Source organism: Streptomyces scopuliridis RB72 (assembly GCF_000718095.1).
GTDB classification, from domain to species: domain Bacteria; phylum Actinomycetota; class Actinomycetes; order Streptomycetales; family Streptomycetaceae; genus Streptomyces; species Streptomyces scopuliridis.
On record NZ_JOEI01000034.1, the window covers coordinates 1 to 57,671 of the forward strand.

At 68.9% G+C, this 57,671-nt stretch carries 51 protein-coding genes and 2 pseudogenes (1 of these 53 running past the window's edge); 23 read left to right on the forward strand and 30 right to left on the reverse strand.

The window, feature by feature from the left end; all coding sequences use genetic code 11:
* From IF11_RS0132255 to IF11_RS0132265, 3 genes are all read right to left on the reverse strand, one after another.
* Positions 1-2,607: amino acid adenylation domain-containing protein (locus IF11_RS0132255; RefSeq protein WP_037729146.1), on the reverse strand; the 2,607-nt coding region annotated here is incomplete at its 3' end.
* A 330-nt stretch (positions 2,608-2,937) separates the two neighbouring features.
* Positions 2,938-3,729 (reverse strand): ABC transporter permease, encoded by a 792-nt coding sequence (locus IF11_RS0132260; RefSeq protein ID WP_030355343.1) that lies wholly within the window; start codon positions 3,727-3,729, stop codon positions 2,938-2,940.
* A 12-nt stretch (positions 3,730-3,741) separates the two neighbouring features.
* The gene (locus tag IF11_RS0132265) at positions 3,742-4,692 is read right to left on the reverse strand and encodes a daunorubicin resistance protein DrrA family ABC transporter ATP-binding protein (RefSeq protein ID WP_030355344.1); all 951 of its coding nucleotides are present in this window, start codon (positions 4,690-4,692) and stop codon (positions 3,742-3,744) included.
* Between the two features lie 413 nt (positions 4,693-5,105).
* On the opposite strand from IF11_RS0132265, the gene IF11_RS0132270 reads away from it, so the two are divergent.
* Positions 5,106-5,924, forward strand: coding sequence for a thioesterase II family protein (locus IF11_RS0132270; RefSeq protein ID WP_078491030.1), 819 nt, complete (start codon positions 5,106-5,108; stop codon positions 5,922-5,924).
* A gap of 174 nt (positions 5,925-6,098) precedes the next feature.
* Here the strand turns inward: IF11_RS0132270 and IF11_RS0132275 are convergent, their stop codons facing one another.
* Positions 6,099-6,581, reverse strand: coding sequence for a nuclear transport factor 2 family protein (locus IF11_RS0132275; protein ID WP_030355346.1), 483 nt, complete (start codon positions 6,579-6,581; stop codon positions 6,099-6,101).
* A gap of 401 nt (positions 6,582-6,982) precedes the next feature.
* Complete coding sequence (locus tag IF11_RS0132280; RefSeq protein WP_030355347.1) at positions 6,983-7,993, reverse strand: NADP-dependent oxidoreductase; 1,011 nt, start codon at positions 7,991-7,993, stop codon at positions 6,983-6,985.
* A gap of 111 nt (positions 7,994-8,104) precedes the next feature.
* Here IF11_RS0132280 and IF11_RS0132285 point away from each other — a divergent pair, with 111 nt between their 5' ends.
* Both IF11_RS0132285 and IF11_RS0132295 read left to right on the forward strand, forming a co-directional pair.
* On the forward strand, positions 8,105-8,698 hold the full coding sequence (locus IF11_RS0132285) for a TetR/AcrR family transcriptional regulator (RefSeq protein ID WP_030355348.1): 594 nt from the start codon (positions 8,105-8,107) through the stop codon (positions 8,696-8,698).
* 622 nt (positions 8,699-9,320) lie between these two features.
* On the forward strand, positions 9,321-9,704 hold the full coding sequence (locus IF11_RS0132295; protein WP_030355349.1) for a VOC family protein: 384 nt from the start codon (positions 9,321-9,323) through the stop codon (positions 9,702-9,704).
* Positions 9,705-10,241: 537 nt separating this feature from the next.
* Here the strand turns inward: IF11_RS0132295 and IF11_RS0132300 are convergent.
* A complete protein-coding gene (locus tag IF11_RS0132300) occupies positions 10,242-10,709 on the reverse strand; it encodes a MarR family winged helix-turn-helix transcriptional regulator (RefSeq protein ID WP_030355350.1) in 468 nt (155 codons plus the stop codon).
* 78 nt (positions 10,710-10,787) lie between these two features.
* On the opposite strand from IF11_RS0132300, the gene IF11_RS0132305 reads away from it, so the two are divergent.
* The 5 genes from IF11_RS0132305 to IF11_RS0132330 all read left to right on the forward strand — a co-directional run bounded on the left by IF11_RS0132305 (position 10,788) and on the right by IF11_RS0132330 (position 16,263).
* Positions 10,788-11,114 (forward strand): hypothetical protein, encoded by a 327-nt coding sequence (locus tag IF11_RS0132305; protein ID WP_030355351.1) that lies wholly within the window; start codon positions 10,788-10,790, stop codon positions 11,112-11,114.
* 417 nt (positions 11,115-11,531) lie between these two features.
* Positions 11,532-11,678, forward strand: a complete 147-nt coding sequence (locus IF11_RS41700) for a transposase (RefSeq protein ID WP_206300615.1) — start codon at positions 11,532-11,534, stop codon at positions 11,676-11,678.
* A 650-nt stretch (positions 11,679-12,328) separates the two neighbouring features.
* A complete protein-coding gene (locus IF11_RS0132320; RefSeq protein ID WP_051746406.1) occupies positions 12,329-13,387 on the forward strand; it encodes a hypothetical protein in 1,059 nt (352 codons plus the stop codon).
* A 6-nt stretch (positions 13,388-13,393) separates the two neighbouring features.
* Complete coding sequence (locus IF11_RS0132325; RefSeq protein WP_030355353.1) at positions 13,394-14,485, forward strand: hypothetical protein; 1,092 nt, start codon at positions 13,394-13,396, stop codon at positions 14,483-14,485.
* The gene (locus IF11_RS0132330; RefSeq protein WP_078491031.1) at positions 14,482-16,263 is read left to right on the forward strand and encodes an ABC transporter ATP-binding protein; all 1,782 of its coding nucleotides are present in this window, start codon (positions 14,482-14,484) and stop codon (positions 16,261-16,263) included. The genes IF11_RS0132325 and IF11_RS0132330 overlap by 4 nt, the downstream gene beginning before the upstream one ends.
* Positions 16,264-16,367: 104 nt before the next feature.
* Here IF11_RS0132330 and IF11_RS0132335 read toward each other — a convergent pair whose 3' ends face one another.
* Positions 16,368-17,165, reverse strand: a complete 798-nt coding sequence (locus IF11_RS0132335) for an SMI1/KNR4 family protein (protein ID WP_030355355.1) — start codon at positions 17,163-17,165, stop codon at positions 16,368-16,370.
* A gap of 498 nt (positions 17,166-17,663) precedes the next feature.
* Between IF11_RS0132335 and IF11_RS41095 the strand changes: the two genes are divergently transcribed.
* Positions 17,664-18,008 carry a hypothetical protein gene (locus tag IF11_RS41095; RefSeq protein ID WP_133243214.1) on the forward strand — a complete coding sequence of 115 codons (345 nt, stop codon included), beginning with the start codon at positions 17,664-17,666 and terminating at the stop codon, positions 18,006-18,008.
* Positions 18,009-18,233: 225 nt separating this feature from the next.
* On the opposite strand, the pseudogene IF11_RS42495 reads toward IF11_RS41095, so the two are convergent.
* Positions 18,234-18,562 (reverse strand): annotated as a pseudogene (locus IF11_RS42495) (transporter); the annotation flags it as partial.
* A 185-nt stretch (positions 18,563-18,747) separates the two neighbouring features.
* Positions 18,748-18,894, reverse strand: coding sequence for a hypothetical protein (locus tag IF11_RS41100; protein ID WP_157848469.1), 147 nt, complete (start codon positions 18,892-18,894; stop codon positions 18,748-18,750).
* Between the two features lie 173 nt (positions 18,895-19,067).
* Here IF11_RS41100 and IF11_RS0132365 point away from each other — a divergent pair, with 173 nt between their 5' ends.
* Together IF11_RS0132365 and IF11_RS0132370 are read left to right on the forward strand one after the other, a co-directional pair.
* A complete protein-coding gene (locus IF11_RS0132365; protein ID WP_030355358.1) occupies positions 19,068-20,174 on the forward strand; it encodes a glycoside hydrolase family 43 protein in 1,107 nt (368 codons plus the stop codon).
* 287 nt (positions 20,175-20,461) lie between these two features.
* Positions 20,462-21,694, forward strand: coding sequence for a hypothetical protein (locus tag IF11_RS0132370; RefSeq protein ID WP_240627591.1), 1,233 nt, complete (start codon positions 20,462-20,464; stop codon positions 21,692-21,694).
* Here the strand turns inward: IF11_RS0132370 and IF11_RS41105 are convergent.
* The gene (locus tag IF11_RS41105; RefSeq protein ID WP_133243215.1) at positions 21,595-22,290 is read right to left on the reverse strand and encodes a hypothetical protein; all 696 of its coding nucleotides are present in this window, start codon (positions 22,288-22,290) and stop codon (positions 21,595-21,597) included. The genes IF11_RS0132370 and IF11_RS41105 overlap by 100 nt on opposite strands.
* Positions 22,291-23,068: 778 nt before the next feature.
* Between IF11_RS41105 and IF11_RS0132385 the strand changes: the two genes are divergently transcribed.
* The 4 genes from IF11_RS0132385 to IF11_RS0132400 all read left to right on the forward strand — a co-directional run bounded on the left by IF11_RS0132385 (position 23,069) and on the right by IF11_RS0132400 (position 29,170).
* Entirely contained in the window at positions 23,069-25,519 is a 2,451-nt protein-coding gene (locus IF11_RS0132385; protein WP_030355361.1) for an MMPL family transporter, read from the forward strand.
* Positions 25,520-25,656: 137 nt separating this feature from the next.
* Positions 25,657-26,955: a sensor histidine kinase gene (locus IF11_RS0132390; RefSeq protein WP_030355362.1), complete on the forward strand. Its 1,299-nt coding sequence runs from the start codon at positions 25,657-25,659 to the stop codon at positions 26,953-26,955.
* Between the two features lie 329 nt (positions 26,956-27,284).
* Positions 27,285-28,517: a sensor histidine kinase gene (locus IF11_RS0132395; protein WP_240627592.1), complete on the forward strand. Its 1,233-nt coding sequence runs from the start codon at positions 27,285-27,287 to the stop codon at positions 28,515-28,517.
* Complete coding sequence (locus IF11_RS0132400; protein WP_030355364.1) at positions 28,514-29,170, forward strand: response regulator; 657 nt, start codon at positions 28,514-28,516, stop codon at positions 29,168-29,170. Before IF11_RS0132395 ends, IF11_RS0132400 begins: the two co-directional genes overlap by 4 nt.
* Here IF11_RS0132400 and IF11_RS0132405 read toward each other — a convergent pair.
* Both IF11_RS0132405 and IF11_RS0132410 read right to left on the reverse strand, forming a co-directional pair.
* Entirely contained in the window at positions 29,140-29,817 is a 678-nt protein-coding gene (locus IF11_RS0132405; protein WP_030355365.1) for a DedA family protein, read from the reverse strand. The two genes, IF11_RS0132400 and IF11_RS0132405, sit on opposite strands and share 31 nt — an antisense overlap.
* Positions 29,814-30,539 carry a class I SAM-dependent methyltransferase gene (locus IF11_RS0132410; protein WP_030355366.1) on the reverse strand — a complete coding sequence of 242 codons (726 nt, stop codon included), beginning with the start codon at positions 30,537-30,539 and terminating at the stop codon, positions 29,814-29,816. The genes IF11_RS0132405 and IF11_RS0132410 overlap by 4 nt, the downstream gene beginning before the upstream one ends.
* A gap of 132 nt (positions 30,540-30,671) precedes the next feature.
* On the opposite strand from IF11_RS0132410, the gene IF11_RS0132415 reads away from it, so the two are divergent.
* Both IF11_RS0132415 and IF11_RS0132420 read left to right on the forward strand, forming a co-directional pair.
* Positions 30,672-31,823 (forward strand): sensor histidine kinase, encoded by a 1,152-nt coding sequence (locus IF11_RS0132415; protein ID WP_030355367.1) that lies wholly within the window; start codon positions 30,672-30,674, stop codon positions 31,821-31,823.
* Positions 31,820-32,470: a response regulator gene (locus IF11_RS0132420; protein WP_030355368.1), complete on the forward strand. Its 651-nt coding sequence runs from the start codon at positions 31,820-31,822 to the stop codon at positions 32,468-32,470. The genes IF11_RS0132415 and IF11_RS0132420 overlap by 4 nt, the downstream gene beginning before the upstream one ends.
* Before the next feature lie 55 nt (positions 32,471-32,525).
* Here the strand turns inward: IF11_RS0132420 and IF11_RS0132425 are convergent, their stop codons facing one another.
* The 9 genes from IF11_RS0132425 to IF11_RS0132465 all read right to left on the reverse strand — a co-directional run bounded on the left by IF11_RS0132425 (position 32,526) and on the right by IF11_RS0132465 (position 40,361).
* On the reverse strand, positions 32,526-33,998 hold the full coding sequence (locus IF11_RS0132425) for an MFS transporter (protein WP_037729151.1): 1,473 nt from the start codon (positions 33,996-33,998) through the stop codon (positions 32,526-32,528).
* Positions 33,999-34,213: 215 nt separating this feature from the next.
* Entirely contained in the window at positions 34,214-34,894 is a 681-nt protein-coding gene (locus tag IF11_RS0132435) for a DedA family protein (protein ID WP_063759272.1), read from the reverse strand.
* A 245-nt stretch (positions 34,895-35,139) separates the two neighbouring features.
* A complete protein-coding gene (locus IF11_RS38005) occupies positions 35,140-35,328 on the reverse strand; it encodes a hypothetical protein (protein ID WP_051746408.1) in 189 nt (62 codons plus the stop codon).
* Positions 35,329-35,643: 315 nt separating this feature from the next.
* Positions 35,644-35,832 carry a hypothetical protein gene (locus IF11_RS38010; RefSeq protein WP_051746409.1) on the reverse strand — a complete coding sequence of 63 codons (189 nt, stop codon included), beginning with the start codon at positions 35,830-35,832 and terminating at the stop codon, positions 35,644-35,646.
* Positions 35,833-36,014: 182 nt separating this feature from the next.
* Positions 36,015-37,190, reverse strand: a complete 1,176-nt coding sequence (locus IF11_RS0132445) for an NAD(P)/FAD-dependent oxidoreductase (protein WP_206300616.1) — start codon at positions 37,188-37,190, stop codon at positions 36,015-36,017.
* On the reverse strand, positions 37,187-37,384 hold the full coding sequence (locus IF11_RS0132450) for a ferredoxin (protein WP_030355372.1): 198 nt from the start codon (positions 37,382-37,384) through the stop codon (positions 37,187-37,189). Before IF11_RS0132450 ends, IF11_RS0132445 begins: the two co-directional genes overlap by 4 nt.
* 66 nt (positions 37,385-37,450) lie before the next feature.
* Positions 37,451-38,677 carry a cytochrome P450 gene (locus IF11_RS0132455; RefSeq protein ID WP_030355373.1) on the reverse strand — a complete coding sequence of 409 codons (1,227 nt, stop codon included), beginning with the start codon at positions 38,675-38,677 and terminating at the stop codon, positions 37,451-37,453.
* 64 nt (positions 38,678-38,741) lie between these two features.
* The gene (locus IF11_RS37185; protein WP_030355374.1) at positions 38,742-39,029 is read right to left on the reverse strand and encodes a hypothetical protein; all 288 of its coding nucleotides are present in this window, start codon (positions 39,027-39,029) and stop codon (positions 38,742-38,744) included.
* 126 nt (positions 39,030-39,155) lie between these two features.
* The gene (locus tag IF11_RS0132465; RefSeq protein WP_030355375.1) at positions 39,156-40,361 is read right to left on the reverse strand and encodes a cytochrome P450; all 1,206 of its coding nucleotides are present in this window, start codon (positions 40,359-40,361) and stop codon (positions 39,156-39,158) included.
* A gap of 233 nt (positions 40,362-40,594) precedes the next feature.
* Here IF11_RS0132465 and IF11_RS0132470 point away from each other — a divergent pair, with 233 nt between their 5' ends.
* A complete protein-coding gene (locus IF11_RS0132470) occupies positions 40,595-41,224 on the forward strand; it encodes a TetR/AcrR family transcriptional regulator (protein ID WP_030355376.1) in 630 nt (209 codons plus the stop codon).
* Between the two features lie 744 nt (positions 41,225-41,968).
* On the opposite strand, the gene IF11_RS0132480 is transcribed toward IF11_RS0132470, so the two are convergent.
* Positions 41,969-42,658, reverse strand: a complete 690-nt coding sequence (locus IF11_RS0132480) for a glycosyltransferase family protein (RefSeq protein ID WP_106979308.1) — start codon at positions 42,656-42,658, stop codon at positions 41,969-41,971.
* Between the two features lie 293 nt (positions 42,659-42,951).
* Here IF11_RS0132480 and IF11_RS0132485 point away from each other — a divergent pair, with 293 nt between their 5' ends.
* Complete coding sequence (locus tag IF11_RS0132485; RefSeq protein WP_030355378.1) at positions 42,952-44,157, forward strand: glycosyltransferase; 1,206 nt, start codon at positions 42,952-42,954, stop codon at positions 44,155-44,157.
* 140 nt (positions 44,158-44,297) lie between these two features.
* On the opposite strand, the gene IF11_RS0132490 is transcribed toward IF11_RS0132485, so the two are convergent.
* Positions 44,298-44,624 carry a site-specific integrase gene (locus tag IF11_RS0132490; protein WP_240627593.1) on the reverse strand — a complete coding sequence of 109 codons (327 nt, stop codon included), beginning with the start codon at positions 44,622-44,624 and terminating at the stop codon, positions 44,298-44,300.
* Positions 44,625-44,837: 213 nt separating this feature from the next.
* Here IF11_RS0132490 and IF11_RS39620 point away from each other — a divergent pair.
* Positions 44,838-44,987 (forward strand): annotated as a pseudogene (locus tag IF11_RS39620) (ATP-binding protein); the annotation flags it as partial.
* Between the two features lie 144 nt (positions 44,988-45,131).
* On the opposite strand, the gene IF11_RS0132500 reads toward IF11_RS39620, so the two are convergent.
* A complete protein-coding gene (locus IF11_RS0132500) occupies positions 45,132-45,962 on the reverse strand; it encodes an enoyl-CoA hydratase/isomerase family protein (protein WP_030355380.1) in 831 nt (276 codons plus the stop codon).
* A 122-nt stretch (positions 45,963-46,084) separates the two neighbouring features.
* Here IF11_RS0132500 and IF11_RS0132505 point away from each other — a divergent pair, with 122 nt between their 5' ends.
* The gene (locus IF11_RS0132505) at positions 46,085-46,474 is read left to right on the forward strand and encodes a winged helix-turn-helix transcriptional regulator (RefSeq protein ID WP_030355381.1); all 390 of its coding nucleotides are present in this window, start codon (positions 46,085-46,087) and stop codon (positions 46,472-46,474) included.
* A gap of 479 nt (positions 46,475-46,953) precedes the next feature.
* Positions 46,954-48,045: an ArsR/SmtB family transcription factor gene (locus tag IF11_RS0132515; RefSeq protein ID WP_030355382.1), complete on the forward strand. Its 1,092-nt coding sequence runs from the start codon at positions 46,954-46,956 to the stop codon at positions 48,043-48,045.
* Positions 48,046-48,117: 72 nt separating this feature from the next.
* On the opposite strand, the gene IF11_RS0132520 is transcribed toward IF11_RS0132515, so the two are convergent.
* The 6 genes from IF11_RS0132520 to IF11_RS41110 form a co-directional block, all read right to left on the reverse strand.
* Positions 48,118-50,004: a CocE/NonD family hydrolase gene (locus tag IF11_RS0132520; RefSeq protein WP_030355383.1), complete on the reverse strand. Its 1,887-nt coding sequence runs from the start codon at positions 50,002-50,004 to the stop codon at positions 48,118-48,120.
* 11 nt (positions 50,005-50,015) lie between these two features.
* Positions 50,016-51,002 carry a transporter substrate-binding domain-containing protein gene (locus IF11_RS0132525; protein ID WP_051746410.1) on the reverse strand — a complete coding sequence of 329 codons (987 nt, stop codon included), beginning with the start codon at positions 51,000-51,002 and terminating at the stop codon, positions 50,016-50,018.
* 115 nt (positions 51,003-51,117) lie between these two features.
* Positions 51,118-52,365, reverse strand: a complete 1,248-nt coding sequence (locus IF11_RS0132530) for a dipeptidase (protein WP_030355385.1) — start codon at positions 52,363-52,365, stop codon at positions 51,118-51,120.
* Entirely contained in the window at positions 52,362-53,168 is an 807-nt protein-coding gene (locus IF11_RS0132535) for an amino acid ABC transporter ATP-binding protein (RefSeq protein WP_420894573.1), read from the reverse strand. Before IF11_RS0132535 ends, IF11_RS0132530 begins: the two co-directional genes overlap by 4 nt.
* Positions 53,165-54,055: an amino acid ABC transporter permease gene (locus IF11_RS0132540; RefSeq protein ID WP_078491035.1), complete on the reverse strand. Its 891-nt coding sequence runs from the start codon at positions 54,053-54,055 to the stop codon at positions 53,165-53,167. Before IF11_RS0132540 ends, IF11_RS0132535 begins: the two co-directional genes overlap by 4 nt.
* Before the next feature lie 271 nt (positions 54,056-54,326).
* The gene (locus IF11_RS41110) at positions 54,327-54,569 is read right to left on the reverse strand and encodes a hypothetical protein (protein WP_030355388.1); all 243 of its coding nucleotides are present in this window, start codon (positions 54,567-54,569) and stop codon (positions 54,327-54,329) included.
* 133 nt (positions 54,570-54,702) lie between these two features.
* Between IF11_RS41110 and IF11_RS0132550 the strand changes: the two genes are divergently transcribed.
* On the forward strand, positions 54,703-57,671 hold the 5' portion of the coding sequence (locus tag IF11_RS0132550) for a S8 family peptidase (RefSeq protein ID WP_030355389.1). It continues 820 nt past the right edge of the window; the window shows 2,969 of its 3,789 coding nt (coding positions 1-2,969); its start codon is at positions 54,703-54,705; its stop codon lies beyond the right edge, outside the window.

A 57,671-nucleotide genomic window follows, 5' to 3' on the forward strand; every position in this document is an offset into this window, starting at 1 on the left:
CGACCGCCACCGCACCACATCACCCGTGCGATACATCCGCCCACCCGCGACACCACCGTACGGATCAGCGACAAACCGCTCCCCCGTCAACCCCGGACGCCCCAAATACCCACGGGCCAGGCCCTCTCCCGCGATATACAGCTCACCGGTCACGCCCACCGGCACCGGACGCAACCCTGAATCCAGCACGTAGGCACGGGTGTTGGACACCGGACGGCCGATCGGCGGCGTCCTCCCGTCGTCGTCCAGGCCGACGTCCGGGTCGCCGTCGGCGTCGCCGTACCAGGCCGTCGCGTAGACGGTGGCCTCCGTCGGGCCATAGATGTTGGCGATACGGCAGCCCGGCAGGGCGGCGCGGATGTCGGCGACCGCGTGTGCCGACAGTGCCTCGCCCGCCAGGACCACGGTCTCCGCGGACGCCTTCACCCCGCCGTGCGCCAGGACTTGCGCGATCGCCGAAGGCACCGCGCTGATCAGGCTGCCCGACCAGCCGTCGCCGGCCCGCTCGGTGAGCGCGAGCAGATCGCGGACCACCTCGATGCTGCCGCCGCAGCACAACGGTCCGAACATCTCGAAGACGGAGACATCGAAGTTGAGCGAGGTGGACGCCAGGACGCGTCGCAACTGTCGCGGCCCGATGGCGTCGGCCGCCCACGAGGCGAGGTCGACCGCGCTCGCCTGGGACACCACAACTCCCTTGGGCCTGCCGGTGGAACCCGAGGTGTAGATCACGTACGCGGGGTGCGGGAGCCGTAGCGAGGTGGTGCGGTCGGCGTCGGAGGGGTTGGTGGCCGGCTGTCCGGCGAGCAGTCCGGCGGTCCGCGGATCGTCGAGGAGCAGACATGTCTTGCCGGACTCGGTCACCGTGGTCCCCGCCACCGTGAGCACGAGCGAGGGGCGGGCGTCGTCGAGCATGAACCCGGTCCGCTCGGCCGGGTAAGCGGGATCGATGGGAAGGTAGGCGGCCCCGGATTTGAGGACCGCGAGCAGCGCCACGATCATCGCGTCGGAGCGGGGTACCGAGAGCGCGACGACGGTCTCGGGCCCCGCGCCTCGTTCGATCAGCAGATGTGCGAGCCGGTTGGCGCGGGCGTTCAGCTCGGCGTAGGACAGCTCACGCCCCTCGAAGACCACCGCTGTGGATTTCGGGGTACGGGCGACCTGCACCTCGAACAGCTCGGGCAGGGTGACGGACGGTACGGGCCGTTCGGTGGCGTTCCACTCCACCAGCACCCGCTCGCGCTCCGCGGGCCGGAGGAGTTCCAGGCCGCCGACCGGCTCGTCGAGTCCGGCTCGGACCATGCCGCCGAGGAGATCGAGGAAACGCCGCTGGTGCGCCGCGATCTCTTCGGAGCCATAGAGTTCCGGGTTCGCGTCCAGGTCGATCTTCAGGCCGCTCCCCTGGCTCCCCTGGTTCAGGCCGCTCCCCTGGCCCTGCCCGGAGCCCGCGCGGCCGTCCACGACGAGCGACAGATCGTCGACCGGGCCGCCACCGAGGTTGTGCACGGTGGTGCGGTGGCCGGCGAACCGCAGGTCGTAGTCGACCATGACGATATTGATGTGCGGGCCGGCCAAACGGTGTTCGTCGCCGGAGAGTTCGAGGTCCCGCCGCAGGTCCTCGAAGCGGTAGCGCTGGTGCTTCAGCGCGAGGTGCAGTTCCTTCGACGCCTGCCGGACGAGTTCCCGGACGGTGGTGCCCGGGTGTACTTCCAGCCGGAACGGCAGCACGTTCGACATCATGCCGGGGATGGTGCGGGTCGCCATGGCTCCGCGGGCGACGACGGGGAGGCCGAGAACGACATCGCGGTTGCCCGTCATCCTGTGCATGTACGCGGCGAGCGCGGCCACGGCGACAGCGGGCCAGCTGACGTCCGCCTCGCGTGCCGTAGCGCGCAGCCCGTCCAGTACCCCTTCGTCCAGAAAGGCGGTCCGCCGCTCCAGATACCGGGGCAGGCTCGGCTGCCGGTCGGCGAGGCTGCTGGGAGCGGGCAGATCGGCGAAGCGCGCCGTCCAGTACGCGCGGTCGCGCACGAACCGCTCGGAGGACCGGTAGGCGGCCTCGTCCTCGATCAGCTCCCGCAGGGATCCGAACGTCGGCTCCGGGCAGGGGTGTCCCGCCGCCAGAGCCGTGTAGAGCCCGGCCACGCGCCCGCCGATGAGGGAGAGACCGAGGCCGTCCATGACGATGTGGTGGTAGCGCTGGTACCAGAACCAGTGGTCGTCCGCCACCTTGAACAGCGCGAACGCGAACAACGGGCCGCTCGTCGGATCGACCGGCCGGCGCGCCTCGGCCCGCATCCACTCCTCGGCGCTCGCCCGCGGATCGTCCTCGTCACTGACGTCGAAGAGGTCCATGTCCCAGTCGTCGTGCTCCTCGACGACCTGGGACGCGCTGCCGTCCTCCTCGACCACCCGGATCCGCAGCGTCTCGGCCTCGGCGACGATGCGTCGCAGCACGCTCTCGAACAGCGCCGGGTCGATCTCACCGTGGATCTCGATGTATTCGGCGATGTTAAAGATGGGATTCGTCGGATCGAGGCGCTGGGAAAGCCAGATACCGGACTGCGCGGCCGTAAGGGGCAGACGAGCAATCTGATAACCGGTCATGGTCCATCCGTTCTCGATCGGGCAATTGCACGGTCAATGAGGAATCGAATACGGCCGGGCAGGCCAGAAAGCCACCGGCACAACGAACTCGCGAGCCATTACATCTGTCACGGGTTAACAGCGGAGAAACCGACAGGCTCTCCCAGATATCAATCCGCGATATCAATCCGCGCACCGATAGAGGCGGGATGATGGGGCGGGATGATGGGCGCAGGGCTGTCCCGTAATCCCCGGTGGATTCACCAAAGCGGTATGCGGCCGCCGCCGACGGGAACGCGCCGGGAATTACCGGACGGCCCTACGGCCGGTCCCGCGGGAACTCAGCTCGCCTCAGCGAGCGGCGGCACGGCGGTACGCGCCGACTGCCGCGGGTACGACGGCGGCCAGCAGAAGGCCGCAGAGCACGAGGGACACCGGCACCGGATACTGGACGGGGAACGCCCCTTTGCCGGTGCCCGTCGTCGTGTTGCCGAACAACTCGCGACAGGCGGCCACCACGGCGCTGACGGGATTCCACTCGCACAGCCATCGCAGCCAGCCCGGCAGACCGTCCAGCGGGATGAAGGCGTTCGACAGGAACGTCAGCGGCATGACCAGCATGAACGCGATGGAGTTGACCGCCTCCGCGCTGCGTGCCAGCAGGCCGATGAGCGCGCCGAGCCAGGCCATGGTGTAGCCGAGCAGCAGGAGCAGCCCGAAACCGGCGAGGGCCTTGAGGAACCCCTCGTGCACCCGCCATCCCATGAGGTATCCGACGATGGCCATCGTGACGCAGGCGATGACCGCCAGCGTCAGATCGGAGAGGGTGCGCGCGATCAACACGGAGGACCGTGACATCGGCAGCGAACGGAACCGGTCGACCACACCGTTGCTGAGGTCGCCGGCGACGCCGAGAGCGGTGTTTCCCACGTTCGTGAGCATCATCTGGGTGAAGATGCCCGCCATCAGGTACGAGCGGTAGTCGCTGCCCGGCACGGAGATCGCGCTGCCGAACAGGACGCCGAAGACCACCACGTACGCGACGGGCATCAAGGTCACGCTGAGCAGCTTCTCCGGGATGCGCACCAGGTGCTTCATGTGCCGGCCGACCAGTGCGGACACGTCACTGACAAGTTCCACCATGAGGTACTCGCCCTACCTTTCCCTGCTGGTCGTGCCGCCGGTCAGGGCGAGGAACACACCGTCGAGCGAGGGCCGCCGGACGGCGAACCCGACGGTCCTGGCGCCCGCGGCGTCCAGCGCGGCGGCGGCCTCGGAGACCGTTTTCAGCCCGTCCCGCAGCGAGACGGAGACCGTGCGGCTGTCCTGCGCGACGACGGGTTCGGCGGCGGCGGTCTCCCGCAGCGCCGTCACGGTCGCGGGGATGTCGCTGTCGTCCGCCAAGGACACTTCGAGCCGCTCCCCGCCGACCTTGGCCTTCAGCTCGTCCGAGGTTCCGTCGGCGATGACCCGGCCTCCGTCGATGACCGCGATGCGGTCGGCGAGCTGGTCGGCCTCTTCCAGGTACTGGGTGGTCATGAGTACGGTCACCCCGCCCGCCAGCTGCTCGCGGATCATGTCCCACAGAGTGAGCCTGCTGGTCAGGTCGAGGCCGGTGGTCGGCTCGTCGAGGAACAGCACCTTGGGCTCCGCGATGAGGCTCGCGGCCAGGTCGAGCCTGCGTCGCATGCCTCCGGAGTACGTCTTGACCTGGCGTTCCGCGGCGTGCGCGAGATCGAGCCGGTCGAGCAGTTCATCGGCACGCGCCTTCGCCGCGCGGCGGCCGAGGCGGTACAGCGTGCCGATCAGCCGAAGATTCTCCCGCCCGGTGAGCCGCTCGTCGAGGGCCGCGTACTGGCCGGTGAGGCCGATACTGCGGCGCACCTCGCGCGGCTGATCACGTACGTCGTACCCGGCCACACTCGCCCGGCCCTCGTCCGGTTCGAGCAGCGTGGCGAGCACGCGCACGGTCGTCGTCTTGCCCGCCCCATTGGGGCCCAGGATCCCCAGTAGCGTTCCGGTGGGAACGGAAAGGTCCACACCGCACAGCGCTTCGTGGCCCCCGTAACGCTTACGAAGCCCTACTGCCTCGATAGCGATTTCCATGAATGCACCTCACGTAGAGCTTGCGCAAAATTCCGCGGCCTCCATTCGCTCAATCGCCCTGGGGGTGGCAAGTGACTTCCGGGAAGGCAGCGCCACTAAAGCACCCCGCCCACCTCGCTGACAAGCACCTGCCAAACCTCCGTGTGACATACACCGATAATTGAACCGTGAACAATGGGGCGCTTCCACCTGGACGAGAGAGACATTTACCCCGCGCCACTCGCCCCTCCGCCCGGTTGGTGCGGCGAGCGCCATTTGCCGTTCCGACAATGCTCCAAAAGTGCCCCCGAGGAGAACAGCAGGAGAATATTGCGGAACTGCTTTTTCGAGGCGTCGCCGACAACGCTGTCAACAAGCCATCCTCGGTGCGTCAGGCCCGGAGGGGCGGACGGACCATCACACTGGGGGCGCGGATGAGCGACACGAGCGAGCGGATCAGGCATGCCGGGGAGGACGGGCACGCGAGGCACCTGAGCGGCCCGGACCCCACCCCCTCCCTGGCGTGGTTCCGGCGCTTCACTCCTGTGTCCCGCCCACGTACGCGCCTGGTGTGCTTCCCGTACGCCGGCGGCGCCGCCAGCGCCTTCCGCACCTGGCCACGCCGGCTGCCGGAGACGGTCGAACTGCTGGCCGTGCAGTACCCGGGACGCCAGGACCGGCTCCAGGACCCGTGCGTCGACGACATGGACACCCTCGTGGAACCGATCGTCGAGGCACTGACGCCCTGGCTCGACCGGCCACTGGCCCTGTTCGGGCACAGCATGGGCGCCTCGGTGGCCTTCGAGGTGGCCATACGGCTCAAGGACCGGCATGGCGTGGATCCGGCCGCGCTGTTCGTCTCCGGCCGGGGAGCGCCCGGTCTCACGCGCGAATCCGCCCTCCACGAGCAGGGCGACGCGGCGCTGATCGCGGACGTGCTACGACTGGACGCGGCGGCGGCACCCGTACTGCGCGATCCGGATCTGCGGGAACTCGTCATGGGATCGATCCGCGCGGACTACCGGCTGAGCGAGACCTACCGCCCGCACCCCGACGCGTCGACCGGAGCCCCCATCACCGCTTATGTGGGGCGGGACGACCCCGACATCGCCCCGGACGACATCCGTGCCTGGGCCCGGCACACCCGCGCCGGATACAGCGAGAGGATCTTCCCGGGAAACCACTTCTACCTCGTTCCCCACGCGGCGGAGCTGATCCAGGACGTGGCGGCGAAGCTCCACACCACGGCGTAACCAGGCCGGCGGCGGGAGGCTCCCACCACCGACCGGTCTCCAACTGGTCCCCACCACAACGGAAGAGGCGGTCGCCTCGGAGGAATCGATCGCCACTTCAGGTGAAGGAGCGGCGAAGTTGCCGCGGGGGACAGCACATGGGGTCTCCATCGAGGGTTGGTTGGTCGCTGGGCTTCACTCGGCGTTGTCCATGCCGACGAACAACTTCGCGATACGCCACTCGCTTTCGGCGTTCCGCAGCGTGATCACGTAGAAGCCGGTCGTGATCACGTTCGAGGCCCCGCCCGCGTTCGACGTCAACATCAGGTAGGCCCACACCACTGCCGTGTCGGCGTCCGCACGGCGGAAGACCATGTTGACCAGGTTGTGCCTTCGCTGATCGGTTTGCGCTTCCGTTGCCTCTCGCACCAGGTCGAGAATCGCCGGGCGTCCGACGAACGGGCCCTGCTCGACCTCACCGGCGATGTTGACCGTCCAGGTGGCGTCTTCGGTCAGGACGCCCGCCAACGTCACCAGATCTCCGTGATCCAGGGCGAAGGCGTAGCGCGCCAGCGTCTGCTGGACGGCGAGCCGCTCTGCGGGGTCGAGATCCACCTTCCCCGCCGGCGTTGTGTTGAGGTGGCTGCTTCCCCAGCCGAAAGCCGCAGTTGTCGTCATATCAAGCCTCGCTGGTGCTCGGTTGCCGGGTGAAAGATCGGGCGGGCACAGCGACAGCGGCCACCCGGCGTGCGCCGGGAGGGAGGAGGGCGGAGGGCGTGACATGAGCGGCGCGCCGCCTTGCGACCGACCGCTCCACCGTCAGGTCGCCGGACCGCTGCCGTCGCCGACGGTGATGTGCCGGCCGGTGATGTCGCCGTTCCGCCGGCATCAGGAATGCGACCGTCTCGGCGATCTCCTGCGGCGAACCGAGCCGGACCGCACGGGTCGGCTCGGTTCGCCGCAGCGAGCATCGCGACTGCCTGGTCGCCAGACGCGCCCCAAGCTCTCCGCGTTGGCGTCTCGATGGCCGCCGGTGCCCTGCGGACGGGCGCCGGACGCGTCGGTGAAACGGCTCGTTCCTAAGCGACCGTGAGCACGATCTTGCCCTGGATGTGCCCTCGGGCGGCGCGTTCGTGCGCGGCCCGGGCGTCCGCGAGCGGAAACGTGCTGTCGATCGCGACGCGGACCGTGCCCGCGTCGAGCAGGCGCCCCAGTTCGGCGAGCTGCGCGCCGTTCGAGCGGACCTGGGCGCTCGATACCGTGACGCCCAGCTTCGCGGTCTCTGCTTCGTCGAAGTCCCCTGGAAGTACGGGGAACTGGGCGCCGCCGCGCTTGAGCGTGCGCAGGAGGCGTTTGCTGTCGGGGCCGCCGACGGTGTCGAGAACGAGGTCGACGTCGTGCACGAGTTCCTCGGGACGCCTCTTGGTGTAGTCGATGAACCGGTCGGCGCCGAGCTCGTTCAGGAACGATTCATGCGCGCCCGATGCCACCGCGATGACACGCGCACCCTTCCACTTCGCCAGCTGCAGGGCGAAGTGCCCCACGCCGCCCGCGGCGCCGTTGATGAGCACCGTCGTGTCGGCGTCGAGTGCCGTCGGGCGATGCCGTGCCTCCTGGAAGGGCGAGGGGTGATCGTGTCCGACCTCGATCAGGAACTGCCACGCGGTGAGCCCGGCCATGGGCGCCCCGGCGGCGTGCACGTGGTCGACGCCGGCCGGCTTGTGTGCGAGATCCGACGCGGGCGCGGCCACGTACTCGGCGTATGCGCTGCCGTCGAAGCTGGGAAAACGCAGAAGACCGAAGACTTCATCACCCACGGCGAGGCCGTCCACGTCTGCGGCGACGGCCTCGACGACACCCGACACGTCCGTCCCCGGAATTACCGGCAGGCCGACCGTCGATTCCGTCTCCCCGGGCATCGTGGTCAGCCCGCCGCGCAGGTACCAGTCCGGAGGATTGACACCGACCGCGTGAACGCGAACGAGCACCTCGCCCGGCCCCGGCTCGGGAATCGGCACCTCGTCGTAACGCAGAACTTCAGGGCCGCCGTGCTCATGGAGCCGGACCGCCCTCATCGTGTGTGTCGGCATCGTTTTCTCCTGCCCGCGCTGCGGGATACGCTTATTCGGATCAGCGATCCACATAAACGGACCACTGATCCGAATATATGGACCACTGATCCGGATAGTCAAGGGGGACAGATGCGGGCCGACGCCAGGAAGAACCGCGACCACCTGCTCGCGGTAGCGGGCACCGCCATCACCGAGCAAGGCGTCGACGTGTCACTGCGCGACATCGCACGCAGGGCCGATGTCGGGCTCGCGACGCTGCTGCGTCACTTCCCGACGCGCGAGGCGCTGCTCGACGCCCTGCTTCGCACGAGCTTCGACGAACTGACGGCAAGGGCAGCCGAGCTTGAGACGTCGAGTTCACCCGAAGACGCTCTCGTTTCGTGGCTACGCGACTGCGTCGCGTGGACAACCGAGTACCGGGGTGTGACCGTGCTGATGGCAGCCGCCATCGAGGACACCGAATCCGCACTCCACGCTTCGTGCGTCACCCTGCGCGCAGCCGGTGCGCGGCTCCTCACCCGTGCCCAGGCCGCGGGCATGGCGCGGAGCGATATCGATGGCACCGATTTGTTTGCGCTGGTAGCGGCGCTCGCGTGGCTCGGCGATCAACCCTCGCTCGCGCCACGCGCCGACCACCTCTTCGATGTCGTCGCGAGCGCGATTCTGACGAGCGCGGGGAGCAGCCATGCCAAGAGGGAACGCCGCCCTCGGGCCCGTAGTTGACACCGTCGCGCACAGGAACCAGCGAACTCGGCCGCGCGCTCGGCGGGGAGGGGCTCGACGCCGAGTTCGCCAAGCCGGCCGAGGCCCGCGGCAATGAGTCGCGCCGCTCCCCGGGAGCACCCGGCGACCGCCGCGAAGCGGCCGACGAAGGCCGCGGCGCGCAAGCTGATCAGCGCCCTGGCCGGCTCCTGACGCTCAGCACTCTTCACCGTCGTCGCCCTCACCCGACTCCGGCGCATCCAGGTGGCCACCTGCTCCACTCACTGAGCGACGACGAGCATGTCTACAACGAGCACAGGCCCCACCGCACCACCCACTTCCGACCCCGCATCCCCGCCCAGCCCACCGAGGACACGGCACCGACGGACCGGCCCGAGCCCGAGCCCGACGAAGGTTGAGAGGCGAACTTCAAACGGCTGCGGCAGGAGAACACCGACCTGCGCCCCACCCTCGTTCTGTACGAAGAAGCCATCCGGCAACCGACTTTCGAAAACGACTCCCTGACCTGGGACCAATCGTGGCGCCGAGCGTGCACGGCGGGGCGGCACCAGCACCCGGCTGGGGCCCCAATCATCCCTGGCGCGGGCGGCGATCAAGTGTCGGCTGAGGCTATCCTCGCTGCATGGCATGCCGAATCAGCGAACTCGTCATCGACGCGGAAGACCCTGGCCGACTGGCCGCATTTTGGTGCGATGTCCTCGGCTACGTCGAGCTGGATCGAGAAAGTGACGGCAGCATCGAAATCGGCCCGCCCGGCGTCGGATTCGGCGGCGCACAGCCAACCCTCGTCTTCAATGCGGGCCGCGACCCCCGGCTCGGGAAGCTCCCGCTGCACATCGATGTCAACGCCACCGACCGCGACCAGGACGCCGAGCTGGCCAGGTTGCTCGCACTGGGCGCCGTGCGTGTCGACATCGGCCAGACCGGGGAAGAGAGCTGGCATGTCCTGGCCGACCCCGAGGGCAATGAGTTCTGTCTCTTGCGCACGCAGCTGAAGCCCATCTGACGTCCCGTCACATCGAACAAGGCACAGCGGGCGGCGGGGTGAGGTTGCCAACTCGCTGATGGCGACGACGGCGCGCGGTGTCAGTGGGACCTTCCAGCGTCGGCACCGCGACGCGGGCGCGTGCACCATCAAGGGGAAGGGTCGCAACGGCCTGGCCCCCCAGAGGCTCAGCACCTCGCTCTGCAAGCGAGCTCTCCATCAGGCCGCGCAGGCGCACATCTGCGAAGGCGCAACCTGCGGCCACACCGGACTCACCTGGTTCGCCCACGCCGGCGCCCCCAACTGGTCCCCAGAGCAACGGAATAGGCGGTACCGGATTTCTCCGATACCGCCAACGACCTGCGAAAACGCTGGTAGGGACGACAGGATTCGAACCTGCGACCCCTTGACCCCCAGCAACGCGCTCGACACCGCATTGAAGACCTGAACAGCCACACCCCGCTGTACTGCGCGGTCAAAGCACGCACCGCACGCTACACGGCCGCCAGAGTCACCCTGGCGTGGAGGGCGCCCGCACCGGGGCCCCGAACCCACGCCCTAACACGACTCCTCCAGGTATGTGCGCGCCAGCGCCCCGGCGCGTGTGAGCCAGTCGGTGAGTACGGCGATCTCGTCCGGCGAGTAGTCCGTGCAGAGTTCGGCGAGCAACGTGTAGTACGGCCCGTAGACGGCCTGCACACGCTCGGCGGCGGCCGGAACCGCGGTGACGCGCACCCGGCGCCGGTCGGCGGGGTCCGGGCGGCGGACCACGAAGCCGCCGCGTTCCAGGCGGTTGAGGATGCCGGTCACCGCACCCGTCGTGACGTGTGCGCGCCCGGCCAAGTCGCCGGCGGTGACCGGGGCGCCCTCGGCCTCCAGGACATGCGCGAAGCAGACGAGGTCCTTGACGCTCAGCCCCAGATTCCGGGCGAACTCCTGACGGCCGACGAGGTTCGTCGCGACGAGATCGTCCAGCGCGCCGATCGCATCCGCGGCGGAGGCGGTGGGGCGTGGTTTGCCCTCCATTGATATTCCTTAGTACGTAAGATAAATTCCTCACTTGCTAAGACATCATAAGGTCGGCAGGTGCTGGGAGGCAGGCACGTGAGTGGACACCACGACGAGGGGCACACCATCGCGGGATGGGTCGGGTCCGCCGTCGCCATGGTCGGGGCCCTGGCCATCGGCGTGGGCATCATCGGCTGGCGCCCGGGAATCTGGTGGGGGCTGATAGCCCTGGTGGCGGCGGTGCTGATCACGTGGGGCCTGCATCTCGCGGGTTGGGGCAAGCCGCCCCACCCGCGAAGCATCGACCAGCAGGGACTCACGGTGCGTGACCATTCCGCGCGCGAGGGGCACACGAACTGCCGCGGGTGCCGACTGGCAGGACGCCGCGGCGGGTGGCCGTTGGACACGCCCGTTGATTCCTGAGCACGGACATAGAGTCAGTTCCTCGGCGAATCGGCGGGGCACATCATGGAGATCACCGTCCAGTGGGATTTCGGTTCGCTGTTGGGCAGGCGCTTGCGGAATGCCTTCTTCCCGGCCGGGGTGACGGCGGTGGCGTGATGTTCGACTTGTTGAATCGACCCCGGACGCACGATCTGCAGCCGTAGCGTCCAGGGTGCCGGTCGGAGTCAGGGTGCCCACCGCACACTTCTGCCGCTTCGAACACCAGGTCAGGACGCGCGTGATCACCATCGGAATCGAACGTCGATTCGCCGTCGAAGGCGTCGGCGGCCTCGGCCGCACACTCGCCCAGCAGCTGGCCGCGGCCCGCGAGGACGTCGTCGATGTGCCGTCCACGCTGTCGGCCAGGGCCCGGCTCCTGTCGAGAACGAAGCCCAGATGCGCGATGCCCTCGCCGCCTCACGGACATCGCTGCCAGGGCTCGGGGCGGTGCTCGCCGCCAAGGGCCTCGGACACATCGGCGACGTCACCCGATTCCCCACCGAGCACCACTTCGCCGGCTACACCGGCAGCGCAACCTGCTGAGGCCCGCAGGGCCCTCAAGCGGCGTCTCTCGAACGTTGTCTACCGGATCATGAAACGAGACCAGCGAAACCAACTCGCAGCAGCTGCTTGACACAGAGGCGCTAATCAGCGGTCTGCCAGTGCCTCGGGGACCGGTGACACCACCCCCAGGCCATACCTTCAACAGGGGGGAGCAGTCATGCCGGTCCCGGAGGCCGGGAACCTCATTGCGGGACCACGAAAAAGGTCATGGGGCAATCTCACCTTCGGCAGGGAATCCGGCCCTATGGATCTTCGGCCTCTGGACCGATCGATTTCCGGAGCTGACCGCAGTCAGCGTCTCCGAGACGCCCAAGACGTGAGCCGAGTACCGGCCGGCGTGATGGCGACCGGCGGTTGACGTCCTGGGGGCAGTCTGGCTGGCCCTCCGTGACAGATCCGCCACGAACAGCGTCCCGCAGATGCGAAATCCCACCCGGTCAACCATCGCACGCGGAGAGCCTGCCCGCCGCCCGCCGCACTCGGGAGGGAAGCCCCACCGGTCACCGCCAGGACCACCGCCACAATGCGATCGATCCCGGGAGCACCGAATATGGGATGAGCGAATCGAATGGACGACACCCGTTCGGGCGCCGGCACGGGCCCGATCCGCAACGGATGAGGGATCTGTGATGAAAGATTTCGCTGGGGCCAAGTGGGGCTATGTGACGCGCAGAATCAACGACCGGGACGCGACCGTGCCCGGTGGGTCGGTTCGCGAACCGCAGCTCGGGGATCTTGTGGTTGCCACCGTGGCCCACCTGGGCGAGCTTGACCATCTGGAGGATGTCCATGGTCGGCGCGTCCGTCTCTACTTGGGCGACATTGTGGTGGGTGCATACGGCAACCGGTATGCCACGGACTTCTACGAGGGTTACCTGCCGACCGGGCCCAATGTTCATCTGCTGACGGCGGGCGGCCTTGTGGGAACGGTGGCCTCGGCGCATACGCGACGGCTGCCACCGACCGAGTTGAAGGTGATCGGCACGCTGAACGACCGGTCCGGGATGCCACTGTCGCTGGAACACTATGCGCGGACGCCGTCGCCGCACACGGCGCCGGAGTGGGGCACTCTGGTCGTGCTCGGCTCGTCGATGAACGCGGGCAAGACCACGACGGCGTCGGCCATGGTGAGCGGCTGGACGCGAGCCGGACTGGCTGCCGGTGCGGGCAAGGTCACCGGTTCCGGCAGCGGCAAGGATCGCTGGACGTACATCGACGCGGGCGCCAGCACCGTGGCCGAATTCCTCGACTTCGGCATGTCTTCCACGTTCGGCTATCCGGTCGAGCGGCTGCGGACCACGATGATCGCCATCCGCGATGCCCTGGTCGACGACGGTGCGGACGCAGTCGTCCTGGAGATCGCCGACGGGCTGCTGCAGTCCGAGACACGGGCGCTTGCCGAGTGCCTGCCCGGATTCGCCCACGGTGTCGTACTGGCGGCGGCCAATGCGCTGGACGCGGTGGCCGGGGTGACGATCCTGCAGGGACTGGGGGTCCCGGTCCGCATGGTGAGTGGCCTGGTCACCGCCAGCCCCCTTGCCTCCCAGGAAGCACACGCGGCCACGGGACTGCCGGTCCTGTCCCCGCCACAGCTGGCGAACGGCGCGGCCGTGGACCTGGTGCGCGCACCGGTCCGGCAGACCGTCGCCACGGCGGGACCCTTCGCCGACACCGCTGTCCGGGGATGATGCCCCGTGATCCCGGCGATCGTCTACATACCTGACGGACGTCCCTGGCCCGGGCAGTTGCGTGAAGTCGCCCTGGACGTCCTTGAGCTGCGGCCGGCCGAAGTGGTGCTGCCCGAGGCCACGGTCCGCGACGAGCGCGGCGGGCAGCTGTTCAACGGCTCCACGTTGATGTTCGACCCCGCGGCCGGTGGCGGCCCCCTGGCTGACGCCGTCGCAGACCGGCAGGCCCGAGCATTCGGCGTGACCAACACGGCCTTCCACGTCCAGCGTGCTCTGCGGTTCGCTTCAGCCCTGCTCGGCCACCCTCTCCCTCGCCTGCTGGTCAGAATCGGGATGCACGACCAGCCCCGCCGCTGGCGCGGAGGGCATTACCGGCTTCCCAGGCCGTCACTCACGGACGAGCCCGCCACTCTCAGCTGTGCGGGCGAGGTCCATCTGGGGGGCGGCGCCGGATTCGTCCCGGCACCGGATGGCAGCCGGTATTTCCACGCCCCCGCCCACAACGCCGCGATCATCTGTCACGAGGTCGGCCATCATCTGTGCCGGCACACCGCGGACTTCCGGCTCAACCGGCTGCGTCCCCCGGAGCAGCAGACCAACCGGAAGATCGCCCTGGACGAGGGCACAGCAGATGTCCTCACGGCCATCCTGCTGGGCACCTCTGACATCTATGGCTGGCACCGCGGGACCATCGCCGAGTGGGACCCGCGGCGCCGCAAACTGCAGCCCCGGTGGACAATGGCGCACTTCGTGGGCGGGCGGGACCAGGACCCGCACGCCGACGGCACCGTGTGGGCATCGGCATGCTGGTCCGCTCGTGAGCGGGTCATCGCCACGGGTGCCGACGCGGCACGCTTCGATGCGGCGCTGCTGCGCGGCATGGAGTCGGCCGGAGCCGATGCCGCCCGGCTGACCAAGGACGCCCTGAGCCAACGCCGCCAGTTCTCCCGGCTGCTGTCCGCGATCACGCGTGCCGACCCCGGACTCGCGCCGGTGGTATTGACCGCCATGGCCGAGCACGGCATACGCCCCGGCGCGAGCAACGCAGCTCTCGAAGGCGCTGCCCGCGCGGACCTGACCGGGGAGGTGGGCCGATGAGGGCCAGCCGAGCCGATGTGGGAATGATGCGATACCTATGGCGATTCCGTTCCTACGGCCGCCCGCACCTGGGCACGCTCGTGCTCGGCGTGGGACTGCGCGTCGGAGAACTGATCGCCGACCTGGCGGCACCCTGGCCGCTGGCGCTGGTCATCGACAACGTACTCAAGGGCCGGACCAGCGGCCCACTGGCCTGGCTCACGGGCATCGTGGGCTCGTCCCCGCTGGCCATGCTCAGCGTAGCCGCCGCCGCACTGCTGCTGATCACTCTCGCCTCGGGGACGTTCGACTACCTCGGTGACCGTGTGATGAACAGCGCCGGAGAGCGGATCACCGCGGAGATCCGCACGGACGTCTTCGCCCACATGCAACGGCTCCCCATGAGCTACCACGACCGGCAAGCCGTCGGGGAACTGACCAGCCGCATCGCGATCGACACCAGCCGGATCCAGGACGCTCTGGTCGACCTGTTCTCCACACTTCTGCCCGGACTGCTGGCCCTCGCGGGCTACGCCACCGTCATCCTCTCCGTTGACTGGCGCCTGGGGTTGATCGCGATCGGGGGCGCCCCGCTGATATTCCTCACGGCCGCCCGCTACACCCGGTTGACCCGCCAGACGGAACGGCGGCAGCGCGCCGCCGAAGGACACCTCGCCACCTTCGTCACCGAATCCCTTCAAGGCATCCGCACCATCCACGCCTTCGGCCGCCAGGACCTGCACGACGCACATTTCGCCACCAGCAACAGCACCACCCTCAACGCCGGCCTGCGCAGCGTCGAACTGCGGGCCCGATTCACTCCACTGCTCGAAGCCGCCGCCGCGGTGGCCACCGCGGCACTGCTGTGGGCGGGCGGCCTCGGTGTCGTGAACCACTGGTGGAGCGTCGGGCTGCTGGTCGTGGTGACCAGCTACCTCAAGGACATGATCAAGCCCATGCGATCGATGTCCCGCCTTTCGATCACCTTCCCCCAGGGCGCGGCCTCCGCGGAACGCGTCGCCGCCATCCTCGACCAGCCACCCCCGCCCCCGACACCACACCGGCGCCTGCCCGACCGCGCCACCGGCCGAATCGACCTGCACGACATCACCCTCGACTACGGCCGCGGCCCCGTCCTGAACCACTTCGACCTCACCGTCCACCCCGGCGAACACCTCGCGCTGCTCGGACCCAACGGCTCCGGCAAATCCACCGTGCTCTCCCTCATCGCCGGGCTCTACGCGCCCACCCGCGGCCGCCTGCTCCTCGACGGACTCCCCCTCGCCGACATCCCCGCCATCTGGCTGCACCGCCAGATCGCAGTCGTGCTGCAGGACACGTTCCTGTTCTCCGGCACCATCGCCGACAACATCCGCTACGCCCGACCCGACGCCGGCCCGCACGAGGTCGCCCGGGCGGCGGAGGCAGCCCTGGTCACCGAGTTCACCGAACGCCTGCCCGATGGCCTGGGCACCCGGCTCGCCGACCGAGGCGCCGGACTGTCCGGCGGCCAGCGCCAACGCGTCGGCATCGCCCGCGCCCTGCTTGCCGACGCCCCCGTTGTGCTGCTCGACGAACCCACCACGGGACTGGACAACGCCGCCGAAGAACTCGTCGTCCGCGCGCTCGGCCACCTGGTCGAGAGCCGAACAGCGGTCATGACCACCCACCGGCCGGCCCTCACCCGCCTCGCCACCCGCACCATCCATCTCGACGACGGCACCCCGCGCACGGGCGGCAGTCCGGCCTCGAAGTCGACCCGGCGGGAGGCTGCGCGGGCGACCCGGCGGGCCGCCTGACGGGTCCAGTCCCAGCCATGACTCAACAGACGAGTCCTTTTTCTGCCCTGTTCCCCGAAGGCACCGCCAACCAGGCCGCGAATACCGTTGGCGGCGGGGCTTGGTCAGCCGCTTTCCCGGTAGTTCATGAACCAGTGCGTATCGAAATAGCCGGCCATCGTGTACGGGTGGCGCGGGTCGACGAGGATGCGGCAGACGAACTCCGCGGCTTGGCAGTCGAAGAGGAGGTCCTCGCCGTCGAAGGACCGGACCGCAACAGGCCAACGGTCGGGGTCGTCCCCGTCGGCCCTCCAGCAGTACAGGTCCTCGTGCTCAGTGCCCGCCCAGATGAGCAGACCGTCCTCCCTGAGATGCGTCCACGGCTCCTGGTTCAGGTCCAGGAATCCGTCGAAGGCGCCCTCGCCGAACGTCTCGACCATGCGCTTGTAGTCGCTCGGCAGCGCGGTGCCCAGGCGCGACTCCACCTCCGCCCAGACCATGTCCGGCCGCTGGGCGGGCTGTGTCCAGCCGGTGATCCCTCTGAGCCGCTCCATCCAGTCGACGTCCTCGCCCGGAGCGACCGCCAAGGGTTCCGGCACCTCCCTGCGAGCAACCACCAGCACCGGCCGCTCGACCTCTTCGGCGTCCCGCGCCGTACCTGCGCCGACCCACTGGTCCCCGTACGCCCACGCCCGAATCGTCACGGCCCGGTCTTCGAAGGGGACGAGGAGAGCCGCGCCCCTGGACCCGTCGACCGTCGGATCGGTGAAGCCGTCCAGGACGAGAGTGCGTGGGGCGCCGTACCTGCTGTCGAGCAGGTCGGTCAGGTCCTGCCGGTCCAGGTCGCTGGGCAGATACATGTAGCCGTCCGCCGGGCCGAGTTGGGCCAGCAGGTCGTTGATGGTCCCCTGCGTGAGCTTCATGGCGAACAGTGAAGCGCACCGCACTGACAATGGACGTGCCGCCAGACGTATCTGACGTCGATTCGCGATGCGGGTCCAAGACCACTGTCAACCGCCCCCCGCCGCCCTCGCACCGACCACGCAGCAGAGTGCCGAGCAACAGGTCTCACCACATCAACAACTGTCCCTTCTCATCCATACCCGGGTGGCGACGTCCACGTGTACGCCGACATCCAGACGCTCGTCCTCGCCATATCCGCTTCACCGGCCATGCCAAACGGTAGGTTGAGGAACCAGACACTGTCCGTGAGCCCACCGCGGCGCGATGGCGGCAACAGCCGGAAGTATCCCAACTGGCGCACGACGCAACTCCGCCCCCAGGCGGCGGAAGTAGTGCGGGAGGGTCCCGCCAGGAGCGCCCCGAGCCGACTATCGTTCCGTCTTAAACATGGCGTTGAGATCGGGGGGATCGTGTCTGATGCTTCCAGGGCCAAGCGGTGTGCCGTATGCGGTAATCCCGTGGCCAAGAAGAAGCTCGTCATCATCAAGGGCGGGCGGGCGGCACACCGCTCCTGCCGCCCGCTCACTGGCGGCGAGCCCCCCGCTTCCGCTGCTCCACCTGGCCGAGCCCGGAAGCGGAAGCAGATGAGCCGCACCGAACTACTCAGGCGGATTCAGGAACTGCGGGAGCGCGATGCGAAGAAGAAGCCCCAGGCCGCGAAGGGTCAGCCCATATCCCGCCCCAAGGCCAAGGCTTCGACCAAACGTGCCACCAGCCCCACCATCGCGCCCCAGCCGTACTACGGGGTAGAGATGAAGTCCGTTGACGGCCGATGGGTGCAGATGCATCCCGAGTCCGAGTAACACCCCAGTCGAGGACCCGGGTCCTGTCCGCGTTTCGCTCAGAGGCCGATGCCTTCGAGGGCATTCTCCTCCCAGCCATCGCCGTCCTCGAAGTGACCCTCCATCACCCTGGAGTTCTCCACCCAGCCTCCCCGCTTCACGATGGGTCTTGCGGATGGCCTCGGACGCCTTCACCGATGTGGCAACACCGCGTTGCGGGGAGTGCTCTGTGGACCGGGGTTATAGCGGCGCGCTCCACAGCACCTGGTCTCGCGATCGCGGCCCCGAGCCGGTCGCGGACCAGGCGCCGGAACGCGTCCTTGTGGTCCATCAGCCATGCCAGATAGAAGAGACCCTGGTGAATGACGCCCGCGGTCAATGGCCCGCTTGTACTCGACGATCACGGGTGCGCCGTTCTCGTCGATGCCCAGCGAGTCGATCCGTCCGCCGTGCACGGGACCGGCGCTGTACTCGCTCGCGAGGAACCGCACCCCGAGCATGGTCTCCATGTGCGTCTCGATGAGGTCCTGCACATCCGCCTCGGCCTCAGCAAGACGCGGCGCGACCTCCGTCACGCCGCCTATCGTGTGGAACAAGGTTAACGGCTGGAGCCTCCTCTTCCCCGACCAACATCCCCACGCCGGGGCCCCAGCAGTACGCCTCCTCTCTCGAATCCACCGACGGATTCGAAAACGAACTCGTCGCCAGCGACCACAACTGACCCGCGAAACCGCCGAGGAACCGTTCGCCGCAGTGTTGCTCACCGGCTGCTGACGTGCGTACGGGTCGCCGTACCGCCGTTCCTCAAGGCGTTCCGCCGGCCCGTCGGGGCTCCCCCGGTGCCGCCGGGAACGTCGGCCTGCACGGTGGTCCCGCCCGCGTCGAGCGCCGTCCTGTAGGCGGACACGAAGACCCTTCAGCTTCCGCCCGCATGGCGGCGGCCGGCTTCGCTGTCGCAAAACCGCTCACTTTACGGCTGTCGACGGAGGAGGTCGGACCGCTCGCCCTCTTGACGACCGCTCACCTCATGGTGATTAGCTGAAAGCGCTACCTGTCGTGGCCATGATCAGGAGGAGCCTGATGTGCCCCACCCGATGGCTCGTCGGCATCGCTCCCCTCGGACTCGTTGGCACACTGGTCCTCGGGCAAGCGGTGACCACCGCCGAACCCGCCGAAGGCGTCACCGCGGTGACGGATGATCAACGGTCCACACTCGGCCGCCCCCTCGTCGGCGGCGCCGACCCGAGCGTCATCAAGGTCGGCGACCTCTATGTCTCCGCCAAGTCCGTGGACGGCGGCATCGCGGTGCGGTCGGCATCCACCCTGGAGGGCGTCGCCACCGCGCCCAAGCACCAGGTGTGGCGGGACACCGGCAACCTCGGCGAGGTCTGGGCCCCGGAGATCGTGCACCACGACGGTCACTACCGTATCTACTTCGCTGCCGGCAGCGGTGCGGCCCATCGGATGTACCACATCAGCTCGGCCAGCCCGGACACCGGCTATTCCGCTGCCACCAAGGTCGCCCTGCCCGCTGACAAGTGGGCCATCGACGGGGTGCCATTCACCTTCGGCGGCCAGCGCTGGTTCGTGTGGTCCGGCTGGTCCGGCGACACCAACGTCGAGCAAAACCTGTACATCGCCCGGATGAGCGGTCCCACCACGACCACCGGCGGCCGTTACGTCATATCGCAGCCCCGCGAGCCGTGGGAACGGGTCGTGGGCAACCCCTACATCAACGAGGCACCCCAGCCGATTGTCGACCCCAACGGGCAGTTGCACATCACGTACTCCGCGAACGGCAGCTGGAGCAGCCAGTACTGCATCGCCGACCTGCGGCTGCGGGCCGGCGGCGATCCGACGTACGTCTGGGACTGGTACAAGAGCAACGGCTGCCTGTTCGGCTCGCACGCCCCGACCATGATGCCGGGCTGGGACCCCACGCTGAACGTCGACGGTCCCGGCCACCAGACATTCGTCCTGCCGCGCGGCGACGTCGCCGCCGGCCCGCCGTCCGGCAACCGGTTCCCGACCATGTTCCATGCGGTCGCCAAGGGCACACCGTATTCGTGGTCCAACCGCTACTGGTACACCGGCACGGCCGTCTGGTGGGGCAACACCACGTACCGCCGGGCCAACGTCCCTGGTCCCGCCACCAACGTCGGGTACAGCCTCAAGTTCTTCGAATGAGAACCGTCCCCGGGCTTGTTGCGACCGCCTCCGCGAACCGTCGGTGCGCTGCCACCAGCCACGCCTCTTGCGGTCCGATGCCCCTCGCGAGTAGGAGTCCACTCATGTTCGACCTGCCTGCACTTTCCCGACGTCGCTTCCTCGGAGCAACAAGCGCGATCGGACTCACCGGTGTATTCGGGGCCGGGACGACGGGCACCGCCCTGGCAGCGGACGGCAACAGCGTCGTCCCCATCAACTGGCCGAACCTGGGCTCCTACTCAGGGGCAGACGCCGCCGGAACCCGAGTGACAGCCGTCCTTGCCGGGAGTGCCCGTTACCTGATCGGACCCTGGTACGCCGCCAACTACACCCACTACCTTCCCGACGGCTACATCGACCTCAAGGGAACCGACGAGCGGGCTGTCCGGCTGCCCGCCATGGCGGCGGTCGCCGCCACCACGGCCTTGGTCACGGACACGTACGACCCCCGGACGCTTTCGGCCGCGAACGCCGCTGTCCGAACCCACAATCTGATCCGAACCCTCGCCGCCCGGCACCGGGCCAACAACACGAACACCGGAAACCGTTGGGGCGGCGGATGGCAGACCGCGCTGTGGGCGTACTACACGGCCCTGGCAGGCTGGCTTTTCTGGGACCAACTGGACGCCACCACGCGCGATCATCTCGTCGCCATGCTGGTATGGGAAGCGGACCGGCTCACCACCGGCAACAGCGTCCACCTCATCGGAACCAGCGGTGATCAGCTGTACATGACCCGCCGCAACGGCACCGTCGTCACCCCCGGGGACAGCAAGGCGGAAGAGGACAACTGGAGCGCCGCCGCACTCTCCCTGGCCGCCTCGATGATGCCGAGCCACCCCAACACCGCCCGCTGGACACGTCGCAACATCGAGCTCCTGCTGGCCGCGGCAGCCAGACCGGCTGACCTCACCAGCAGCGCGAGCATCAACGGTATCCGGTTGTCTTCCTGGCTACAGGGGACGAACATCGCCGACGACGGAACACTGGAGAACCACGCACGGCTGCACCCGCTGTACATGGTCGCCTTCGACCAGAGCCTCTACCAGGGTTTCGTCTTCGGCCTGGCGAACCGGGCCGCGCCGCGGGCCGCGCTGCACAACATCAATCGGACGTACGCCGCCCTGGTGGACAAACCTTTCCCGCTGCCTGGCGGAGGCACCAGCCCGATCTACCGCGTGAACTCGGCGGAGATCTACTACCCCGAGGGCAACGACTGGGGTACGCACTTCCCCTTCTACTTCGGCAACTTCGACCTTCTGGTCTCACTCACCCGGCAGGACCAAGGCATCTCCCCGTCCGCCGCCGAGTGGGAGCGGCTGCACAACAACGCACAGCTCTCCCTCATGTCCCGCTTCACCGATGGCCGAACCTACGGCGCCGCCGAGGAAAACACCTACTACGGGCGGGAGCACCGCATCGGCGCCATGGCGGGGCAGACGTATCTCACGCTGTTCCTGGCCCGCAATTCAACCGGCAACCGACTGCGATGGACGTGAGACCGAACCGGCCCCGCTGCCGCCGAGGGGGCGCGGACCGCCCCAGGACCGCATATGGCGCCCGCCCGGTCGCTCCAGTGCTCGTCGCCCCAGTGCTCGTCGCTCCAGAAGCACACGTGCACCGGCGATTCCTGCTCCCCGCGCGCGGGGATGGTCCTGCATGAGGTGTGACCGTATCGATCACGAAGCGCGGTCTCTTCCAGCACAGAGGCCGCTACTTCCAGAGCCGCGTACAGTTCCGCCGAGTTCATCAGCTCCACCTGCGGCTCGTCCTCGTCGGCGTGGACGTTGTGCGGCCACCGGCACGCGACGGTCTCGATGTGGACTCCGGGGTGCTCCTCACAGCGGACCCGGTTGTTCGGGGCGGCCTCGGGGAGCGGGACCGGGATGACCACGGTCCGTACGGAGCCGAGTTCGGCTTCGTCGTGCGCGTGCTGCTCCAGGACTACGGAGAGCGCTGTGTCGCGGATGTTGAGGGTCTGGGTCTCGCCGTCGTGGTGGGTGACGAGGGCGGTGCCCTCGTAGCTGATCCATCCGGAAGCGTCCCTGGTCGTCCCGACTGTGACAGAGGTGACGGCCTTGCCCGGTGGATTCACGGTGCTGGAGGGCTTCCACGGCCGCAGATGTGAGCTCGCTGATTTCCATGCTCAGTTCCCCTGGAACTTGCTTTGCGCTCCTGGTGGCGACGGCGGAGCGGCAGCCGCTGCTGTGTCGTGCGGTCGCAGGGGGAACCGATGTCGATGCCTCCAAGGGGTTGCCTGCCGTTCCGGACCAGACCGCGGCCACGGCCACGGCCCTCACCGCGTTTTCCGACGGCAGCCGGCCGATCCGGGTCCGTACCTACGGAGAAGACGCCTCCCGAGTGAGGACCGGAACCGCACCTCACCCCGAGCCATGGCCGCCCTCAGGAACCGGGCCATCGGCCCCCGGCTCACCGGCCGCACAAGCATCGCCGACGGCCTCCGCCACCACGCACGCAACCCACCAGACCCTTGACCACCTTGGACATAAGGTCATCAAACCGGACAGCCCGCCAGAACGGCACAGCCCTGGCGGCGTACCCCCACCGGTGGGGCCCAGGACCCAACCCCGACCAACCACCCTCATGCCAAAGGTCAGTTATGGGACAGCCTTCAGCCCCGGGCGAAGACGGCAGCCGAAGGCGGTCGCGGGGGGGATCGTCTCTCTTCGATCAGGGCATCGCCGGCCGGCGGGCTTTGAGGAGGACAGGGAGTAGTACTGCGGTACTAATGGGCTCCACCGGATTCGGTTCCGCAGTACGGGATGGTCGCCCGGTACCGCTCCTAGGTTTGAGATCGCGGGTCAGTCAGGCCCAGCTCACCCAATGATCTCTTCTCCTGGTGGGAGTAATCCGTGGCCACCTTCCTCTATCGGCTCGGCCGGCTGTCGTTCCGGCGACGACGCATCGTCGTGATGCTGTGGGTCGCCGTCCTGGCCGCCATCGGCATCGGCGCCATGAGTGCGCCCGGCACATCCTCCGGGGCCCTGAGCGTTCCGGGCACGCAATCGCAGCGGGCGATCGACCTGCTGCGGAAGGAGTTCCCACAGGCGTCCGCCGACGGCGCCACGGCGCGTGTGGTGTTCGAGGCGCCCGGCGGGCAGAAGCTCACCTCCGGCGTCAACAAGGTCGAGGTCGAGTCCCTGGTGGCGAAGCTGGCGAAGTCGCCACAGGTCTCGGGCGTCTCCGACCCCTTCACCAGTGGCCTGGTCAGCAAGTCCGGCACCATCGCTTACGCCCAGGTGTCCTACAAGGTCGCCCAGGCCGACGTCAGCGGCGCGGCCCACGCCGTCCAGACCGACGTCGTCGCGCAGGGCGAGAAGGCCGGCCTGAAGGTGAGCCTGGGCGGCAATGCCGTCGAGGGCAAGTCTGCGAGCAAGGCGGCGGAGCTGATCGGGGTCGGGGTCGCCGCCGTCGTCCTGGTGATCACCTTCGGTTCGCTGATCGCGGCCGGACTGCCCCTGCTCACCGCGATCCTCGGGGTGGCCGCGGCCGTCCTGTCGGTCACGCTCGCCACGCACTTCTTCGACCTGGCCTCGGCCTCCACGACCCTGGCGCTGATGCTGGGCCTGGCCGTCGCCATCGACTACGCCCTGTTCATCGTCTCCCGCTACCGCAACGAGATCCGCGACGGCCACGATCCCGAGGAAGCGTGCGGACGGGCCCTGGGCACCGCCGGGTCGGCGGTCGTTTTCGCCGGTCTGACCGTGATCGTCGCGCTGAGCGGCCTGAGCGTCATCGGCATCGGCATGCTCACCTCCATGGGTCTGGCCTCGGCCTTCGCCGTCGCCGTCGCCGTGATCATCGCACTGACCCTGCTGCCCGCCATGCTCGGCTTCGCCGGGATGCGGATCACGAAGAGCAAGATGCTGACCCGCCGCATGAAGGCGCTGGAGCGCGGCGAGGGCGAGTCGATGGGCGTGCGCTGGGCGAGGTTCGTCACCCGCAACCCGGTCAAGGTACTCGCGGTCTCGATGGCCAGCCTGGCCCTGCTGGCCATCCCCGCGATGTCCCTGCGGATGGCCCTGAACGACGACTCCGGAAAGCCCCCCGGCAGCACCCAGCGCATCGCCTACGACACCCTCAGCGAGGGGTTCGGGCCGGGCTTCAACGGCCCGCTCACCGTGGTCGTCGACGCCCGGGGCAGCGACAGTCCCAAGGCCGCTGCCCAGGACGCGTACGCCATGCTGGGCAAGCTGGATGACGCCGCCACCGTTCGCCCCCCTTCCTTCAACGAGGCGGGCGATGTGGCCCTGCTCGGTGTCGTCCCCAAGAGCGCCCCCACCAGTGAAGCCACCAAGGTCCTCGTGGGCGAGATCCGCGACCACAGCGCCGCCCTGCACCAGGACACCGGCGCCGACCTGATGGTCACCGGCCTGACCGCCGTCAACATCGACGTCAGCACCAAGCTCTCCCAGGCCCTTGTGCCCTACCTGGCCATCGTCGTGGGCCTGGCCCTGGTCCTGCTCCTGCTGGTCTTCCGGTCGATCGTGATCCCGCTCAAGGCCGCCCTCGGCTTCCTGCTCAGCGTGGCCTCCACCCTCGGAGTCGTGGTCGCTGTCTTCCAGTGGGGCTGGCTGAAGGACCTCTTCGGCGTCGACCAGACCGGCCCCATCGTGAGCCTGCTGCCCATCGTGCTGATCGGCGTCGTGTTCGGACTCGCCATGGACTACGAGGTCTTCCTCGTCTCCCGCATGAGGGAGGAGTACGTCCACGGCGCCGACCCCACGCAGGCCATCGTGGAGGGCTTCCGGCACAGCGGCCGGGTGGTCACCGCGGCCGCGGTCATCATGGTCTCCGTCTTCTCCGGATTCCTCCTCGACAACGAGGTGCTGATCAAGTCCATCGGCCTGGGGCTCGCCGCCGCCGTGTTCATCGACGCCTTCGTCGTCCGGATGACGATCGTCCCCGCGGTGATGGCCCTGCTCGGCCACCGCTCCTGGGCCTTGCCGAAGTGGCTGGACCGAATCCTGCCCGACGTGGATGTCGAGGGCGAGAAACTGCGCCACGCGCTCGAAGCCGAGCAGACGGTCTCCGCGCCTGAACCCGTACTCGCCGGTGTCGCCGCTGGGGTCCACGCGGGCTCGGACGGCCACGGCACCCCCCGCGCCTTCACCGACGTCCACGCTTCTGGCGACACGGACACGCCGGCACCTGCCCAGCGGGCCCCCGGGAAGGCACGAGGACTGTCCAGGTTCAAGCAGCGCCTCGCACGGGGCGGCGACGCCACCGCTCCTGCCGACTCGACGGAGCCGGAGGCACCGGCACGCAGGAAGCTGCTGAAGAACCCGATCCGCAGGCGTTGACGCACGGAGCCGCAGCACCGGCTTCCGCACGGCTCCTGACATGGCGGCCGACTCTCACCGGCCGTCTCTCCTGCCCCGCCCGCCGGCCCGGTCCCCCCGGGCCGGCGGGCGGTCTCGACACCGCGAAGGGCCTATCCGTGACCGCACCGAACGCGCCCGCTCCCGGCCCACGCCCCGACGAGCGCCAGTTCCTTCAGGCCCTGACGAACGATCCCGAGCAGCGCGTGATCGTCTCGGTCATGTCGCGGCTCGCCTCGTGGCGGCGGGCCGACCGGGCCCGTCCCTGGGTCAGGAGGTGGGGTGTCCCGGTCTTGTGCTTCGCGGGCGGCAGCGACGCCTACCTCAACCCTTACAACGTCAGCGACCCCCAGCTGCCGATCATCCTCGCCTTCTGCCTCCCGCTGCTGTGGCGGGAACGACGCCCCATGCTGGTCTTCGCCCTCACCACGGCCGTTTCCATCGTGTCTCTCCCCCTGGGTGTGCTGACCGGCGCCGAATTCGCCCGGATGGTCGCCCTGTTCAATGTCGGCCGTCACTGCCCCCCGCGCCTGCTGGCCGCCGCCACCGGCGTCACCCTCGTCCAACTCGTCGCATGGGCCTACTTCTTCTGGCGCGGACACCAGTTGGAGTACGTCACGCGTCCGGAGCCCGTGACGTTGCTGGCGATGACCGCCGTGGTGGCGTTCGCGGCACTCGGCCTGCTCCTGCGGCTGGCCTACGCCTACATCGACGCCCTGAAGAAGCAACGCGACCAGCAGGCCCGTCTCGCCACGGCGCAGGAACGCGCCCGTGTCTCCCGCGAGATGCATGACATCCTCGGCCACACCCTCGCCGTCATGGTCGGCCTCGCCGACGGCGCCGCCGGGCTCGCCGAGACCAAGCCCGAACGCGGCGCCCAGACACTCCGCATCATCAGCGCCAGCGGCCGCGACGCCCTGGCCGAACTGCGCCGCCTGCTCGCCGTCATCGGCAACGACAACGACCGGCCGCACGACGCCCCGCTCGCCCCGCAGCCCGGCCTCGCCGACCTCGACGCGCTGCTCGACCGGGTCCGCGCCGCCGGCCCCACCGTCGCCCTGCACGCGCACGGTGACCTCACCAGCCTGGCCCCTGGGCTCCAGTTGTCCGCCTACCGCATCATCCAGGAGGCCCTGACCAACACCGTCAAGTACGCCGCCGCCGACACCTCGGTCCACGTCTCCGTCGCCGCCGACCCCGACACCGTACGCATCACCGTGGAGGACACCGGCCCGCCCCGCACCCACGCACGCCGTGGCCGGACGGGCAGCGGGCGGGGACTGGTCGGTATGCGTGAGCGCGCCGCTCTGTACCGGGGCGAGGTCACCGCCGGCCGCAACCCTCACGGCGGGTGGACCGTCCACGCCGTCCTCATCCCCAACCCGCCCGCCAACTCCCGGAAGAAGCACCCCGCGTGACCACCGTCCTCATCGTCGACGCCCCCTGCGCCACGGCGGAAGCCGGTGCTCCCTCGATCTCAGGCGCTGACCAGGCCAGGACGACCATCGCCCCCGAGCCCTTGCCGACCGTACGATCAGGGAAGAGCGCTCGGCGCCGGTCGGCACTCTCCTTCAGTCGCCGCTCGTCTGTTTCCATTGCCCCGGGACCGGCGAGCGGCTCGCCTGCACCGCGAAGGGCCCAGACCTTGACCCCCACGCCCCCACAGGATTCCCGGCCCGGTCGACACGTTCCCGACCGGCCCGAGCTGCCCGAGGCACTGACGAGCGACGCTGAGCAGCGTGTGATTGTGTCGATCATCGCTCGGCTGTCTTCCTGGCGGTGGGCGGACCGGGCCCACCCTCGGGTACGGCAGTGGGGTGTACCGCTGTTCTGCGCCGCCCTGGGTCTGCCGTCCGTACTCAATCCCCCCGGCGATTCCGGGGTCGCCGAAGTGCTGGTCCTCACCGTCGCTCTGACCGTTCCCCTGCTGTGGCGGGAGCGCCGGCCCATGCTGGTCTTCGCACTCACCACTGCCACCGCCGCGCTGACGGCCTATGCGGGGTCCCTCCACGGGGCCGACGCCAGCGCCGACGTCGCCCGCATCGTGGCCCTGTTCAACGTGGGCCGTTTCGGCACTCCCCGCCAACTGCTCATCGCCGTCGCCGTCGCTCTGGCGCAGCTGGTCGCCTGGGCCGCCACGTTCTGGAGCGACGGGCAGTCGGGATACGCCGTACGCCCGGAACCGGTCTTGCTGCTGGGGTTGGTGACGGTGACGGCCATCGCCGGGCTCGGCCTGGCCACCCGCCTGGTCAACGTCGTCATCGCCGCCCTGCAGAAGGAGAAGGACCAGCAGGCCCGCCTCGCCGTCGCCCAGGAACGCGCCCGCGTCTCGAAGGAGATGCACGACATCCTGGGGCACACCCTCGCCGTGATCGTCGGCCTTGCCGACGGCGCCGCGGGCCTGACCGAGACAAAGCCGCAACGCGGTGCCGAGACCCTACGGATCATCGCCGACAGCGGCCGCGGCGCGCTTACCGAACTGCGCCGGCTCCTCGCCGTCGTCGGCGATGACAACGACCGGCCGCACGATGCCCCACTCGCCCCGCAGCCCGGCCTGGCCGACCTCGATCCGCTGATCGAACGCGTCCGCGCCGCTGGACCGAGTGTCACCTTGAGCACCGACGGCGACCTCACCGCGCCGACCCCCGGCCTCCAGCTCGCCGTCTACCGCATCGTCCAGGAAGCCCTCACCAACTCCCTCAAGTACGCCGCCGCCGACACCTCCATCAGCGTCCGGATAGCCGTCGGGCCCGGCACGGTCCACGTCGACGTCGAGGACACCGGCCCCCTCCGCGCACCCCGCTCCCGAAGGCGGAGCACCGGAAACGGCCGCGGCCTGATCGGCATGCGCGAACGCGCGGCCATCTACCAGGGCCAGGTCACCGCCGGACCCAACCGTGAGGGCGGCTGGAGCGTCCACGCCCGGCTCCTCACCACCCCGCCCGTCACCACGACCACAACGGAGAATCCCCGCGCATGACCACCGTGCTCATCGTCGACGACCAGGCCCTGCAACGCCTCGGCTTCAGCATGCTCCTGGAACAGCACGCCGACCTCACCCTCATCGGTGAAGCCACCCACGGCGCCGAAGCCGTCCGCATGGCCGCCGAGCTGAAGCCCGATGTCGTCCTGATGGACGTTCGCATGCCCGGCATGGACGGCATCGAGGCCACCAGACGCATCATCGAGTCCGGCGGACGCTCCCGCATCCTGGTCCTGACCACCTTCGACCTCGACGAGTACGCCTATGACGCCCTGCGCGCCGGAGCGTCCGGGTTCCTGTTGAAAGACGCCATGCCCGATGAACTCGTCGCCGGCATCCGCGCGGTGGCCGCCGGAGACGCCGTCATCTCGCCTGGTCTGACCCGCAAGCTCATCGACGCCTTCGGCAGCCGTCTGCCGGGCCACACGCCCGAACAGCAACGGCAGCTGGCCCGCCTCACCAACCGCGAACGCGAAGTACTCACCGCCATCGCGACCGGCTGGAGCAACACCGAGATCGCCGAACGCTTCTCCCTCGCCGAGTCCACCGTCAAGTCACACGTGAGCAGCATCCTCACCAAGATCGGGGTCCGGGACCGGGTCCAGGCCGTGATCTTCGCCTACGACACCGGCCTCGTCAGACCTGCCTGAACATGACCGGAAGACTCTGTACCGGGCTCGGGCGCCTGTCCCTCGGCTTCAGGCGGGCGGCGCCTTCTTCGCCACAGCAGCGCGCCCCCGATCGCCATCAGAGCGACCAGGGCGAGGGCAGGGCCGCCCAGCGTGAGGAAGCGCTGGAGAGAGGTCGCGGCGGCGTATCCGACACCCGCTTCCGCTGTGGCCCACACACAAGCGGCGACGACGCTGTACGGAGCGATGCGCCGGTAGGACAGACGGGTGGCGCCCGCGGTGTGCGGGACGAGGGTGCGCACCACCGGCAGGAAGCGGGCCGCGAAGACCGCTCGGCCGCCGTGGCGCGTCATCAGCGTCTCGGCCCTGGCCCACGCGGCATCCGGAACGCGACGGCCCAGGTGGCCGCCGCGCAGCCGGTCACCGAGATACCTGCCGGTGCGGTGGGCGAGGAAGTCACCCGCCACCACGGCGCCGGCTGCGACTGCGATGACGAGGAGAATGTCGACGTGGCCGGTACGGGCCAGCGCGCCCGCGGTCAGGAGCAGGGACAGCGTCGGGACGAAGGCGCCGACGAGAAGGACCGACTCGGCCAGGACCGCAGCGGCCACCACGGTGTACGCCGAGGCCGGCGGGAGGTGGCCGAGGATGTCGGAGAGCACGTTCACCGCCTCGTCCCGTCGAACTGCGGCGTGGGCTGGTCCGCGGGGACGAGGGGTCGTTGCAGATGCCAGACGTAGGCGGGGGGAAGATTGGCCCACACCGTCCAGCGGCCCGTGGCGTAGGTGCGCTGGTAGGCGGCCATGATCTCGTCCACGGCGGCGTGGCGGCGGGCTTCGGCCCGCGATGCCGTCAGGGCGCGGGCCTTGCGGGTGCCGAGGTAGGCGAAGTAGGTCAGCGTGCCGCCGGGGTGGAGGAGTCCCATGTAGCGGGCCATGATGCGCTCGACCTGCACGGGCGCGAAGTTGGTCAGGGGCAGCCCGGAGACGATCACGTCGTACCGCTGGTCGGTGTCGAGCTGCTCGACGTAGGTCTGATGCACGTTCACCTGCGCGGACGTGGCTGTCAGGTGCGGGTGCGTGGTGACGAGGTGGCGCAGTCGCGAGGCGAAGCGCGGGTTGGCCTCGACGATGTCCAGGCGGCTGCCCCGGGACAGCCGCGGTATCAGGGCCCGGGTGACCGGGCCGGTGCCGGCGCCGGCTTCCAGGACTGCCAGCGGGTGGGGCGCCTGAGCCCGTACGGGGTCGGTGAGCGCGCGGGCCAGAGCCTTGCCGCTGGGGGCTATGGCACCCGTGGTGCGCAGATCACGGGCCGCTTCGATCAGGAACATCCAGCCTTCGGCGTTGCGCTGCGGCAGGACACGGTCGTGGGAGGTGGTCCAGTCGTTCATGGAAATAACGCTAGAAAGCCGCGTCGGGCAGCGGATCTGTCGTTCGGTGACGGCGTCCCCCTACGAAAGTAGGGGATGGACATCGCCGATCGTCAGACGGAAGGGAGCGGGAGTTTGCCTAGGATCGCCCAGGTGAGCAGAAGCAGGGCCCCGAAGTGGGCAGCGGCCTTCGGGCGCGTAGGACTCGTGGCGTTTCTCGCACTGGCCGCTGCGGTGAACGGAGCATCGATCAGCGGCGGTCAGCTCCTGGCCCCGGTCATCGCCTCCGTGGTGGTGTGCGCGGTGGCCCTGCTCGTGCCGCGGCTGCCATGGCCTTTCGCCCCGTTTCTGGTCACCGCGGTCACAGTGTGGTGGGGATGGCTCACGGTGCCACTGCTGGGAATCGTCATGTTCGACCTGTCCGTGGCCCGCCGGATGCGGGTGGCAGTGGGCTGCGCCGTCGTGGCGCTGGGCGCCAATCTGCTCGGCTACCCGGCAACCCGGCTGTGGGCCGAACAGCGGTATGTGTCCGCGCTGGTCGTGCTGCTCTTCGCCGTCGTCGTCGGACTGTGGCTCGGTAACCGCCGGCGTCTGCTCCAGGCACTGGCCGCTGAAATGGAGCATCTGCGCATCGAGGCGCAGCTGCGCGAAGAGGCCGCACGGGTCGCGGAACGGTCCCGTATCGCCGCCGAGATGCACGACGTCCTGGCCCACCGCCTCAGCCTGATCGCCCTGCACACCGGTGTCCTGGCCACCAAGAGCGACACACTGCCCGCACCCGTCGCCGAACGACTCGGTCTGCTGCGCACGACGTCCGTCGAAGCCCTCGCCGACCTGCGCGACGTTCTCGGCGTGCTGCGCGACCCCGACGCCACGCCGACCAGCGCCGCCCTCACGCCGATGGTGAGGGAAGTAGAGGAACTGGCCGACGAGGCCCGCGCCGCCGGCCAGCACATCGAGCTGACCACCGATGGCCTTCCCGAGCAGGCTCCCACCACCCACCGTCTGGCCCTGTACCGCATCGTCCAGGAAGCACTGACCAATGCCCGCAAGCACGCCGACGGTGCTCCAGTGACCGTACGCATCGACTACGGGCCGCCGGCCACACTCGTCGAGGTCACCAACCCCTCTGGTACACCCCGCACGGACACCGTCGGCTCCGGCTACGGGCTCGTCGGCCTGCGCGAACGCGTCACCACGCTCGGCGGCCACCTGAACGCCGGGCCGGCCGGCGCGGGCGCCTGGCGGCTCGCCGCCCGCATCCCCCACCCCGCCGCCATCGAACAGAACGGCCCCCGCACATGATCCGCACCATGATCGTCGACGACGACGCACTGGTCCGCCTCGGCCTGACCGACCTCCTGGACGGCGACCCCGGCATCGAGGTCGTCGCCCAGGCCCCCGACGGCCTGAAGGCCATCGAGCAGGCCACCGCCCACCGCATCGACGTCGCCCTCGTCGACGTACGCATGCCCCGCATGGACGGCATCACCGCCACCACCCGCCTGCGGAGCCTTCCCCACCCCCCGAAGGTGATCACCCTGACCACCTTCGACCTCGACGAATACGTCTACAACGCCCTCGCCGCCGGAGCCGACGGATTCCTCCTCAAGGACACCGACCCAGCCGAAATCCTGCGCGCCGTCCACCTGGTGGCCGCCGGCTCGGCCATGCTCCACCCCACCGCGGCCCGCCGTCTCATCGACCGCTACCACGCCACCAACCAGCCCGAAGCAACCGCGGCCAAGGCCCGGCTGGACCGGCTCACCCCCCGCGAACGCGACGTGCTCACCCTGCTCGCCCAAGGCGACACCAACGCCGACATCGCCACCCGCCTCGCCATGCGCGAGAGCACCGTCAAGGCCCACGTCAGCCGCGTCCTGACCGCGCTGGAAGTCACCAACCGCGTCCAGGCCGCCCTCCTGGCCCGCGACGCGGGACTCGCCGCCTGACGAGCGGTAGACGGGAAACAGGGAAGGCGAGGTTCGACAGCCTCGATGCGGTGCCCTACTCTGCCCCCGCGGCCTTCGCGGCGGCCGACTCCGCCGGGGCAGGGACCTCCGTCGGAGCTCTGCGAGGGATGAGGCTCGCGAAGGTGAAGGTGAGGACACCGGCGCCGGCGCCCAGGGCCAGGACGGCCCGCAGGCCGTTCTCCGTCGGGATGTGCACGCCGTGGAAGTCGGTGGTCATGTGGGCCAGGATCAGACCGGCGACGGCGCTGGAGACGGTCGTGCCGATGGAGCGCATGAGCGCGTTGAGGCCGTTGGCGGCGGCGGTCTCGGACACCGGCACGGCTTCCATGATCAGCGCGGGCAGCGCGCCGTAGGCGAAGCCCACTCCGGTCGCCACGATGCAGGAGGCCACGATGACCTGCCAGACCCCGGACATCATCACCATGGTGATGAGGTAGCCCACTGCCACGATCGCGGACCCGATCATGAGGGTCACCTTCGGCCCCTTGCTCTTGGTGATGCGCGCTCCGTACGGAGAGACCGCCATCATCACCAGGCCCTGCGGAGCCATGACCAGGCCGGTGACGATCAGGGACTTGCCCAGACCGTAGCCGGTGGCCTCAGGCATCTGGAGCAGTTGCGGCAGCGCCATGTTCATCGAGAACAGGACGAGGCCCAGCGCCAGCGCGGCGAGGTTGGTGAGCAGTATCTGCGGTCGTGCGGTGGTGCGCAGGTCCACCAGGGGCTGCGGCGTGCGCAGTTGGAACCAGCCCCACAGCGGCAGCACGATCACGGCCACGGCGAACAGGGAGAGGACCGTGCCGCTTCCCCATCCCCAGTCCTGGCCCTTGGAGACCGCGAGCAGCAGGCAGACCAGGCCCAGCGCCATGCCGGCCGCCCCCGTCAGATCGAAGCGCCCACCCGTACGCGTCCTCGACTCGGGCACCAGCAGGACGACGAGTCCGGCGGAGACGGCGCTGAGGACCGCGGAGACCCAAAACAGTACGTGCCAGTCGAAGTTGTCGACTATGACCGCGGAGACGGGCAAGCCCAGGGCGGCGCCGACGCCGAGGGAGCCGACCATCGCCGACATCGCCGCGGGCAGTCTCTCGGCGGGCAGTACCTCACGCATGATGCTCACGCCCAGCGGCACCACGCCTGCCGCCAGGCCCTGCAACGCCCGGCCGACGATCATCGGAGCGAGGGAGTCGCTCAGCGCGCAGATCACCGAGCCCACCAGCATTAGGCAGATGCCGAGCAGGAGCATGCGCCGCTTGCCGTACATGTCGCCGAGCCGGCCCGCCACGGGGGTGGCGACAGCGCCGCACAGCAGCGTGGCCGTGACGGCCCAGGCGGTGTCCGAAGCCTTGGCGTCCAGCAGTTGGGGCAGGAGGGGAACGATCGGGATCACCAGGGTCTGCGTCAACGCGCCAATGATTCCGGTGAGGGTGAGGGCCGCCACCATGGCGTCCAGCCGCGGTGGCGGGGAATCCTGTGTCCGGGCGGCCTGCGGGTGTGTTCTGGACATGGGTGGGCCTCCGTGTGTCTGGTGCGGGGCGGAGAGCGGCCGCGACGGGCTACACGACCACGTACTGGCGCTCGGTCAAGTCGCCCTCCACGAAGGCCACTTGCTCGTGTTCGCGCAGGTATTCGTACGCCTGGATTCTCAAGTCGTACTGGTCGGACCAGAAGTGAGGTTCGGCGCGGCACGGCAGTACGTGTGCCTCCTTCCCCGCGGCCGCCTCACCCGGATGTGTTCGTTTCGATGTTCGCGGTCGCTGCGTTCTTCCGGCGTCGGTTGCGGCGCCTGAGGAAGAGGGGGACACCCACGGCGAGGGCACCGAAGAAGACATACGGAACGTAACCCATGATGTCGACCACTCGGCGCCAGTTCTCGCCGAGCAGGTATCCGGAGCCCAGCAGCATGGCGTTCCATATCAGGCTGCCGATCGAGGAGAGAACCACGAACTTCGGCAGCGCCATCCGCTCGACCCCGGCCGGTATGGAGATGAGGGGACGGACGACGGGCAGCATCCGGCCGAACAACACCGCCTTGGCGCCGTGCCGGGCGAACCATGCCTCGGCGCGGTCGACGCTTTCCGGCTTGATGCCCGGGACCTTCACCAGCAGCGCTCGCGCGCGGTCGCGGCCGAGCCGCGCGCCGAGCGTGTACTGGACGAGACTGCCCGCGACCACTCCCGCGGCGGCGCAGACGATGGCGACGCCGATGTTGATGGCGCCCTGGCTGGCGGTGTACCCGATCAGCGGCAGCAGCACGTCGACGGGGAGGGCCCCGAAAACCAAGCTGTCCAGGGCGGTGAGCACCCCGACCCCCAGCCCGCCGAGTGCGTCGATCACATCGAAGGCCCAGCCGGCCACGCCCCCTGTCGGTTCGCCGGTGGTCTGGGCGAGGTACAGCATCATGTGTTTCCTCCGGGAGATTTCGACAGCAATATGCGCAGAGGGGGATGGTGAGTGTGCTGGAAGCAGGGGTGTGTGAGGGGGGCTGGACCGAGAGCCGTTGCTCCATGGCCCCTACTCGGCGTCAGTGGCGGGCGTTCCCGCGGCCGGGCCCGCCGGCGCGGGTACTTCCGCGGAGTTGGCGTCCGACCGCCGGCGGGGGTGAAGGGCGCGCAGGCCAGGGAGACGACGGCGGCATCCACCGATCGTCAGGACGTGCGCGGGCCGTTCCGGGGCGGCAGCGTAACGCCGTCGAAGTCGATGGTGCGGTGGGCGAGGATCACGCGCAGCAGGAACCAGCCCCACAGGAGCGGGATGATCGCGGCCGTGGCGAACAGGGTGGTGGCGCCGGCCCAGCCCCAGTCCTCGGCCTTGGACGCAGGGAGCAGCAGGCACACCAGGCCGGTGTGTCAGGCCGGCGGCACCGGTGAGGTCGGAGCGTCCGCCCGTGCGTACCTTCGACTCGGGCACGAGCAGTACGACGAGGACGGCGACGACGGTGCCGGGGGCAGCGGCGGCCCAGCACGTGCCCGTGGTGGTTCTCGGCGACGAGCGCGGCGATGGGAAGGCCCAGGGAACCATCGGCGCCGAAGGAGCCGTACATCACGGCGGTGGACGTGGCGAGCCTGTCCGCGGGCAGAACGTCCCGCATGATGCTGACGCCCACCATGAAGGCGCCCCGGGCCGGCGGCATGCGGCGTTTGCCGTGCATGTCACCGAGCCGTCCCGTCACCGGTGGTGGCGAGGGCGGCGCACAGCAGGGCGCCGGTGACCGCCCAGGCGGTCTCCGTCAACGGGGCGTCCAGCAACCGGGGCGGGAGGGGAACGATCGGGAACAGCAAGCTTTGTACGAACGCGACCGCCGTCCCGGCGAGCGTGAGGACCGCTACGACCGTGGTCACTCGTGGGGGTACGGAATTCCCCGCCTCGACAGTGGGGGGACAGGGCGGGGACATGGAAGAGGACCTCCGTGTGGGGGAGCCGGTGGGGACGGCGATACGGAAAAAGGGGACCTTGTGGCGGTCACAGGGCTGGGCGCGCCTTACGGGGCTGCACAGCCCTGCGTCGCGTACACGCGTGTCGCCTACGGCCGATTCGGAACGGCGTCGTGCCAGGCGGCGCGGACGGCGATGACCTGCCGCCATTGCCGGACGACCTTGGCCGGCATGCCGACCGCGAGGGCTGCGGTAATCCGGTCGCCGGAGCGGTACGCGGCCAGGAAGCGGTCCTCGGCCAAGTCCCCTTCGACGACGGCGACTTCATCATGGCCGCGCAAGTAGCCGTGCGCCTGGATCTTCATGTCGTACTGGTCGGACCAGAAGTACGGCACCGGCGTGAACGGTTTGCGTGCCCCGGGAGCGGCGAGCAGGTTGCGGGCGGCGGCCATGCCCTGCTCGGCCGCGTTGGTGCGGTGCTCGATCCGCATCGAGGTGCCGAACAGAGGGTTGTACCAGCGGGCGACGTCCCCGGCCGCGTACACGTCCGGCGCGGCCTGGCAGTACTCGTCGCAGACCACTCCGTCGTCGACGGTAAGACCGCTGCCGGCCAGCCAGTCGGTGTTCGGCAGTGAGCCGATCGCGACCAGGATCTCGTCGCCCTCCACGACTTCGCCGTCCGCCAGCCGCACCCCGTCCTCGGTCACCTCCGTGACGGTGACCCCGCACCGCAGCTCCACGCCCCGCTCCCGGTGAGCCTGTGCCAGCGCCTGCCCCACCTCACGGCCCACCGCATGCGCCAGCGGTACCGGCGCCGGCTCCAGCAGGGTCACTTGAGCGCCCAGCTTCGACGCCACCGCCGCTGCCTCCGCCCCCAGGAATCCGGCCCCGACCACTACCAGCCGCTGTCCCGGTCCTATCCGGTCGCGCAGGGCGAGCGCGTCATCGAGGGTGCGCAGGACGTGGGCGACACGGTCCCCGGGAAGGCGCCGTGGCCGTACGCCGGTCGCGATGAGCAGCCGGTCGTACGGCACCGTCGAGCCGTCCGCCAGCCGCACCAGACCCGTGGCGGGGTCGAGGCCGGCCGCGGCGACGCCGAGCCGCAGGTCGAGGCCGAGGGCGGCGAGGTCCTCCGGAGTCCGCAGAGCCGTCCTGTCGGCGTCCCACTGACCGGACAGGACCTGTTTGGACAGCGGCGGCCGGTCGTAGGGCGGGGAGGGTTCGTCGCCGACCAGGGTCAGCGTGCCGTCGTAGCCATCCCGGCGCAGTGTCTCGGCCGCCGCCAGCCCGGCGGCCGAGGCACCGACGATCACGATCCGTTTCACAGCTCGGCCAGGCGGATCGCCGCGGCCGGGCAGACGGCCACGGCCTCCCGCACGCTGTCCAGGAGTTCGGCCGCGGGATGCTCTTCCAGCACCACGGCGACGCCGTCCTCGTCCCGTTGGTCGAACACCTCAGGGGCGACCACTACACACTGTCCGGCCGCGACGCATTTCGGTTCGTCCAGCTCCACACGCATGGTTCTTGTCCTCGGTTCTTCAGGGGGGCTTCAGGAAGTGGTGCTTCAGGAGTGGCGGCCTTGCGGCTACCAGGCGACGGGCAGCTCGTGCACGCCGTAGACGACCATGTCGTGCCGGAAACGCACCTCTTCCAGGGGTACGGCCAGACGCAGGTCCGGCAGCCTGCGCAGCAGCGCGGGCAGGGCCTCCTGCAGTTCCACGCGGGCGAGGGACTGGCCGAGACACTGGTGGACGCCGTGTCCGAAGGCCACGTGTCCGCGGGCGTCGCGGTCGAAGTCCAGAGCGTCGGCGGTCTCGAAGACGACGTCCCGGTTGGCGGAGGGCAGACCGGAGACCAGCATCTCGCCCTCTCGCACGAGGTGATCCCCGACGATGATGTCCTCGGTCGCCACGCGGACGAGCATGTCCTGGGCGATCGTCAGGTACCGCAGCAGCTCCTCGACGGCGCCGGCGACGACCTTCGGATCATCGGTGTCCCGGATGCGGGCGGCCTGCCGGGGGTTCTCCAGCAGGGCCAGCGTCCCCAGCGCGATCATGTTGGCCGTGGTCTCATGCCCTGCGTGCAGGATGACCATGCTGTTCATGGCCACGTCGTGATGAGTGAGCTCTCCGGTGACCACCCGCTCAGTGATCAGCCGGCTGATGAGGTCGTCCCCCGGCTCGCGCTCCTTGCGCTTCACCAGGTCCAGGAGGTAGCCGAACAGTTCACCGCTCGCCGCTTGCCTCTCCTCCTGCGGGGTTCCCTTGCGCATCAGCGTGGCGCTGCGTGTCTGGAAGAAGGTGTGGTCGTCGTAGGGCACCCCGAGCAGCAACGAGATCACCAGGGACGGAATCGGCAGCGCGTACGCGCGCACCAGGTCCGCCGGCGATCCTGCGGCGATCATCTCCTCCAGGAACCGGTTGACCAGCGACCGGACGTGCGGCCGCATAGCCTCGACCCGCTTGACCGTGAACTCGCCGGTGAGGGTGCGCCGGATGCGGGAGTGCTCGGGGTCGTCCATCCGCGGGAACGCCTGCGGCTGGCCGTGCCGCTGGGTCTCCATCAGCTGCGGGTAGCGATGTCCGTCGGCACTGAGCCGCGGATCGCCCAGTAGCTGCTTGACATCGTCGTACCGGGTGACCGCCCAGGCGATGTGGCCGTTGCCCAGCCGCACCTGGGTCAGCCCGTCGGCGCGCCGCCAACCGGCCTGTACGGGGGGCGGGTCGAAGGGGCAGCGAGGGGAACGCGTGCCAGGGAAGTCGGGAAGTTCGGTGCCGTCGTTCGGCTGGGTCTGGTCGGTCGCCGTACTCATGGTTACTCCTGTGGGGGTATGGACGAGCAGTGATCCGCCGGAGCAGGGCGTGCAAAGCGCCTGCTCATGGGTGGTGTGTGATGCTCCGCAGCAGGTGGGCCATCTCCACGCCGGGGTCCGCGGGGACGAAGGAGTCGGTCTCGTCCGGGATCCGGTCGAGGTGGTCGCGTACGTCCTCGGCCGTCAGTGCCGGGTTGTGGTAGCTCCGCGTCCGGCCGACGAAGAACCGCGCGACCTGTCCAGCACCCGCGGTGTAGACCTCACCGGACACCGGGCAGTCCTCGTGGGCCGGGAAGGCGACCACGGGCGAGACCAGCGCCGGGTCGAGGCTGCGGGTGAGGGTGTTCATCATCTCCAGGGCCGCCGGATCGGCGGGGCGGCCGTCCGTGCCGCCGATCCGCCCCCTGGGATCCCGCGAGAATGCGGGTGGCGGCGACCGGGGCGACGGCGGTGCGGCGGGGCGCCCGGGGCGTGTCCGTCACCAGGCGATCGGCAGCGCGTGGACGCCGTAGACGCTCATGTCGTTGCGGAACCTGATCTCCTCCGGCGGCACCGCGAGCCGCAGCCCGGGTAGCCGGCGCAGGAGCACGGGCAGGGCGATCTCAAGTTCGGCACGGGCCAGGACCTGTCCGAGGCACTGGTGCACGCCGTGTCCGAAGGCCACGTGTCCGCGGGCGTCGCGCTCGATGTCGAGGCGGTCGGGGTCGCTGACGAAGCCGGGATCCCAGTTGGCTGCCGAGAGGTTCATGACCAGGAGGTCACCGGCGCGGACGAGTTGGCCACCGATCTCGATGTCCTCCTTGGCCACTCGGGTGACCAGGCTGTGCACGATCGTGAGGTGGCGCAGGAGCTCCTCCACCGCGGCCGAGACCACCTTCGGGTCGTCCGTGTCGCGGATCCGCGCGAGTGCGTCCGGGTTCTCCAGCAGCGTGAGGGTGCCCAGCGCGATCATGTTCGCGGTGGTCTCGTGCCCGGCGTTGAGGAGGATGAAGCCGTTCACCGCCAAGGTCTCGCGGCTCAGCTGCCCTTCCTGGAGGTGCTCGCGCGCGACGCGGCTGATCAGGGCGTCGTCCGGTTCGCGTTCCTTCTTCCCGATGAGGTCGAGCAGATAGACGAAGAGCGACCCTCTTGCCTTCTGCCTCTCCTCATCCGTGGCGGTGCGGCTCATCAGGACGGAGGTGATGTCCTGGAAGAAGGCGTGGTCGTCGTAGGGCACCCCCAACAGCATCGAGATCACCAGGGAGGGAATGGGCAGCGCGTACGCCTGGACCAGATCGGCGGGGCTGCCGGAGGCCACCATGGTGTCGATGAACTCGTTCGCCATCTCCTCGATCCGCGGGCGCATGGCCTGGACCCGCTTGACCGTGAAGTCCTTGGTCAGCATGCGGCGCAGCCGGGCGTGTTCGGGGTCGTCCATCCGGGGAAACATCTGGGCGCCGGGGCCCATGCTGATCTGCTGTATCGGGACCTCCGCGCTGATCCGCGGATCCGTCATCGCGGCCGTGACGTCCTCGTACCGGCTCACGGCCCAGGCGGCGTGCCCCCTGAAGTTCACCCGGCGCAGACCATCCGTCTCACGCCACTCCCGGTACTCGGGGGCGGGGGCGAGAGGGCAGCGTGCGTCGCGGTCAGCGGGGAACTCGGGAAGACCGATGGCGTCATCGGTGTCGGTCGTGGTGGACATGGAACCTCCTGGAGCGTCGTGGGGGAAGGCGCCGAGGTACTGCTGAGCGAGCCGTCGTGACGTGGAAGAACGCAGAGGCACTACGCACGTCGTGGGCAGCGCGCCGCGGTCGGCGTTCGCCACTCACCGGATCACCGCGAACCGACGTACGGCAGGAACTGGCAGCTGACCGCCAGTTCCATGGTGCACCTGATGCAAGTGGCAGTCAACCGCCTCTTTGTTACCCTGTTCTCGTGGCCACCGATCCCGAGCGACTCCTGCGGACCGACGCGGCCCGCAACGTGGAGCGAATCCTGCGCTCCGCCCGCAAAGTCTTCACAGAGAGCGGGCCCGACGCGCAGTTGGACGAGATCGCCCAACACGCAGGGGTCGGCAGCAGAACGCTCTACCGGCGTTTCCCCAACAAGGCCGTCCTCGCGAAGGCCGCCTTGGAGCAGGGCATCGCCGAGTACATCGCTCCCGCCATCGAACAGGCGCTCCTCGATGACGACCCGCTACGTGCCCTCACCTCCGTCATCGACGCCGCCATGGGGCTGGCCGCCCAAGAGCACAACACTCTGGCCGCCGCGAGAAGAGCCGGCGCCGTCATCTCGGACGCGATCGGCCCGTACTACACATCGCTGACCCTGCTCGCTCGGCGTGCCCAGCAGGCCGGACGTATCCGCGCCGACCTCGTCCCGGAGGACCTGCCCAGAATCATGGCCATGCTCTTCAGTCTGCTGTGGACCATGGACCCGGCCAGCGAAGGCTGGCGCCGCTACCTCTCCCTCATCCTCGACGGCATGTCACCGGCGGCGGCAACTCCTCTTCCCGAGCCCGTTCCGCTACGGCCGTCATCGCAACCCAGAAACTGGCCAATCTGACGCGAGGGCCGAACGGCGCCCTTCGGCGGGACTTGGCACGGAGGAACCCTCGCCCTTGGGCGCGAGCCACGAGTGACCATGCCGAATGCTTCCCGCGCCTCCGCTTCCACTCCCGACGTTGTGGTCCACCGTCGGGCGTTCGGGCTGCGGCTACGGGAGCTCCGCGCCAACGCGGATCGCACGCAGGCCAGCATTGCCGCACAGGCCGGGTGGATCGGGCCTTCTACGTGAACGCCGAGGACCTGGAAGTAGCGGAAGATACTGCGGTAGGTCCGGCCGGTGGGCTCCCACTTGCCCTCTCCGCGCACGACCTTGATCCAGACGGACAGCTCCTGCGCGATCGTCTCGGGCAGGGCGGCGAGCTCTGCCTCCAACCGGGTCTGATGCGTGTCTCGGCGGAACTCGGGATCTGGAATCAGCAGCCCTCGGGCTTCAAGGAACTGGGTTACCCGTCGTCCGCTGACCTTCAGCCGGGTATCTACGAGCGCCCGGATGTCGGACTCCGGCAGCGGGGCATCGGCGCCGAGCCAGGACACCAAGATGGTCAACGTGCGCCGGGTCGTGAAGGCAGGGGCCTTGGACCAGGGTGAGTCCATCCATGCCGGAAGCGGGAGCCGGTGAGCCGTCCGGCAGAGGTCCGGTCGTACGGCGTTCCGCCGTACGACCGGGCCGCCGGATTACGGCTGCTTGAGATGCGACTGAATGGTGAAGCTCAGTCCGGTGAGTTCGTCGGCGCCTGGGATGTCAGCCCGCAGGAGTGTTGTAGTTGACGATTCCTTCCACCATGAGAGCGACCGCACCGGCCAGTGGGCTGTCCGCCCCCTTCCCCACCACGTCGGGTAACCTGTGCGCCTCGTTCTCGGTGGCGGCGACTATGCCCCAGAACGCGTTGAAGCCCGAAGGATCCGTCGGCTTGTCGGTGGCCGCCCCCACCGTCAAGATGCCGCCCGCCTCGACCACGGCCAACGCGCCCATCTGCTGCAGTATGTCGGGATCCCGCTCTTCGGCGGCCACGACGCTCCAACCCGTCACCTCTGTGTGCCGCAATGCGGCGAGGAGACTGGCGGCACTGTCCGCGCCGGAAACAACGATGTCAGGCAGGACGAGCGCCACCGGCCCTTGCGTCATAGGCAGGGCAGACCGGATCGCTCCGTCGAGACCCGGTTCAAACGACTCGTTCTGGTAGACAAAGACCATTTGAAAGGTCTCGGAGTAGCGCGCGAGATAACGCACCGTTTCCAACTTGTGTGTCCCGAATACGACGACCAGGCGCACGTTGAGTCCGTTTTTAGCCAGTTCGACAACGGTCTCCAGGCTGCGGTCCAGAACCGTGACCCCAGGAGCCAGACAATGCAGCTCCTTCGGGTAGGGCGCGCTGAAGCGCGTTCCGAATCCAGCGCAGGGCAATATGACCGAAACATCAGGGACGAACACCGACGAACTATGCATTCAGCAGCTCTCAGGTTGTGTTGACGATCGGGAACCGGCCTGGAAGGCACGCTGGCGCTCACCGTAGTCACTGAGGACGGCTCCATGCGAGATACAGCGTCAATCGACTCGGTCATCGCCTTCGCGTTCGGGGACCACTGCCGCATTCAGCACCACGCGACCTACACTGCTGCCGCACATTCCCTACGATCAACGCATCGCCGTCAATGGGCACTGCTCGAAGGCTGGGCGGGCACGGGCCGAAAGACACGGGAAGACAGAACGAAAGAGAGCGCAGAATGCGGGTGTTGTTGTCTACATACGGGACGCGCGGCGATGTCGAACCGCTGGTGGCACTCGCGGTGCGGTTGCGGGCGCTCGGTGTGGAGGTGCGGATGTGCGCCCCGCCGGACGAAGAGTTCGCGGAGCGGCTGGCCGGTCTCGGGGTGCAACTGGTGCCTGTCGGGCCACCGGTGCGGGAATTGATGCGCGGGACGGCTCTGCCGTCGGCGGCGGAGCTGTCCCGGTACCGGACGGAGCTGGTTGACACACAGTTCGACATCTTCCCTGCGGCGGTCGACGGATGTGACGCGCTGGTGGCGGCCGGCCTGGCGCAGATAGCCGCGCGGTCCGTGGCCGAGGTCGCGGGCATCCGCTACGTGTACGCGAGCTATGCGGCGGTCCACCTGCCGTCGCCGCACCATGCTCCGCCGCCACGGCCGGGCTGGCCGGAGCCGGAGGTGAACGACAACCGGACGCTGTGGGAGCTGGACGCCCACAACGTGAACGCCCAATTCGGCGAGACGCTCAACGGCCGGCGGGCATCGATCGGTCTTCCACCGGTGGACAACGTCCGCGACCACGTCTTCACCGACCAGCCGTGGCTGGCGGCGGACCCGGCCCTGGGGCCGTGGCGGGAGACCCCGGGCCTCGACGTGATACAGACGGGCGCGTGGAGCCTGGCAGACGAACGCCCGCTCCCCGCCGACTTGGTGACGTTCCTGGAGGCGGGTGATCCGCCGGTCTACGTGGGTTTCGGCAGCATGCGCCCGTCGCAGGCCATCGCCCGCGGGGTCATCGAGGCGCTCCGCGCACAAGGGCACCGCACACTGGTCTCCCGCGGCTGGGCGGACCTGGGCCTGGTCGACGACCGAGACGACTGCTTCGCCATCGGCGAGGTCAACCAACAGCGTCTGTTCGGCAGGGTGGCCGCAGTGGTACATCATGGCGGCGCGGGCACGACAGCGACGGCCGCCCGGGCGGGCGTGCCGCAAGTGGTGGTAGCTGCTCAGATGTCGGACAACCCGTATTGGGCAAGCCGGGTGGCGGACCTGGACATCGGTGCGGCACTCGACGGTCCGGCTCCGTCCGTCGAGTCCCTGAGCGTCGCGTTCAAGACGGCCCTGGCGCCCGAGACCCGTGCGCGGGCAAAGGCGCTGGGCCCCAAGATCCGCACCGACGGAGCGGCGGTGGCCGCGAGCCTGCTGGTCGACGCCCTCCGGTGAGCGAGGTCGGTCCGGCGGACAGTTCCAGGCCGGCCTTCTCTGCCAGCAGCCGCCGCAGTTCTGTCCCGGTCCACACCTCGCGCTGGGCGGCGGCCATCCGCAGCCGCCATTGGATCTTCATGCTGTGGTGTCCTTCCCGGTCATGCTGTGGTGTCCTTCCCGGTCAGCTCGGCCAACGTGCTGGCGACCGCGCGTTGATAGGCGTCCTCGATGAAGGTCGCGGAGGGCCGGACATATCGCATGGTCGAGCTGACGGTCCAGTGACCGAGCATCTGCTGGATCGCGACGAGACCGACGCCCCGTTCGTCGTTGTGCGTCGCGCACGCTCTTCGCAGCGCATGCGGGCTGAACCTCTCGGCTGCCGGGCGTCCTTCGAGTTCCATCAGACAGCGGAGCCGGTTGCGGATGGTCGACGTCGCTCGGCCCCTGACCGCCAGGTCACCGACCACCCGGCCTGGAACTGCCACGGGTCCGTCGACAGGGGTTCTTGCGGGATGGCCCCACCCGCGATGACCTGGAGCCTCGCCTCGGCCACCGGCACACCTTCCTCGCACCTGAACGGTCAAGGCAGCACCTTCAAAACCAGACCGCTGCCACGAGAACCAACGAGGACTCCAGGAACGGAATACGGTCAGGTGGCAGCGGCAACTCTTGTCAGGGAACAAGTGCCGGCCCCAGTTGGCTGGACCAAGACCTTCACCGACCCCCGGCTCTGCGCAGTCATCGTCGACCGCCTCACCTTCAACGGCACCATCATCGAGACCGGCACCGACTCCTACCGCCTTGCCACCACCCGTGCCCGCGCCGAAGCGCCCGCGAAGGCCGGCTGACCTCTCAGGTGGTCACGCACCACCTCATCGGCGGTCTACGAGGCGACGTGACGGTCGACCACGTTGGCATCCGATGAGGTGGGCGAGCCGCACGCTGTCGCGGTCGACAGGACACCGGTGAGTACGTGGGCCCTCGTCCGGCTATCAGGCCAGTCCCCGGAGCAGGCCCTCCAGATCGCGCTCGCCGTCGCGGGTCTGGGCACCGTGGGCCAGCCCGCCGCGGATCAAACGCTCGGCCGCGGGGCGAACGAACTGGCCCGCCCAGGCGTCGTGCTCCCGCAGGAGACCCTCGGCCAGGTCCTTGGGGACGATGGCGCGCTTGGCCGCCGCGATCACGCCCTCGGGCAGGGCTGCGATGTTGCGGGCGAGGCGGTCGACGAAGTCGTCGAGTTCGTCAGCGGGGACGGCCCGGTTGACCCAGCCGTAGCGCTCTGCGGTTTCGGCGTCGTACAGGTCGGCACCCAGCACCGCCTCCAGGGCGCGATTGCGGCCGACCCGGCCGGCGAGGTACTGCGTGCCCCCTCCACCAGGGACGATGCCCATGAGAGCCTCGATCTGGCCGATCCCGGCGCGACCGATCGCCGCGAACGCCATGTCCGCAGCCGTGACGAACTCCGCCCCTCCCCCGCGCGCCATCCCGGCAAGCTTGACGATGGTCACCTGGGGCTGGTGCCGAAGCAGCTCCCCCAGAGCCTGGAAGACGTTGACGCCGTCCGGAAGGTCGGCCGCGAGCTTGTCGAAGGCGTCCGGCGTGTCGATGAGCGACATGTCGACGTGGGCTATGAAGAACTCCGGATTGGCGCTGTCGAACACGATCACCCGAACCGAGTCGTCGTCCCTCAGCGCGGTCAGCAGGTGCCGGAGGTCGGCCATCAGGGCGACGTTCAGGACGTTGACCGGTGGGTTGTCGAGGGTGACGCGGGCGATGCCGTCCTCAAGGCTCACCCGCAGGGTCGCGTAGGCGTCGTGGTTCATGGAGATCTCCGATCGGTACCTGGTATGCATCTAGGTTCCTGATGCATACTTACAGTGCGATGGTGGGCGACCGACGTCAATAACGCACTTTCGGCATCGTAAGGATCGCGAAGGATACCGACATGGCCATTTCTGAAACCGGCGGCGACGCCGGCATCGACATCGTCTACCGGTCCGACTGCCCCAGCCGCCCGATCCTCGACCAGATCGCTGACAAGTGGTCGATGATGGTGATGGCAGTCCTTGACAAGCCCACTCGGTTCAACGAGATCAAGCGCCGCCTTGAGGGCGTGACCCAGCGGGTCCTGACCCAGACCCTGCGCCGCCTGGAACGCAACGGGATGGTCGTGCGCCGCGTGCTGCCAACCTCGCCGGTCGGGGTCGAGTACTCCCTCACCCCGCTCGGCGAATCCCTGCGGGAGCCGTTCGGCCGGTTGTACGACTGGACGGTCAACCACGCGGACGAGATCCGGGCGCACCAAATGGACTATGACCAACGCGTTCAGAGCTGAGAAGGCGTGCCCGAGAACCCCATCGTCCTGAGCTGACTCGCTCCGGGCACCGCTTCGGCGTCCGGGTCCCCCAAACCTGCGACGTCCAGGTGCGGGTCGAACGCGTCCGGCCGAACCGTCAGTTCCGTGGTGGCGTAGATGCCGGGAAGCAACCGGCAGTGCCATCACTTCTCATCAACAATCCGAGTCGGGCTGATCATCAACCGCCGTCGGAACCGGTGCATAAACGTTGCCACTCGTCATCGATGAAGCCACCCGGCAGACCATCGCTGCGGCGTTCCGTGCGAAGACGTCCTCCTGGGCCTTGCACAGGGCTGCCCGGGCCAGCACGCCCGGGGGTGGAGGTCAGCTGCCATCGAGGTACGGTGCCACCGCCGTCGGCGCCCCACTCACCGGGATCATGAGTCCCGGTGATAATGGACGGGCCGGAGGCCCTGTCCGGGCCACGTCGGTCGTTGTCGGGAAGGAGGTGCCCGCCGGTGGGGATCACCTTGGACCTGCGCAGCGCCCAACCTGACGCGATTCATGTCGGCCGGTCGCCACTGGCCGAGCTGATGTCGATCCTGCACATCCTCGCGGAGCCGGATCACCACCCGGAGGCCAGGGGCTGGACGCGCCGGCTTCACTCGGTGCTCGACACAGCCCTGGCCAACGAGATGAGCACGTTGTCCCCGCTGTGGGCAAGGCTCCGCTGCCGCCTGCTGTTTCCGCTCAAACCACCGCTCGACCAGTCCTTCGACACCGAGCTGTCCCTCTTGGAGAAGCTGCCGCAGGAGGAGTTCGTCGCCCTGTGCGCAGCCGGGATTCTTGGCTTTCACGAGGCTGTCCCCGCCCCTGGCACATTGCTGGGCGACCGCGGGGCGGCGCGCGACTTCGTCGCGCAGTGTGAGCGCAGGGCGTTCCGGCGCGGCGCCCTGGCCCATGAACTGGTGACCGCGCCGGACGAGCTCCGGACACGGCTTGTCGACTTCCTGCACGGCTGCCACGGCGCGTTCTTCGAGAGTCTGTGGGAGGCCGTGTACGAGCGGACCCAGCCGTCGGTCGTTCGGCTCCGCGCCGAGTTGCGGCAGCGGGAACCCACCGAGGTGCTCGCGCAGCTCAGCCCCACCGCCGTGGTCTCCAAGGACATGGCCCGGGTCCGCTTCGACAAGCTCATGATCGCCGAGATCCGGATCGGGCCACGGCCGCTGTTCCTCATCCCCTCCGTGCACGGGTGGCCGCATCTGACCGTCAAGGACGAGGCCGGATATCCGGTGATCGTGCAGTTCGCGGCGCTCGGGGACCGTGCCTCGGAGCAGATCTCGCTGCGGCAGCTGCACGAGCGGCTCACCGCGCTGGCCTCGCCGAGCCGGATGGAGCTGTGCCGGCATCTTCTCGGTGAGCCGATCACCACGTCAGAGCTGGCCCGGCGGCTCGGCATGGCCGAGTCCCAGGTTTCCCGCAGTCTGCGGCAGCTGCGGGACGCCGGGCTGATCGAGTCGGTGCGGGACGGAAAGTACGTCTATCACCGGCTGGCCACCGGCACGCTGCTCCGGCTGGGACAGGACGTGCTGGCGACCATCATGCGCTGAGCCGCGCGGCCGGTCGGCCTGCGTGGCGGAGTCCGGCCCCGGCGACCGGCCGGGGCCGGACTCCGGCAGCTCTCAGTCGTTCACCCACAGCAGGATCGACGAGGGATGCGCGGCGTCCATGTGGACCCGGTTGGTGGCGACCACCTTGCGCCTGGTCAGGGCCTCCGGTTCACCGGTGTTGGAGTTGACGTCGAAGCGCGGGAAGTCGCTCGACGAGATGTCCACCCGCAGCCGGTGCCCGACCCCGAAGAGGTTCGCGGTGTCCGGCGCGGTGATCTCGATCTCGTACACCTCCCCCGGCGTCAGCGGCTCGGGGTGCTCGAACGACTTGTGGAAGCGGCATCGCAGGATGCCCTCGGTGAGGTTCATCGCGAAGCCCTGCGGATAGTCCTCGTTCGGCGGATGCACATCGATGAGCTTGACGGTGAAGTCGGTGTCCGGCGCGCTGGAGGAGATGAACAACCGTGCGGTCACCGGCCCCGCCACTGTCAGCGGCTCGGTCAGCGGTGGGGTGGCCAGTGAGATGACGTCCGGACGCGCGTTGAGCGGCAGATAGGGTTCCCGCGCTCCGTAGAACCTGCCGTCCGGTACTTGGTTGAAGGCCCCTCCGACCATGACCGGCTCCCCCGAGGTGACCTGCCCCCCCATGGTGGGTACCGGGTCGCCCGGGTCGAAGTCGTATTCGACCGAGGCGCTCTCGGCCGAGGGCGGCTTCCGGGACAGCTCCCCGGAAGCGGTCGGAAAGAAAGCTGTCTCCCGAGCGCCGCGTGGTGGCCACTGCGTGTCGGAAAGCCACCGGCCTCCGTGCCGCATCCGGCCGGTCTCGTCGCGGCGCCCGTCGCCGCCACCCATCAGGAAGTACTGGACCCTGGAGATCTCCCGCACATGTCCCCTGCGGCCGGCCAGTACCTCGTCGAACCAGCGCTGCCGGAACCGCAGATAGGAGTCGTCCACATTGCCGCTGAGCGTTGCCTCCTGCCCGAAGTCCACGTCGCCCGCGTACGTCACACAGCGCAGTCCGTGTGTCCAGGGGCCCATCACCAGGTAGGCGGGTGACTCCTTGAGTCGTTGCATCGCGTTGAAATTCTCGATGGTGGAGCGGACGTACGGGTCGTACCAGCTCGACATGTGCAACGACGGCACATCGGGGAACCGGTCGTAGTGGCCCCGGCCGTAGATCGCCGGCTGCTGCCAGTACGCGCCGAAGGAGTCCTGCCGCCACTGTTCCAGCAAGTACCGCTCGTAGGAGTCCACTTGCCGCAGCGGCGAGGTGCCCGCCCGCCACGGCAGCACGCTGAACCAGTCCCGCAGGTCGGTGTCCTGGAAAGCCCGGCGCACCAGCGGGTCGCGCTCCGCCTCCGGGCTCTCCTCCCCGTGCCGGAACGCCCAGGTGAGCTGTTTCAGTTCGAAGGCTCCGCCCATCCGCATGCCCGCCTCGTAGGCGCTGGCGAAACCGCCGGAGTCCATGAACATCGCGGCGAGGTGCCGTGGGGACTCCGCCGCCGCGGCCGACTGGGCGTGCGCCGAATACGAGACCCCCATCATCGCCACCCGACCGTCGCACCAGGGCTGCGCCGCGATCCAGTCGATCGTGTCGGCGCCGTCGGGACCCTCGTTGAGGTACTTGACGAACGTGCCCTCCGAGTCACCCCGCCCCCGAGTGTCCTGGCGGACCACGTGGTACCCCGCCCGGACGAAGAACGCCGAGGTCTCTTCCGGGGTGGGCTCGGGCTCGTCGTGGTGGCTGCGGTCAGAACCGCGGATCTTGCGCCGCCCGTACGGGGTGCGCTCCAGGATGACCGGCCGCGCGGCCGGCTCCGGGCTTTCGGAGTAGAGGTCGGCGACGAGCACGGCCCCGTCGCGTACGGGTATCCGCAGCACGCTGCGCCACAGCGGATCCGGGTCTGCCGCGACCCGCTCGGCGGGCTGGGTCCCGATGCCGTCCGTTGTCTGTGTCATGGAACCGGCGCTCACTTGCTCTGGTGCTGCTTCGAACCGTTGACGGCGATCTGTGCCTTGTCCACGGTGGAGAGGCTCAGCGCCCACGTGTCGAAGAGCTTCTGGTAGGTGCCGTCGTCGTGCAGCTTCCGCAGGGCGTCAGCGAGTACTGCGGCCAGGCCGGAGCCCTTCTTGGACTCGAAGCCGTAGACCGCTGTCGCCGCGGGCAGCGAGCGCATGTCCTTGATCTCTATCGTCTTGAAACGGCCGTTGGAGTTCTCGCTGGCCGCGGTGTTCGACGCGCTCGGAGCGGCGACGGCGTCCAGGCGCTTGCTCTGGAGTGCCAGTGCGGCCGAACTCAGATCGGTGAAGACCTGTTCACCGACGGCCTGGTTCCCCGCCGCGGCGCACTTCTCGGTCAGTGCCGCCACCACGTTCTGGGTGCCGGCGCCCTTCTCCACCCCGACCTTGCGCCCGCACAGCTCCAGGCCAGTCGTGGGCTCGAACGACGCCGAGGTGTTGATCATCACGGTGACGCTGCTCTGTGCGAAGTCGGTGAAGTCGACCTGCTGCTGTCGCTCGACGAAGTCACCCGCGGGCGCGCTCAGATCGAGGCGCCCGGACTTGATGCCCGGGACGACCGCATCGAACGTCGTCTTCTGCACCGTGATCTTGATGCCGAGCATGGAGGAGAACTGCCGGGCGAGGTCGGGGACCAGCCCGGTGATCTCACCGTTGGAGCCGAAGGTGTTGTACGGGGAGTACTCGCTGACGCCCATCACCAGCGTGCCCTTGGAGTACTTCTTCGGGACTTTGGCCTGAAGGGCGGTGTCCAGCGGCTGGAGGGCGATCGCGCTGGGTGAGGCCCCGGCAGTGGTCTTGGCACTCGCGCCGTCGGCGGAGCCCCGGGCCTTGGTGTCGTCCACCGAGCAGGCGGTCAGGGCGAGCAGCGGCAGGAGCAGCGCGCAGGCACCGGCTCTGGTGGCGGGACGGGAGGACAGAAGAGAGGAGCAGCGCATGGCGGAGGTCCGTTTCTGGGAGTGTCCGGGAGACCGGGAGAGAGGGAGAGAGGGATTCGGGTGAGACCGGGAGACGAGGAGGCGGCGGGGAGGGCGAGTCGTGATCTGCGGCGAGTCAGCCGGTCCACACCTGGGTCGCCACCCGCTGTACGTTGCCACCGGCGATCTTGGCCACGTCCTCGTCGGACCAGCCGTGCTCGAAGAGCCAGCGGATCATGTTCCGTACCGATTCGGCGGGGTTCTCGCAGCCGTGCACGTAGCCGACCGTCTCGTGCGGCGGCAGGTTCCGGGGGCCGTCGCTGTCCTTGCCGAAGAGCTTCGCGAAGACCTTGTGCCACGCGACGTGGTCGCCGAAGTTGGTGTCCGGGCCGAAGGCGACATGGTCGATGCCGACCAGCTCCACACAACGCTCGACGTGCTCCATGACGGAGTCCAGACTGTGGCGCGGGTGCTTGGCCGTGACGGTGGTGTGCGGCGCGGCCTCGATACCGATGAACCCTCCGGTGTCGGCACATGCCTTGATCACGTTGTCGGGCTTCATCCGAGCGGTGGGCCACAGTGCCCGGGAGCCGGCGTGGGTGATCACTACTGGTGCCTGTGAGAGCCGGGCGGCGTCGAGCGCCGTGGCGTCCCCGGTGTGGGAGACGTCGACGATGATGCCGAGGTCGTTCATCCGGCGCAGTGCCCGGCGGCCGAGGGTGGTGAGGCCGGCGTCCCCGGTGTCGGCGAGGCCGGAGCCGAGCTGGTTGCTCTCGCTGTAGACGAGGCCGAGCAGCCGCACCCCGAGCCCGTACAGCAGGTCGAGCCGGTCGATGTCGTTGCCGATCGGGGTGGCGGCCTCCAGAGTGAGGACCACACCGACCTTGCCGTCCTCCTGGGCCCGGCGGGCGTCCTCCAGGCTTCGCACCGGGGCCACCAGCCCCTGGTGCGCCCAGTCGGACTGCCGCATGGCGAGATCGCTGACCGCGTCGTCCCAGTCCCAGGGGGTGTGCGAACGGATCATGCTGACGGCGGCCGGGCCGCCGTCGAAGAAGAGATCCACACCGGAGTGGGCTATCCCCTCGTACGGGGTGGACTCCCTTCCCTGGCGCCGGTATTCGGGGAACAGCTCCGGGTCGGCCGGGCGCAGCGAGAGATGGTCGTGGGCGGAGACCACGAGATGGCCGGCCTCGAAGTCCCGGGCGCGCTCTTCGACGGCGTCGCTCCACCGCAGGGCGCCACCGGGTACACGGCCGACGGCGGGCACGAAGTCGAATTCTTCGAAGTCCTGCCCGGCCCGTAGGTACTGGTAGGAGCGGTATTCGTCCCACAGGGCGAGGCGGCGGCGGGTCTTGTCGGGCAGGTCGCTGCTGTCGGTGTTCATGCGATGACTTTCGAGAGGAAGGCGCGGGTGCGTTCATGGGACGGGTTCTGCGTGAGCTGGTCAGGCGGACCCTGTTCGACGATGCGGCCCTCGTCCATGAAGACGACGCGGTCGGCGACGTCCATGGCGAAGCGCATCTCGTGGGTGACGACGACCATGGTCATCCCGTCGTCCGCGAGATCGCGGATGACGGCCAGGACTTCCTGGACCATCTCCGGGTCGAGGGCGGACGTGGGTTCGTCGAAGAGCATGACCTTGGGCCGCATGGCGAGGGCGCGCGCGATGGCCACCCGCTGCTGCTGGCCTCCCGAGAGCTTCTCCGGGTAGCTGTCGAGTTTCTGGGCGATGCCGACCCGGGCCATCAGTTCCTCGGCGCGGGCGTTGGCCTCCTCTTTGGAGAGCCTCAGTACCCGCCGGGGGGCCTCGACGATGTTCTGCCGGGCGGTGAGGTGCGGAAACAGGTTGAAGCTCTGGAACACCATGCCCATGGCCGACCGCTGCGCGGCAAGGTCCCGGCTGCCGAGTTCGACCAGGGTGTTGCCGGCGATCCGGTAGCCGATCGTCTTGCCGTCCACCAGGACCAGGCCGTCGTCGGGGACCTCCAGGTGGTTGATGCACCGCAGGAGGGTGCTCTTACCGGAACCGGAGGGGCCGATGAGGCAGACCGTCTCCCCGCGGTGCACGTCAAGGGAGATGCCGTGGAGGACATCGTGTCCCCGGAAGGATTTCTTTATGCCATTCACCGAGACAACAGGCAAAGTCTCTGGCAATTCCCGCTGCTTCTTGTCCAGGATCTGGGTCACAGTGAACTCCCGCCCTTTTTCACCTTAAGTTCGCTCTGTCGGGAAAGACGGCGCTCCAGGCGCTGCTGAAGGAGTGTAAGAACTCCTGTGATAACCATGTACCAGATCGCGGCAACAATAAGCAGGGGAACCGTCTGGAAGTTCTTCGCGTAAATAAGCTGGACCGAGTAGAGCAGGTCGGCGAGGGAGATCACACTGACCAACGAGGTCGCTTTGAGGAGCGAGATCAGTTCGTTGCCCATGGGCGGGACGATGATGCGCAGGGCCTGTGGCGCGGTGATCCGGAAAAATGTCTGCGCCGGGGTCATTCCAAGCGCGGCGGCGGCCTGATGCTGCCCGGCGGGCAGAGACAACAGCCCGGAGCGGATCAACTCGGCGATGTAGGCGGTCTCGTGGAGGGTGAGGCCGATGACGGCAGCGGTCAGTGGGCCGAGCAGGGAGTTCGAGTCGAACGTGACAAAGCTCGGCCCCCAGGGGATACCCAGGGACAGAGTGGGGAACAGCGCGGCCAGGTTGTACCAGAAGAGCAACTGGACAAGCATCGGGATGCTGCGGAACACCCAGATGAACCCGGAGGCGACCAGCGCCATCAGCCGGGAGGAGCCCATCCGCATGAGCGCCACCAGGGTCCCGAAGATCAGTGAGAGGAACATCGTCACCGCGGTCATCCCCACGCTGACGCCGATTCCCTTGAGGATGCGTATCTCGAAGAGATAGGCACCGACGGTCTCCCATTCGAACCGGGGATTCGTGAGGACCGTAGTGAGCGCCATCGCCGCAAAGAGGATCACGATGGCATTGGTCACCCATATTCCCGGGCGACGACGCTTCGCACGCTTAAGCGCGAGCACGTCGGGACGGGCATCGAGTTTCAAGGCTTTGGTCATGAGCGCCTTCGGCAGGTGAGGACGGCTGGCGGAGGCCTCACCTTAGAACTCCGTTCACCGATGTTCACCGACGGGTGCCATCAATTGACTCAGAAGTGTCAAGCGTTAACCACGATGTGCGCGGCGTGTTCGACGAGGTACTGGCCGGGCCGCCCATAGGTGACCGGGTCCAAGCGGTGAGCGTGACCGGGTGCCCCCGACGGCCCCGCCTCGGGGGCACCCGGTCCGGCGTTGGGGGCACCCGGTCCGGCGTTGGGGTATCGGGGTCGGCTCAGAGCACGGCCAGGTAGAACCCGGCGGCCCTGCCGTGGTTGCTGGTGTCGTACGTGCCCACCAGGACGCCCTTGCCGTTCGCGCGGCCACCGGCGACAGAGCGGATGAGCGGGCCGCCACCACCGCGTCGAGGGCGACGCGTGGTGGGTACAGGGAGACATGGCGCGCGGCCACCGCGTACGAGGCGGCCCGCGCCGAGGCCGAGCAGCACGGCGTCGCCGGCGAACGGACCACCGCCCAAGCTTCGAAGCGCGTGTCGTCGTTGGGACATGTCCCACCTGTGCCACCGGAATTCAGTGACACCCATCCGCCGCCAACGGATTCTGTGCAGCGGGTGAACTTCTCACTTCGCGCAACGGAAGGCATGAGACCAGATGAGACGGATCCGCCTCGTGGCGGCAATATCGGTGGGACTGACCCTGGCCGCCGGCGCCGTGGCGCCCGTGTCGGCCGCTTCCGGCGGCGTACAGGACAGGTCGGCGGCCGGCGACGCTGCTGCCTCGGGCAGCGTCTCTGTGCGCCTGATCACCGGTGACCGGGTCACTCTTGGTACGAGTGGTGACGGTGGCCGGATCGTCTCGGTCGAGCCGGGAACGGGTCGTCGAGGCATCATCTTCCGAACTCTTGAGCAGGACGGCCATCTCACCGTTCTGCCCTCGGATGCCGGGGAGTTGGTCTCGGCCGGCCGTCTGGACCGCAAGCTGTTCGACGTGACCGCGCTCGTCGCCCAGCGGTACGACGAGGCGCACACCACCGCGCTCCCGCTGATCGTGGGCGGTGCCGGCGGGAAGGCGGGCGCCGCGGTGCGGCGGCTCACCGGCTTCGCCGACGGCGGTTCCACCGTCCGGCGCCTGGAGAGCATCGACGCCCGGGCGGTACAAGTCTCCCGCGGCGACCTCGGCGCGTTCTGGAAGCAGTTGGCGCCCACCCGGCCGTCCATGAACAGCGCCGCCGTCAACGCGGTGCCCCAGGTCTGGCTGGACGGACGCGTCAGCGCGTCCCTGGACCGCAGTACGGCCCAGATCGGCGCCCCTGACGTATGGAAGACCGGTCTGCGGGGTGAGCGCGTCAAGGTCGCCGTCCTCGACACCGGCGCCGATCAGACTCATCCCGACCTGGCGGGCCGGATCGCCGCCGCCGAGGACTTCTCCGGCAGCTCCGGAACGGGGGACGGGTTCGGACACGGTACGCACGTGGCCTCCATCGTCGGCGGCAGCGGAAAGGCGTCGGGCGGCACCCGCCAGGGAGTCGCCCCCGCGGCGGAGTTGATGATCGGAAAGGTCCTCGGCGACGACGGCTTCGGCACCGAGTCGCAGGTCATCGCCGGAATGGAGTGGGCCGTGACGGAAGGAGCCGAGGTCGTCAACATGAGCCTGGGCTCGGACGCTCCGAGCGACGGCACCGATCCCATGAGCCTCGCGGTGAACGAGTTGAGCGATAACGGCGGTGCGCTCTTCGTCGTCGCCGCGGGCAACAGCGGCCCGGGAACGGGGACCATCGGCTCACCCGGCGCCGCGGATGCCGCGCTGACGGTCGGAGCGGTTGACCGGGACGACTCGCTGGCCGAGTTCTCCAGCCGCGGCCCCCGGCTCGGCAACGACGGTGTCAAACCCGATGTGACGGCCCCGGGCGTCGGGATCGTGGCGGCCCGCGCGGCGGGCACCACCATGGGTGACCCGGTGGACGAGCGTTATACGGCGGCGTCGGGGACATCGATGGCCACTCCCCATGTCGCGGGAGCGGCGGCCCTGCTGGCCCAGCGGCATCCCGACTGGTCGGCGGCGCAGATCAAGGACGCGCTGATCAGCACCGCCCGTACCATCGCCGGCCAGCAGGTCACCGAACAGGGCGGCGGGCGTATCGACGTGGCCGCCGCGGCGCTCGGTCCGGTGACCGCCACCGGCACCGTCGCCCTCGGTCCCTTCGAGGCGGGAGACGATCAGACCCGCACCAGGACGCTGCGCTACACCAACACCTCGGACAAGGAGGTCACGCTCGCGCTCGCCGTGAAGCTGGCCACCAGCGGCGGCCGCGAACCCGCCGACGGCGCGGTGCGTCCGGCCTCGGACTCCGTCCGCGTCCCGGCGGGCTCGACGGCCGAGGTACGCCTCACCGTGGACCCCGCCCGCGCGGCGCGGGGCGACTACTACGGTCACGTGACCGCGACCCCGTCGGACGGTTCGGCCCCCGTCCACACCACGCTGAGCCTGGTCGTCCAGGGCCCCATCCACAAGCTGACCGTCAACACCTACGACCTCGACGGCAAGCGTGTCCAGGCGTTGCCGACGATCTGGGGCGCCAACGGATTCGTCGAGTACACCAGCGCCGACCCGGCCGTCGCCGAGGTCGAGGAGGGCACCTATCAGCTCGACTACTCCACCCTGGACACGGCACAGGACGGAGAGGAACTGCGCCATGTCGTCCTGCCGGAGGTGAAGGTCACCAAGGACATGGCCGTCACGCTCGACGCACGCCGCACCACCCTGGTCGACATCCGCACACCCCGCCCCGCCGAGCAGCGCGGCATCCTCAGCTACCAGACGTACCGGAAGATCGACGGACACGGTCTGATCCAGGGCACGATGTACTTCGATATCGCCAAACGCCTGTACGTCAGCCCCACTCCGGCAGTCACGGACGGCACGTTCGAGTTCGCCTCCCGCTGGCAACTCACCGCGCCTCTCCTCGAAACAACAGTGCCGGGCACCGATCTCGACCTCGGCGCCTACTACATGCCCTCCTCAGCCCTGTTCGACGAGCGGGGCGAGCACCTGACCGCCGTCGACGCGGGCGACGCGAGGGCCCCGGCGTTCGGCAAGGTACGCGGCAAGCTCGCCGTCCTCGTCAGCGAGGACGGCGGGAGCGAACGGGACCTGGTCGAAAGGGCGGCAGCCGCCGGTGCCCGCGGTGTGATGCTCGTCCACTTCTCCGACATCGCCTGGACCCGCTGGCGGCCCGACGGCGAACGGCTGGCCCTGCCCACCGTGCGGATCGGCGCGAGCACGGGCGCCGAGCTGCTGAAGCGGATCAACGAGCGCTCCACCACGGTGCGGTTCACCGGCACCGCGCGCAGCCCGTACCTCTACGACGTCATGCAGGTGTCCTCGCAGCGGATCCCGCAGCGGGTGGTGCACACGCTGTCCGAGAGCAACAGCGCGATCGTGCGGAGCACATACGCCGACAACGGCGGTTCACCGTGGGCGGCCGAACAGCGCTTCGCCCGGCGCCCGTACCAGGACGCCGCGTGGAATCAGTACACCCGCCATGTACCGACCGGCTTCGAACGCACCGATTACGTCAGCGCCGGCGACACCAGTTGGCAGCACCTGGTGCACTACGAGAC

What these genes read in the sequence shown, in the direction of transcription:
- IF11_RS0132530 (WP_030355385.1), bottom strand. Translation starts at nt 52,365, where the DNA reads ATGAACACCGACAGCAGCGACCTGCCCGACAAGACCCGCCGCCGCCTC.
- IF11_RS0132540 (WP_078491035.1), bottom strand. Translation starts at nt 54,055, where the DNA reads ATGACCAAAGCCTTGAAACTCGATGCCCGTCCCGACGTGCTCGCGCTT.
- IF11_RS0132335 (WP_030355355.1), bottom strand. Translation starts at nt 17,165, where the DNA reads ATGAAGCTCACGCAGGGGACCATCAACGACCTGCTGGCCCAACTCGGC.
- IF11_RS0132280 (WP_030355347.1), bottom strand. Translation starts at nt 7,993, where the DNA reads ATGCCGACACACACGATGAGGGCGGTCCGGCTCCATGAGCACGGCGGC.
- IF11_RS0132525 (WP_051746410.1), bottom strand. Translation starts at nt 51,002, where the DNA reads ATGCGCTGCTCCTCTCTTCTGTCCTCCCGTCCCGCCACCAGAGCCGGT.
- IF11_RS0132450 (WP_030355372.1), bottom strand. Translation starts at nt 37,384, where the DNA reads ATGCGTGTGGAGCTGGACGAACCGAAATGCGTCGCGGCCGGACAGTGT.
- IF11_RS0132455 (WP_030355373.1), bottom strand. Translation starts at nt 38,677, where the DNA reads ATGAGTACGGCGACCGACCAGACCCAGCCGAACGACGGCACCGAACTT.
- IF11_RS0132505 (WP_030355381.1), top strand. Translation starts at nt 46,085, where the DNA reads ATGGCCATTTCTGAAACCGGCGGCGACGCCGGCATCGACATCGTCTAC.
- IF11_RS0132520 (WP_030355383.1), bottom strand. Translation starts at nt 50,004, where the DNA reads ATGACACAGACAACGGACGGCATCGGGACCCAGCCCGCCGAGCGGGTC.
- IF11_RS0132285 (WP_030355348.1), top strand. Translation starts at nt 8,105, where the DNA reads ATGCGGGCCGACGCCAGGAAGAACCGCGACCACCTGCTCGCGGTAGCG.
- IF11_RS0132295 (WP_030355349.1), top strand. Translation starts at nt 9,321, where the DNA reads ATGGCATGCCGAATCAGCGAACTCGTCATCGACGCGGAAGACCCTGGC.
- IF11_RS0132435 (WP_063759272.1), bottom strand. Translation starts at nt 34,894, where the DNA reads ATGATGCTGTACCTCGCCCAGACCACCGGCGAACCGACAGGGGGCGTG.
- IF11_RS0132465 (WP_030355375.1), bottom strand. Translation starts at nt 40,361, where the DNA reads ATGTCCACCACGACCGACACCGATGACGCCATCGGTCTTCCCGAGTTC.
- IF11_RS0132275 (WP_030355346.1), bottom strand. Translation starts at nt 6,581, where the DNA reads ATGACGACAACTGCGGCTTTCGGCTGGGGAAGCAGCCACCTCAACACA.
- IF11_RS41700 (WP_206300615.1), top strand. Translation starts at nt 11,532, where the DNA reads ATGCGCGATGCCCTCGCCGCCTCACGGACATCGCTGCCAGGGCTCGGG.
- IF11_RS0132320 (WP_051746406.1), top strand. Translation starts at nt 12,329, where the DNA reads ATGAAAGATTTCGCTGGGGCCAAGTGGGGCTATGTGACGCGCAGAATC.
- IF11_RS0132500 (WP_030355380.1), bottom strand. Translation starts at nt 45,962, where the DNA reads ATGAACCACGACGCCTACGCGACCCTGCGGGTGAGCCTTGAGGACGGC.
- IF11_RS0132485 (WP_030355378.1), top strand. Translation starts at nt 42,952, where the DNA reads ATGCGGGTGTTGTTGTCTACATACGGGACGCGCGGCGATGTCGAACCG.
- IF11_RS37185 (WP_030355374.1), bottom strand. Translation starts at nt 39,029, where the DNA reads ATGATGAACACCCTCACCCGCAGCCTCGACCCGGCGCTGGTCTCGCCC.
- IF11_RS0132270 (WP_078491030.1), top strand. Translation starts at nt 5,106, where the DNA reads ATGAGCGACACGAGCGAGCGGATCAGGCATGCCGGGGAGGACGGGCAC.
- IF11_RS0132400 (WP_030355364.1), top strand. Translation starts at nt 28,514, where the DNA reads ATGACCACCGTGCTCATCGTCGACGACCAGGCCCTGCAACGCCTCGGC.
- IF11_RS0132420 (WP_030355368.1), top strand. Translation starts at nt 31,820, where the DNA reads ATGATCCGCACCATGATCGTCGACGACGACGCACTGGTCCGCCTCGGC.
- IF11_RS0132265 (WP_030355344.1), bottom strand. Translation starts at nt 4,692, where the DNA reads ATGGAAATCGCTATCGAGGCAGTAGGGCTTCGTAAGCGTTACGGGGGC.
- IF11_RS0132425 (WP_037729151.1), bottom strand. Translation starts at nt 33,998, where the DNA reads ATGTCCAGAACACACCCGCAGGCCGCCCGGACACAGGATTCCCCGCCA.
- IF11_RS0132365 (WP_030355358.1), top strand. Translation starts at nt 19,068, where the DNA reads ATGTGCCCCACCCGATGGCTCGTCGGCATCGCTCCCCTCGGACTCGTT.
- IF11_RS0132260 (WP_030355343.1), bottom strand. Translation starts at nt 3,729, where the DNA reads ATGGTGGAACTTGTCAGTGACGTGTCCGCACTGGTCGGCCGGCACATG.
- IF11_RS0132410 (WP_030355366.1), bottom strand. Translation starts at nt 30,539, where the DNA reads ATGAACGACTGGACCACCTCCCACGACCGTGTCCTGCCGCAGCGCAAC.
- IF11_RS0132300 (WP_030355350.1), bottom strand. Translation starts at nt 10,709, where the DNA reads ATGGAGGGCAAACCACGCCCCACCGCCTCCGCCGCGGATGCGATCGGC.
- IF11_RS0132330 (WP_078491031.1), top strand. Translation starts at nt 14,482, where the DNA reads ATGAGGGCCAGCCGAGCCGATGTGGGAATGATGCGATACCTATGGCGA.